This is a genomic window from Brevundimonas sp. DW-iso22, from assembly GCF_058725425.1.
The window spans coordinates 284,201-336,531 of record NZ_JBZXEB010000002.1 but is presented as its reverse complement, the minus strand read 5'-3'; the positions used below and the strand labels follow the sequence as shown (position 1 = coordinate 336,531).

63 protein-coding genes and 3 tRNA genes (2 of these 66 running past the window's edge) are annotated in these 52,331 nt (G+C 65.6%); 44 read left to right on the top strand and 22 right to left on the bottom strand.

Annotated features, from left to right (window positions below):
- Together AC4PRM_RS01620 and AC4PRM_RS01615 are read left to right on the top strand one after the other, a co-directional pair.
- Positions 1-316, top strand: partial view of an energy transducer TonB family protein gene (locus AC4PRM_RS01620; protein WP_492038539.1) — the end only. It extends 410 nt beyond the left edge of the window; 316 of the gene's 726 nt are visible here — the last part of the coding sequence; its start codon lies off the left edge, out of view; the stop codon is at positions 314-316.
- Positions 317-443: 127 nt separating this feature from the next.
- Positions 444-520, top strand: a tRNA-His gene (locus AC4PRM_RS01615).
- A gap of 63 nt (positions 521-583) precedes the next feature.
- Here AC4PRM_RS01615 and AC4PRM_RS01610 read toward each other — a convergent pair.
- The 5 genes from AC4PRM_RS01610 to AC4PRM_RS01590 all read right to left on the bottom strand — a co-directional run bounded on the left by AC4PRM_RS01610 (position 584) and on the right by AC4PRM_RS01590 (position 7,364).
- Positions 584-2,323, bottom strand: coding sequence for a patatin-like phospholipase family protein (locus tag AC4PRM_RS01610; protein ID WP_492038538.1), 1,740 nt, complete (start codon positions 2,321-2,323; stop codon positions 584-586).
- 118 nt (positions 2,324-2,441) lie between these two features.
- Entirely contained in the window at positions 2,442-2,828 is a 387-nt protein-coding gene (locus AC4PRM_RS01605) for a DUF1489 family protein (RefSeq protein ID WP_373256770.1), read from the bottom strand.
- A gap of 17 nt (positions 2,829-2,845) precedes the next feature.
- Positions 2,846-4,735 (bottom strand): acetyl/propionyl/methylcrotonyl-CoA carboxylase subunit alpha, encoded by a 1,890-nt coding sequence (locus tag AC4PRM_RS01600; RefSeq protein WP_492038537.1) that lies wholly within the window; start codon positions 4,733-4,735, stop codon positions 2,846-2,848.
- Positions 4,736-4,788: 53 nt separating this feature from the next.
- Positions 4,789-5,694 carry an enoyl-CoA hydratase-related protein gene (locus AC4PRM_RS01595; protein WP_492038536.1) on the bottom strand — a complete coding sequence of 302 codons (906 nt, stop codon included), beginning with the start codon at positions 5,692-5,694 and terminating at the stop codon, positions 4,789-4,791.
- Positions 5,695-5,756: 62 nt separating this feature from the next.
- Positions 5,757-7,364 carry a carboxyl transferase domain-containing protein gene (locus AC4PRM_RS01590; RefSeq protein ID WP_492038535.1) on the bottom strand — a complete coding sequence of 536 codons (1,608 nt, stop codon included), beginning with the start codon at positions 7,362-7,364 and terminating at the stop codon, positions 5,757-5,759.
- A gap of 312 nt (positions 7,365-7,676) precedes the next feature.
- Between AC4PRM_RS01590 and AC4PRM_RS01585 the strand changes: the two genes are divergently transcribed.
- A complete protein-coding gene (locus AC4PRM_RS01585; protein WP_492038534.1) occupies positions 7,677-9,023 on the top strand; it encodes an MATE family efflux transporter in 1,347 nt (448 codons plus the stop codon).
- A 180-nt stretch (positions 9,024-9,203) separates the two neighbouring features.
- Positions 9,204-10,910 carry a methionine--tRNA ligase gene (gene metG / locus AC4PRM_RS01580; protein ID WP_492038533.1) on the top strand — a complete coding sequence of 569 codons (1,707 nt, stop codon included), beginning with the start codon at positions 9,204-9,206 and terminating at the stop codon, positions 10,908-10,910.
- 51 nt (positions 10,911-10,961) lie between these two features.
- On the opposite strand, the gene AC4PRM_RS01575 is transcribed toward metG, so the two are convergent.
- Together AC4PRM_RS01575 and rlmB are read right to left on the bottom strand one after the other, a co-directional pair.
- On the bottom strand, positions 10,962-11,801 hold the full coding sequence (locus AC4PRM_RS01575) for a TerC family protein (protein ID WP_492038532.1): 840 nt from the start codon (positions 11,799-11,801) through the stop codon (positions 10,962-10,964).
- Positions 11,802-11,854: 53 nt separating this feature from the next.
- The gene (rlmB, locus tag AC4PRM_RS01570) at positions 11,855-12,769 is read right to left on the bottom strand and encodes a 23S rRNA (guanosine(2251)-2'-O)-methyltransferase RlmB (RefSeq protein WP_373255769.1); all 915 of its coding nucleotides are present in this window, start codon (positions 12,767-12,769) and stop codon (positions 11,855-11,857) included.
- Between the two features lie 146 nt (positions 12,770-12,915).
- On the opposite strand from rlmB, the gene AC4PRM_RS01565 reads away from it, so the two are divergent.
- The 3 genes from AC4PRM_RS01565 (at position 12,916) to tuf (ending at position 14,386) form a co-directional block, all read left to right on the top strand.
- Positions 12,916-12,999: transfer RNA gene (locus AC4PRM_RS01565), tRNA-Tyr, on the top strand.
- A gap of 74 nt (positions 13,000-13,073) precedes the next feature.
- A tRNA-Gly gene (locus tag AC4PRM_RS01560) sits at positions 13,074-13,147 on the top strand.
- 48 nt (positions 13,148-13,195) lie between these two features.
- Complete coding sequence (tuf, locus tag AC4PRM_RS01555; protein WP_373255587.1) at positions 13,196-14,386, top strand: elongation factor Tu; 1,191 nt, start codon at positions 13,196-13,198, stop codon at positions 14,384-14,386.
- Between the two features lie 58 nt (positions 14,387-14,444).
- Here tuf and AC4PRM_RS01550 read toward each other — a convergent pair whose 3' ends face one another.
- The gene (locus AC4PRM_RS01550; protein ID WP_492038531.1) at positions 14,445-15,014 is read right to left on the bottom strand and encodes a YdcF family protein; all 570 of its coding nucleotides are present in this window, start codon (positions 15,012-15,014) and stop codon (positions 14,445-14,447) included.
- A gap of 121 nt (positions 15,015-15,135) precedes the next feature.
- Here AC4PRM_RS01550 and AC4PRM_RS01545 point away from each other — a divergent pair, with 121 nt between their 5' ends.
- Positions 15,136-16,743, top strand: coding sequence for a carboxylesterase/lipase family protein (locus AC4PRM_RS01545; RefSeq protein WP_492038530.1), 1,608 nt, complete (start codon positions 15,136-15,138; stop codon positions 16,741-16,743).
- On the opposite strand, the gene AC4PRM_RS01540 is transcribed toward AC4PRM_RS01545, so the two are convergent.
- The 3 genes from AC4PRM_RS01540 to AC4PRM_RS01530 all read right to left on the bottom strand — a co-directional run bounded on the left by AC4PRM_RS01540 (position 16,736) and on the right by AC4PRM_RS01530 (position 18,747).
- Positions 16,736-17,776, bottom strand: a complete 1,041-nt coding sequence (locus tag AC4PRM_RS01540) for a L,D-transpeptidase family protein (protein ID WP_492038529.1) — start codon at positions 17,774-17,776, stop codon at positions 16,736-16,738. The genes AC4PRM_RS01545 and AC4PRM_RS01540 overlap by 8 nt on opposite strands.
- 69 nt (positions 17,777-17,845) lie before the next feature.
- Positions 17,846-18,583 carry an SGNH/GDSL hydrolase family protein gene (locus AC4PRM_RS01535; protein ID WP_492038528.1) on the bottom strand — a complete coding sequence of 246 codons (738 nt, stop codon included), beginning with the start codon at positions 18,581-18,583 and terminating at the stop codon, positions 17,846-17,848.
- Complete coding sequence (locus AC4PRM_RS01530) at positions 18,580-18,747, bottom strand: hypothetical protein (RefSeq protein ID WP_487923223.1); 168 nt, start codon at positions 18,745-18,747, stop codon at positions 18,580-18,582. The genes AC4PRM_RS01535 and AC4PRM_RS01530 overlap by 4 nt, the downstream gene beginning before the upstream one ends.
- 167 nt (positions 18,748-18,914) lie before the next feature.
- On the opposite strand from AC4PRM_RS01530, the gene AC4PRM_RS01525 reads away from it, so the two are divergent.
- From AC4PRM_RS01525 to AC4PRM_RS01370, 32 genes are all read left to right on the top strand, one after another.
- Positions 18,915-20,075 carry a GNAT family N-acetyltransferase gene (locus tag AC4PRM_RS01525; protein ID WP_492038527.1) on the top strand — a complete coding sequence of 387 codons (1,161 nt, stop codon included), beginning with the start codon at positions 18,915-18,917 and terminating at the stop codon, positions 20,073-20,075.
- 7 nt (positions 20,076-20,082) lie between these two features.
- Positions 20,083-20,991 (top strand): cupin-like domain-containing protein, encoded by a 909-nt coding sequence (locus tag AC4PRM_RS01520; protein ID WP_492038526.1) that lies wholly within the window; start codon positions 20,083-20,085, stop codon positions 20,989-20,991.
- A gap of 98 nt (positions 20,992-21,089) precedes the next feature.
- Positions 21,090-21,743: a GIN domain-containing protein gene (locus AC4PRM_RS01515; protein WP_492038525.1), complete on the top strand. Its 654-nt coding sequence runs from the start codon at positions 21,090-21,092 to the stop codon at positions 21,741-21,743.
- 308 nt (positions 21,744-22,051) lie between these two features.
- Positions 22,052-22,357, top strand: coding sequence for a 30S ribosomal protein S10 (gene rpsJ / locus AC4PRM_RS01510; protein ID WP_105563630.1), 306 nt, complete (start codon positions 22,052-22,054; stop codon positions 22,355-22,357).
- A 22-nt stretch (positions 22,358-22,379) separates the two neighbouring features.
- On the top strand, positions 22,380-23,132 hold the full coding sequence (gene rplC / locus AC4PRM_RS01505) for a 50S ribosomal protein L3 (RefSeq protein WP_449496862.1): 753 nt from the start codon (positions 22,380-22,382) through the stop codon (positions 23,130-23,132).
- Positions 23,132-23,800 (top strand): 50S ribosomal protein L4, encoded by a 669-nt coding sequence (rplD, locus tag AC4PRM_RS01500; RefSeq protein ID WP_492038524.1) that lies wholly within the window; start codon positions 23,132-23,134, stop codon positions 23,798-23,800. Before rplC ends, rplD begins: the two co-directional genes overlap by 1 nt.
- A complete protein-coding gene (locus tag AC4PRM_RS01495) occupies positions 23,800-24,105 on the top strand; it encodes a 50S ribosomal protein L23 (RefSeq protein ID WP_373255758.1) in 306 nt (101 codons plus the stop codon). The genes rplD and AC4PRM_RS01495 overlap by 1 nt, the downstream gene beginning before the upstream one ends.
- Positions 24,106-24,109: 4 nt before the next feature.
- Positions 24,110-24,943 carry a 50S ribosomal protein L2 gene (rplB, locus tag AC4PRM_RS01490; RefSeq protein ID WP_373255757.1) on the top strand — a complete coding sequence of 278 codons (834 nt, stop codon included), beginning with the start codon at positions 24,110-24,112 and terminating at the stop codon, positions 24,941-24,943.
- Between the two features lie 3 nt (positions 24,944-24,946).
- Positions 24,947-25,225 carry a 30S ribosomal protein S19 gene (gene rpsS, locus AC4PRM_RS01485; RefSeq protein WP_373255756.1) on the top strand — a complete coding sequence of 93 codons (279 nt, stop codon included), beginning with the start codon at positions 24,947-24,949 and terminating at the stop codon, positions 25,223-25,225.
- Between the two features lie 3 nt (positions 25,226-25,228).
- Positions 25,229-25,609 carry a 50S ribosomal protein L22 gene (gene rplV, locus AC4PRM_RS01480; RefSeq protein WP_292174481.1) on the top strand — a complete coding sequence of 127 codons (381 nt, stop codon included), beginning with the start codon at positions 25,229-25,231 and terminating at the stop codon, positions 25,607-25,609.
- Positions 25,609-26,358, top strand: a complete 750-nt coding sequence (rpsC, locus tag AC4PRM_RS01475) for a 30S ribosomal protein S3 (protein ID WP_373255755.1) — start codon at positions 25,609-25,611, stop codon at positions 26,356-26,358. Before rplV ends, rpsC begins: the two co-directional genes overlap by 1 nt.
- Before the next feature lie 3 nt (positions 26,359-26,361).
- A complete protein-coding gene (rplP, locus tag AC4PRM_RS01470) occupies positions 26,362-26,805 on the top strand; it encodes a 50S ribosomal protein L16 (RefSeq protein ID WP_292174476.1) in 444 nt (147 codons plus the stop codon).
- Positions 26,802-26,999 (top strand): 50S ribosomal protein L29, encoded by a 198-nt coding sequence (gene rpmC, locus AC4PRM_RS01465; protein WP_292174474.1) that lies wholly within the window; start codon positions 26,802-26,804, stop codon positions 26,997-26,999. Before rplP ends, rpmC begins: the two co-directional genes overlap by 4 nt.
- A gap of 10 nt (positions 27,000-27,009) precedes the next feature.
- Positions 27,010-27,261, top strand: coding sequence for a 30S ribosomal protein S17 (gene rpsQ, locus AC4PRM_RS01460; RefSeq protein WP_296170908.1), 252 nt, complete (start codon positions 27,010-27,012; stop codon positions 27,259-27,261).
- Between the two features lie 15 nt (positions 27,262-27,276).
- Positions 27,277-27,645, top strand: coding sequence for a 50S ribosomal protein L14 (gene rplN / locus AC4PRM_RS01455; RefSeq protein WP_292174470.1), 369 nt, complete (start codon positions 27,277-27,279; stop codon positions 27,643-27,645).
- A gap of 2 nt (positions 27,646-27,647) precedes the next feature.
- A complete protein-coding gene (gene rplX / locus AC4PRM_RS01450) occupies positions 27,648-27,956 on the top strand; it encodes a 50S ribosomal protein L24 (RefSeq protein WP_373255754.1) in 309 nt (102 codons plus the stop codon).
- On the top strand, positions 27,956-28,516 hold the full coding sequence (gene rplE, locus AC4PRM_RS01445; RefSeq protein WP_373255753.1) for a 50S ribosomal protein L5: 561 nt from the start codon (positions 27,956-27,958) through the stop codon (positions 28,514-28,516). The genes rplX and rplE overlap by 1 nt, the downstream gene beginning before the upstream one ends.
- A 19-nt stretch (positions 28,517-28,535) precedes the next feature.
- The gene (gene rpsN / locus AC4PRM_RS01440; RefSeq protein ID WP_373255752.1) at positions 28,536-28,841 is read left to right on the top strand and encodes a 30S ribosomal protein S14; all 306 of its coding nucleotides are present in this window, start codon (positions 28,536-28,538) and stop codon (positions 28,839-28,841) included.
- 14 nt (positions 28,842-28,855) lie between these two features.
- Positions 28,856-29,254: a 30S ribosomal protein S8 gene (gene rpsH, locus AC4PRM_RS01435; RefSeq protein WP_373255751.1), complete on the top strand. Its 399-nt coding sequence runs from the start codon at positions 28,856-28,858 to the stop codon at positions 29,252-29,254.
- 1 nt (position 29,255) lies between these two features.
- Positions 29,256-29,789, top strand: a complete 534-nt coding sequence (rplF, locus tag AC4PRM_RS01430; RefSeq protein WP_373255750.1) for a 50S ribosomal protein L6 — start codon at positions 29,256-29,258, stop codon at positions 29,787-29,789.
- 3 nt (positions 29,790-29,792) lie between these two features.
- On the top strand, positions 29,793-30,155 hold the full coding sequence (gene rplR, locus AC4PRM_RS01425) for a 50S ribosomal protein L18 (RefSeq protein WP_373255749.1): 363 nt from the start codon (positions 29,793-29,795) through the stop codon (positions 30,153-30,155).
- Positions 30,156-30,167: 12 nt separating this feature from the next.
- A complete protein-coding gene (rpsE, locus tag AC4PRM_RS01420; protein WP_373255748.1) occupies positions 30,168-30,776 on the top strand; it encodes a 30S ribosomal protein S5 in 609 nt (202 codons plus the stop codon).
- Positions 30,777-30,778: 2 nt separating this feature from the next.
- Complete coding sequence (gene rpmD, locus AC4PRM_RS01415; RefSeq protein WP_373255747.1) at positions 30,779-30,982, top strand: 50S ribosomal protein L30; 204 nt, start codon at positions 30,779-30,781, stop codon at positions 30,980-30,982.
- Between the two features lie 144 nt (positions 30,983-31,126).
- Positions 31,127-31,720 (top strand): 50S ribosomal protein L15, encoded by a 594-nt coding sequence (gene rplO / locus AC4PRM_RS01410; RefSeq protein WP_487923218.1) that lies wholly within the window; start codon positions 31,127-31,129, stop codon positions 31,718-31,720.
- Between the two features lie 104 nt (positions 31,721-31,824).
- Positions 31,825-33,213: a preprotein translocase subunit SecY gene (secY, locus tag AC4PRM_RS01405; protein WP_492038523.1), complete on the top strand. Its 1,389-nt coding sequence runs from the start codon at positions 31,825-31,827 to the stop codon at positions 33,211-33,213.
- Positions 33,214-33,238: 25 nt separating this feature from the next.
- On the top strand, positions 33,239-33,808 hold the full coding sequence (locus tag AC4PRM_RS01400; protein ID WP_492038522.1) for an adenylate kinase: 570 nt from the start codon (positions 33,239-33,241) through the stop codon (positions 33,806-33,808).
- Between the two features lie 93 nt (positions 33,809-33,901).
- A complete protein-coding gene (locus AC4PRM_RS01395; RefSeq protein ID WP_492038521.1) occupies positions 33,902-34,609 on the top strand; it encodes a TonB family protein in 708 nt (235 codons plus the stop codon).
- Between the two features lie 149 nt (positions 34,610-34,758).
- Complete coding sequence (rpsM, locus tag AC4PRM_RS01390; protein ID WP_373255743.1) at positions 34,759-35,127, top strand: 30S ribosomal protein S13; 369 nt, start codon at positions 34,759-34,761, stop codon at positions 35,125-35,127.
- 9 nt (positions 35,128-35,136) lie between these two features.
- A complete protein-coding gene (gene rpsK / locus AC4PRM_RS01385) occupies positions 35,137-35,526 on the top strand; it encodes a 30S ribosomal protein S11 (RefSeq protein ID WP_183213186.1) in 390 nt (129 codons plus the stop codon).
- A 90-nt stretch (positions 35,527-35,616) separates the two neighbouring features.
- A complete protein-coding gene (locus AC4PRM_RS01380; protein WP_373255742.1) occupies positions 35,617-36,636 on the top strand; it encodes a DNA-directed RNA polymerase subunit alpha in 1,020 nt (339 codons plus the stop codon).
- A gap of 108 nt (positions 36,637-36,744) precedes the next feature.
- Positions 36,745-37,164 (top strand): 50S ribosomal protein L17, encoded by a 420-nt coding sequence (gene rplQ / locus AC4PRM_RS01375; protein ID WP_373255741.1) that lies wholly within the window; start codon positions 36,745-36,747, stop codon positions 37,162-37,164.
- Positions 37,165-37,305: 141 nt separating this feature from the next.
- Positions 37,306-37,770, top strand: coding sequence for a GNAT family N-acetyltransferase (locus AC4PRM_RS01370; RefSeq protein ID WP_373255740.1), 465 nt, complete (start codon positions 37,306-37,308; stop codon positions 37,768-37,770).
- 3 nt (positions 37,771-37,773) lie between these two features.
- Here AC4PRM_RS01370 and AC4PRM_RS01365 read toward each other — a convergent pair whose 3' ends face one another.
- Both AC4PRM_RS01365 and AC4PRM_RS01360 read right to left on the bottom strand, forming a co-directional pair.
- Positions 37,774-38,640 (bottom strand): hypothetical protein, encoded by an 867-nt coding sequence (locus tag AC4PRM_RS01365; protein WP_373255739.1) that lies wholly within the window; start codon positions 38,638-38,640, stop codon positions 37,774-37,776.
- Positions 38,640-39,542: an ABC transporter ATP-binding protein gene (locus AC4PRM_RS01360; protein WP_492038520.1), complete on the bottom strand. Its 903-nt coding sequence runs from the start codon at positions 39,540-39,542 to the stop codon at positions 38,640-38,642. The genes AC4PRM_RS01365 and AC4PRM_RS01360 overlap by 1 nt, the downstream gene beginning before the upstream one ends.
- Before the next feature lie 104 nt (positions 39,543-39,646).
- On the opposite strand from AC4PRM_RS01360, the gene AC4PRM_RS01355 reads away from it, so the two are divergent.
- From AC4PRM_RS01355 to AC4PRM_RS01345, 3 genes are read left to right on the top strand one after another with little or no spacing between them, the layout of a single operon-like run.
- Complete coding sequence (locus tag AC4PRM_RS01355; RefSeq protein ID WP_492038519.1) at positions 39,647-40,864, top strand: alkaline phosphatase family protein; 1,218 nt, start codon at positions 39,647-39,649, stop codon at positions 40,862-40,864.
- A 22-nt stretch (positions 40,865-40,886) separates the two neighbouring features.
- The gene (locus tag AC4PRM_RS01350; protein ID WP_373255736.1) at positions 40,887-42,224 is read left to right on the top strand and encodes a TCR/Tet family MFS transporter; all 1,338 of its coding nucleotides are present in this window, start codon (positions 40,887-40,889) and stop codon (positions 42,222-42,224) included.
- A gap of 45 nt (positions 42,225-42,269) precedes the next feature.
- Positions 42,270-43,655, top strand: coding sequence for a Do family serine endopeptidase (locus AC4PRM_RS01345; RefSeq protein WP_373255735.1), 1,386 nt, complete (start codon positions 42,270-42,272; stop codon positions 43,653-43,655).
- On the opposite strand, the gene lpxK is transcribed toward AC4PRM_RS01345, so the two are convergent.
- Genes lpxK through AC4PRM_RS01325 form a run of 4 tightly spaced genes read right to left on the bottom strand, consistent with a single transcriptional unit; the run spans position 43,652 to position 48,485 of the window.
- Complete coding sequence (gene lpxK, locus AC4PRM_RS01340; RefSeq protein WP_492038518.1) at positions 43,652-44,659, bottom strand: tetraacyldisaccharide 4'-kinase; 1,008 nt, start codon at positions 44,657-44,659, stop codon at positions 43,652-43,654. The genes AC4PRM_RS01345 and lpxK overlap by 4 nt on opposite strands.
- On the bottom strand, positions 44,656-45,957 hold the full coding sequence (locus AC4PRM_RS01335) for a 3-deoxy-D-manno-octulosonic acid transferase (protein ID WP_492038517.1): 1,302 nt from the start codon (positions 45,955-45,957) through the stop codon (positions 44,656-44,658). The genes lpxK and AC4PRM_RS01335 overlap by 4 nt, the downstream gene beginning before the upstream one ends.
- Before the next feature lie 3 nt (positions 45,958-45,960).
- Positions 45,961-46,647, bottom strand: a complete 687-nt coding sequence (locus AC4PRM_RS01330) for a lysophospholipid acyltransferase family protein (protein WP_492038516.1) — start codon at positions 46,645-46,647, stop codon at positions 45,961-45,963.
- Complete coding sequence (locus AC4PRM_RS01325) at positions 46,644-48,485, bottom strand: ABC transporter ATP-binding protein (protein WP_492038818.1); 1,842 nt, start codon at positions 48,483-48,485, stop codon at positions 46,644-46,646. Before AC4PRM_RS01325 ends, AC4PRM_RS01330 begins: the two co-directional genes overlap by 4 nt.
- 83 nt (positions 48,486-48,568) lie before the next feature.
- Between AC4PRM_RS01325 and AC4PRM_RS01320 the strand changes: the two genes are divergently transcribed.
- A complete protein-coding gene (locus tag AC4PRM_RS01320; RefSeq protein ID WP_492038515.1) occupies positions 48,569-49,234 on the top strand; it encodes a fused DSP-PTPase phosphatase/NAD kinase-like protein in 666 nt (221 codons plus the stop codon).
- A gap of 3 nt (positions 49,235-49,237) precedes the next feature.
- Here AC4PRM_RS01320 and AC4PRM_RS01315 read toward each other — a convergent pair whose 3' ends face one another.
- The 5 genes in view from AC4PRM_RS01315 to AC4PRM_RS01295 are tightly spaced (at most 60 nt apart) and all read right to left on the bottom strand, a layout consistent with a single transcriptional unit that may run on beyond the window.
- A complete protein-coding gene (locus AC4PRM_RS01315; protein WP_487923207.1) occupies positions 49,238-49,477 on the bottom strand; it encodes a hypothetical protein in 240 nt (79 codons plus the stop codon).
- Between the two features lie 60 nt (positions 49,478-49,537).
- Positions 49,538-49,783, bottom strand: a complete 246-nt coding sequence (locus AC4PRM_RS01310; protein ID WP_373255728.1) for a DUF4170 domain-containing protein — start codon at positions 49,781-49,783, stop codon at positions 49,538-49,540.
- Positions 49,784-49,810: 27 nt separating this feature from the next.
- The gene (locus AC4PRM_RS01305) at positions 49,811-50,608 is read right to left on the bottom strand and encodes a 3'(2'),5'-bisphosphate nucleotidase CysQ (protein WP_492038514.1); all 798 of its coding nucleotides are present in this window, start codon (positions 50,606-50,608) and stop codon (positions 49,811-49,813) included.
- Entirely contained in the window at positions 50,605-51,957 is a 1,353-nt protein-coding gene (locus AC4PRM_RS01300; RefSeq protein WP_492038513.1) for a TldD/PmbA family protein, read from the bottom strand. Before AC4PRM_RS01300 ends, AC4PRM_RS01305 begins: the two co-directional genes overlap by 4 nt.
- Before the next feature lie 49 nt (positions 51,958-52,006).
- Positions 52,007-52,331 carry the 3' portion of an MAPEG family protein gene (locus tag AC4PRM_RS01295; protein WP_373255725.1) on the bottom strand. Its footprint extends 86 nt past the window's final position, so 325 of the gene's 411 nt are visible here — the last part of the coding sequence; the start codon falls outside the window, past its right edge; it ends in the stop codon at positions 52,007-52,009.

The window sequence follows — 52,331 nt, the reverse complement described above, 5'->3', positions numbered from 1 at the left end:
GCCGGCCCCCGTGCCCGCTCCTCCGCGTCCGTCCGTGATCACCAACCCGACCTGGGCACGTCAGGTTCCGCCTGATTTCCCGGAACGGGCGCAAAGCCGTGGTGTTGAGAGCGGCAGCGTAACGGTAAGCTGCACTGTTCAGCCGAACGGTTCGCTCGCTGGCTGTCAGGTCGTTTCTGAAACGCCTAGCGGCGCAGGCTTCGGTCAGGCCGCACTGGCAGCAGCACGGCGTTCGCGGGTTTCGCCCCGTACCGTCGACGGTGCCGCTCAGGGTGCGACTGTTCGCTACACCGTCCGGTTCCAGCTGGGCGACTAGCCAACAAACGCCGACAACAGGAAAACCCCGGGCCACGGCCCGGGGTTTTTCAATTGGGACGGGTTTTTTGTCGGGGTCGCTTGATCGGAAGGTTCGGCGCCGCTAGACACCCATCCTCGCTTAATGCGCCGCCTTAGCTCAGTTGGTTAGAGCGCCGGTTTGTGGAACCGGAGGTCCTCAGTTCAAGCCTGAGAGGCGGTACCATTCCTCGTTAGAGCACATGCTCCGAGGCCGTCCCCAAAACCTGGCCCACACTGGCGCTGGCCCTTAGCCCCGTCTGCTCTTTCTCTGTCGCATGGCGGTGATGGGGCCATCGACTCTGGACAGAGCCGCCAGTGTCGCCTGGTATCCGACCATCACAGTCGGCTCGTAGCTCTTCCAGTCCCGGATTTCGGTACCCTCTGGCCTGGGCTGGACCAGGATGTCGGTGGCCCCGCGTGAGACCTCCAGTTCGGCATCCGTGGTCAGGGTCGCCGAACGCATCAGGATGGACACAATTGGAGGGCCGCGACGCCAGGCTCCGGTGGCCAGAAAGCGCCAGACGGATGGCGGGTGCAGTATGACCTGAGGATCCACGCCGCGCGCCTGGGACATGTCCACACCGATGACGGGACCGCTGTTCATCTGGCGCATGACCGCCGTGGGCAGGTTGTTCAGAACGGCACCATCGACAAGGACCTGGCCGTCGATGACGATGGGGGGCAGCAGGCCGGGGATGGCGATGGAGGCCCGCATCGCCTTGCGCATCATGCCGCGCCGATGGACCTCGATCTTGCCGCTGGTCAGGTTGGTCGAGACCGCAAAGAAGGGCCGCGCCGTGTCGGCCAGGTCCATGTCGCCATAGGCGTCGATCAGCAACTGATCCACCTTGGCCGCCCGTGTCATGGCCAGCATGGGAAAGGTGATGTCTGACAGCGGGTTCTTGACCACGAAGGCGCGGTGGATGCGGGCCTCCAGCTCCTCCTGCGTCCAGCCCAGGGCCGGGCCAGCGGCGATCACCGCCCCCATGGAGGAGCCGCCGACGAAGTCGATCGGCACCTTCGCCTCGTGCAGCGCGCGCAGCGCTCCGATGTGCGCATAGGCGCGAGCTCCGCCCCCGGAGAAGACCACGCCCACCGCGCTGCCGGTCAGGACGCGGGCCATGCGCTCCGCATCGTCCGTGGCGCCCTCCACGGCCTGAAACCACCGTCCGGGCTGGATGGCGTCGATCCAGGCGGCGGTATTGGCGGGCCGCTTCATGCGCGGATCGCGCATCAGGATCAGGTCGGTCCGGCGCTGGGCATCCAGCACGCCGGCATGCGGCATCGGCCGGTTGGGCGGAGCCAGCAGGCCGTTGCCGACGACGAAGACGCGGTCCACCTGGCGTGCGCAGAGTGCAGCCCAGGCGGGCTCGTCCAGCTCGGCGACATAGAGCACATAGTCGTGCGTATCCTCGACCCGGCTGAACCAGTCGGCGGCGGATGTCAGGGCGGAGTGGTCGATGACCTGACAGGTAAAGCCATCCGCCTGAATCGCTGCGGCGATCCTCTCGACAAAGGCGCGGATGGGGCGCTGGCGGGCCGAGACAAAGCCGAAGACGCTGGGCTCGCCTCCGCCGGAGCGACGGTCACGGGCGCGCTGGATCATCAGGCGAGACAGCTCGACCATCAGGTCGGGTTCATTGCGCGCAGCTTCGAAGAAGGCGTCGCGGGGCAGAGCCAGGATTTCGCAGTCGCGCAGGGCGACGACATCGGCGGTGTGCTCGGTGCCCGCCATCATGGCCATTTCGCCTGCGGGTTCCCCGGGCCGGATGACGCCGACGAACTCGGGCGGGCGGTCCTGATGAGCATCGCGTCGGAAGACGCCCAGACGGCCGCTGCGCAACAGGTACAGGGTGTCGGCGGGTGTGCCCTCCGCGAACAGGATTTCGCCGCCGGTCAGGGCAAACCAGCTGGCGCGGGTATTCTTCCCGCCCTCGAAGATGCGGTGCAGGGCGTCTTCAAGCCGGTCGGAGCGGGGAGGGGGCATCTGGGAGGGGCTAGGTTCTAGGGGTTAGGTTCTAGGGAAAGTCGGGATGAGACGGCATGATGGCGTGAGTCTTCCATGCTTCCCTAGCCCCTAGAACCTAATCCCTAGAACCTGATCCCTACCACGCCCCCATCTCTCTCAGCTTCTTGGCCAGGTCGTCAGGCAGGTCACCGGCGTCCATGGTGGAAAGGTCGAGCGGGGCATCCTTGGGCTCCAGATAGCGCCAGCCCTGGAAGGGACGGCGGGCCTGGGGGGCGGTACGGATGACTTCCGGGTGCAGGCGGATGTGGCACATGCTGGTCTTGCCCTCGCCCTTGGTCGTGATGTCGGCGATGGGCATGCGACAGGTGACCGAGCCCTTCATGACCCAATACAGGCAGCCGCCGTCCTCCAGTTCCTGCGCGCGCTTGGGCGTCATGCGGGTGTGGACCGTCAGCCAGTCGCCCTTGGCGACACGGCGCTCCAGCGTCTCGACCTTGGCCACGCCGACGCAGAGCTTGATCATGTGCAGGGTGGGTTGGCTCACCCGGCCGACGCCTCGACCGTAGCCAGCACGGCATCTGCTCCTACCTGATCACCCACGTTGGCGTTGACGGCCCCGATGACGCCGTCGAACGGCGCGACCAGAGCGTGTTCCATCTTCATGGCCTCCAGCACGATAACGGGCTGACCCTTGGTCACGGTGTCCCCGGCCTTGGCGGGGGTCGCGACGATCTTGCCGGGCATGGGCGCGCGGAGGGAGCCGTCGGAGGCAGTGCCCGCCCCGGTACCACCGCGAGGAGCATGGCGTGAAACCTGATAAGCTTCGCCCTGATAGAAGACGACAAACCCGCCGTCGATCTCGGGTCCGTAGCCAACTACAGCTTGGCCGCTTCTGTCTTGCCCCTGAAACTTCGCACCATCAATGAAGAAGGTATGTCCCAGCTTTGGGTGCGCGTTCAGACGAAATCCGGACGTACCGTAGTCAGAATCCCAAACATCCTCAGGATTGACGGTTCTAGACCGCCACAGCAGGTCGCTGGCATCCTCAATCACGGGCTCTGCTGGTCCGGACGCGATCAACAAGTCCTCTTCCGCCGCAATGAAGCCGGTATCCACGTCGCCCGAGATGAAGCGGGGATGGTCCAGGCACTTCATGACGAAGGCGGCATTGGTTTTGACCGGCCAGACCTCGACCTCGGACGCCGCGACGGCCAGGCGACCGGCGGCCTCCTCGCGCGTATCGGCATGGACGATCAGCTTGGCGATCATGGGGTCGTAGAACTGGCTGACCTCGCCGCCTTCATAGACGCCGGTGTCGATCCGGACGTCGTCGGGCAGCACGAAATGCTCCAGTTTGCCGATGCTGGGCAGGAAGCCGTTGGCGGGGTCCTCGGCATAGAGCCGCGCCTCCATGGCCCAGCCGTTCAGGGGGATGTCGGCCTGTTTCAGGGGGATGGGCTCGCCCGCCGCGACGCGAAACTGCCATTCGACCAGGTCGACACCGGTGATGGCCTCGGTGACCGGGTGTTCGACCTGAAGCCGGGTGTTCATCTCCATGAACCAGATGCGGTCGGCCTTCAGCCCGTCAGAGGCGTCGGCGATGAATTCGATGGTGCCGGCCCCCTCATAGTTCACGGCCTGGGCGGCGCGGACGGCGGCGGCGGTGACAGCGTCGCGGGTCGCCTGGTCCATACCGGGGGCCGGGGCCTCCTCGATCACCTTCTGGTGGCGCCGTTGCAGGGAGCAGTCGCGCTCATGCAGGTGGACGACCGTGCCGTGGCTGTCGCCGAAGATCTGCACCTCGATATGGCGCGGGCGGGTGATGTAGCTCTCGATCAGGACGCGCGGATCGCCGAAGGAGGACTGGCCCTCGCGCTGGGCACTGGCCAGGGCGTCGGCGAAATCCTCGGCCCGGTCGACCTTGCGCATCCCCTTGCCACCGCCGCCGGCGACCGCCTTGATCAGGACGGGATAGCCGATGCCGGCGGCCTGTTTGGCCAGATAGGCGGCGTCCTGGTTTTCGCCCTGATAGCCCGGGGTGACGGGCACGCCCGCCTCGATCATCAGCTTTTTCGCCGCATCCTTCAGGCCCATGGCGCGGATGGCGGCGGGCGGCGGGCCGATCCAGACCAGACCGGCGGCCATCACGGCCTCGGCGAAGTCGGCGTTCTCGCTCAGAAAACCATAGCCGGGGTGGATGGCCTCGGCCCCCGTGGCCTTGGCGGCGGCCAGGACCTTGGCGGCATCCAGATAGCTTTCGCGCGCCGGGGCCGGGCCGATCAGGACCGCCTCGTCCGCTTCCCGCACGTGTAGGGCCTTGGCGTCGGCCTCGGAATAGACGGCGATGGTGCGGATACCCATGCGGCGGGCGGTCCGGAAGACGCGGCAGGCGATCTCGCCACGGTTGGCGACAAGGACGGATTTGAACATGAACCCGTTCTAGCGGGCCGATTCACCCTGCGCCACTGGCCTTGAGCGAACGCCTACTGTGACCAGTTCGGCTTGCGCTTTTCCAGGAAGGCTCCGACGCCTTCCTGGCCCTCGGGCGAGACGCGGGCGCGGGCGATGCGTTTGGCGGTCTCTTCCATCAGGCCGTGGTCGATCTTCTGGCCGGCCACGTCGTTGACCAGGCGTTTGGCGTCGCCCATCGCGCCGGGTGCGTTTCCGGTCAGGCTGTCGGTCAGCATGGAGATGAACTCGTCGATCGACCCCTCGGGCAGGACCATGTCGATCAGCCCCGCATGCGCGGCATAGTCGGCGTCGAAGATGTTGGCGGTCAGGAACAGCTGGCGCGCGCGGCGGGCACCGACCGCTTCGACGACATAGGGGGCGATGGTCGCGGGAATGAGGCCCAGCTTGACCTCGGAGAAGGCGAAGCGCGTGCCCTCGACAGCCACGGCCATGTCGCAGGCGGCGACGATGCCGGCCCCGCCGCCCATGGCCGCGCCCTCGACCAGGGCCACGGTCAGGGCCGGAATGTCGTGCAGGGCCTTGAGCATTTTCGCCAGACCCATGGCGTCTTCGCGATTGTCGCCCTCGCTCCAGCGCGCCGCATCGGCCATCCAGCCCAGATCGGCCCCGGCGGAGAAGGTGCCGCCTGCGCCGCGAATGAAGACCACGCGCACGTTGTCCGCGCCGTGAAGGGTCTCGAACGCTTCATACAGGGCCGCGATGGTGGCGGCGTCGAAGGCGTTCTTCTTGTGCGGCCGGTTGATGGTCACGAAGACGGTGCCGTCCACGGTCGAATCGATCTGGATCAGGTCGTCGTTGGCATCCGGGGCCGGGTCGGCGACCAGGGGATGGGAGATGGCGTTGATCTCGGCCGCCTCGGCATCGGTGATGTCCAGGGCGTTGATGTCGGGGTCGGTAGGGGTGGGTTTGTCGGTCATGGGAGGCCTAACGCTTCAATCGTGATCCTTCTCCCATCATTGGAAGAAGAGTTTCTTCCAGCTTACATCCTGAACACACCGAACGTGGTGTTCGGGATGGGCGCATTCAGCGAGGCGCTGATGGCGAGGCCCAGCACGTCGCGCGTCTGGACCGGGTCGATGATGCCGTCGTCCCACAGGCGGGCGGTTGCGTAGTAGGGGTTGCCCTCGTCCTCGTATTTCTGGCGGATCGGGGCCTTGAAGGCCTCGGCCTGATCCTCGGTCCAGGTGTCGGCATCTCTATGGACTGTGGCGAGGACGGATGCGGCCTGTTCGCCGCCCATGACGCTGATCCGGGCATTGGGCCAGGTGAACAGGAAGCGTGGGTTGAAGGCGCGTCCGCACATGCCGTAGTTGCCGGCCCCGAAGCTGCCGCCGATCAGGACCGTGAATTTGGGCACCTCGGCACTGGCGACAGCCGTGACCAGCTTGGCCCCGTGCTTGGCGATACCTTCGGCCTCGTACTTGCCGCCGACCATGAAGCCACTGATGTTCTGCAGGAAGACCAGCGGGATCTTGCGCTTGCACGCCAGCTCGATGAAGTGCGCGCCCTTCACGGCGGCCTCGGAGAACAGCACACCGTTGTTGGCCAGGATGGCGACCGGATAGCCCCAGATGCGGGCAAAGCCGCAGACCAGGGTGGTGCCGTACAGGGCCTTGAACTCCTCGAACTCCGAGCCGTCGACGGTGCGGGCGATGACTTCGCGCACATCATAGGGCGCGCGGACGTCGTCGGGGATGATGCCGTACAGCTCTTCCGGATCAAGCGCGGGCGCGCGCGGTTCGCGCACGTCCAGCGGCATGGGTTTGACACTGTTCAGATGGCCGACGATGTCGCGCACGATCTCCAGCGCATGCTCGTCGTTCTCGGCCACATAGTCGACGACGCCGGAGCGGCGACCGTGGGTCTCGGCCCCTCCCAGTTCCTCGGCACTGATGACTTCGCCCGTCGCCGCCTTCACCAGCGGCGGGCCGGCCAGGAAGATGGTGCCCTGGTTGCGGACGATGACCGTCTCGTCCGACATGGCCGGAACATAGGCGCCGCCTGCGGTGCAACTGCCCATGACGCAGGCGATCTGGGGGATGTTCCGTGCGCTCATCCGCGCTTGGTTGAAGAAGATGCGGCCGAAGTGGTCGCGGTCGGGAAAGACCTCGGCCTGGTGCGGCAGGTTCGCCCCGCCCGAATCGACCAGATAGACGCAGGGCAGGTTGTTCTGTTCGGCGATCTCCTGGGCCCGCAGGTGTTTCTTGACCGTCAGGGGGAAGTAGGCCCCGCCCTTCACCGTCGGGTCGTTGGCCACGATCATGACCTCGCGGCCCGAGACGCGGCCGATGCCGCAGATCATGCCTGCACCGGGTGCACCGTCGGGGTCCTTGGCATCGCCATACATGCCGTTGGCGACCAGCTGCCCGATCTCCAGAAAAGGCGAGCCGGGATCCAGCAGACGCTCCACCCGGTCACGCGGCAGCAGCTTGCCGCGCGAGACGTGGCGGTCGCGAGACGCCTGCGATCCGCCCAGGGCGGCCTTGGCGACCTTGTCGCGCAGCTCGGCATTCAGGGCGGTGTTGTGGGCGTGCAGGGCCTTGAAGGCGGCGCTGTTGGGATCGATCAGGGACGTCAGCTTGGGCATGCGATGGGTTTAGGGCGGTTGAGGCGGCGGGGGAAGCGGTTCACCTCCACATCGGCGCAGGCCGATGGGGAGGACAGATCGCGCAGCGATCAGGAGGGGGCGGCGCGGGGGGGCAGACCTTGGCCGCCATTACCCGTGTTCGAGACTTCTCCGGCACTTACGGAGCCGCCCCCTCCTGATCGTCGCTGCGCGCCGATCTGTCCTCCCCATTTGCCGGATGCGAATGGGGAGGTGAGCAATCAGCTCTCCTTATATCTGCCTGCATGAAACCATGTTGACCCCGCTCGATCCCCGTGGCCTGTGCCGCGTCCCATGACCCTGCTCAGCTTACAGACCCATTCGACCCTCCGTGACCTGCTCAACCTGGCCTGGCCGGTTGTGATGGCGCGGATCGGCATCATGACCATGGGGCTGACCGACGTGATCGTCGTCGGCAACTATTCGGGGATCGAGCTGGCCTACAGCTCCCTTGCCCTGGCCCCGACCGCCATCATCGTCACGACCGCCGTAGGCCTGATGATGGGGGTACAGGTCATGACGGCCCAACTGATAGGCGAGGGGCGACGGGCCGAGGTCGGGGGCGTGCTGCGGCGCGGCGTCGTCTATTCACTGCAGATCGGCATCGTTTCGACGCTGGGACTGATCCTGATCGGGCCGTGGGCGCTGCAGAACATGGGTCTGGCCGACGGCCTGGGCGAAGGGGCGTCCCCGGTACTGATCGTTCTGGCACTGTCCATGCCCGGCTATCTGGTCAGTGTGGCGGCACAGTTCTTTCTGGAAGCCATGAACCGGCCGCGTGCGGGGATGTGGGCGATGTGGGTGGCCAACGGCATCAATCTGGTGCTGAACCTGCTGCTGGTGCCGGACATTCTGGGGCTGGGTCTGGATGGAGCCGTTGCCGCAGCGTGGACCACCTTCTTTGCGCGGACCTCGCTGGCGGTGTTTCTGATCGTTTACATTTTGCGCATGCCGGAGGCGCGGGCGCTGGGCATCTTCGACAAGCCGAAACGTGACCGGAAAGCCGAGCATGAGCAGCGCAAGGTCGGCTATGGCGCGGGCTCCAGCTATTTCATCGAGGTCGGGGCCTTTGCGGCCATGACCTTTATCGCCGGTCAGCTGGGGGCGATCGAGACCTCGGCCTGGACCATTGTCCTCAACGTCTCGGCCATCGTCTTCATGATTCCGATGGGCATGTCCTCGGCGACGGCAGTGCTGGTGGGCAAGGCTTATGGCGCAGGCGACGGGCGCGGCGTAATGCGGGCGGGGCTGGTCGGACTGGCGGTCGTGACCGTTCTGACATCGATCGTCGCCGTGATGCTGTGGCCGACGGCGTCATGGGTGGCCAGTGCCTACAACCGCGATCCGGCCCTGCTGGCCGTAGTCGTGCCGGCGCTGGTGCTGGCCACGCTGTTTTTCGTGGCCGACGGCATTCAGGTGGTTTCGGCCTCGGCCAACCGGGCGGCGGGCGACGTCTGGTGGCCCACGATCATGCATTTCGCGGCCTACAGCCTGATTATGATGCCGGTCGGCTGGGTGCTGGCCCATCAAATCGGCGTCGATGGCCTGGTCTGGGCCGTGATCATCGCCAGCCTGGTGTCTTCGGTGTTGCTTACGGGTCGGTTCATCCGGGTCGCTCGGCGACTGCCCAAGTCCGCCTAAGGCACGCCCACGTCCGTTTCTGTCGCAGACCTCGTGCAGGGTGCCTGTCGTCGAAACGGAGCGACCGGGCCATGTGGACTGAGTGGACTCAGTGGACTGTGTTTTAATGCGCCGACAGCGAGGTGACGTTGGTGGTCTCGCCCTCTATATCCGTCGCCTTCCCCAAGATACTGGATACCCATGGCTCGCATCCTGATCACCTCGGCCCTGCCGTACATCAACGGCATCAAGCATCTGGGGAATCTGGCGGGCTCCATGCTGCCGGCGGATGTCTATGCGCGGTTCAAGCGGGCCCAGGGTCATGAGGTTCTCTATATCTGCGCCACTGACGAGCATGGCACACCGGCCGAACTGGCCGCCGCCGCCGCCGGTCAGGATGTGCGCACCTATTGCGACGAGCAGCACGAGATCCAGAAGGCGGCGGGCGAGGCGTTCGGCCTGAGCTACGACTGGTTCGGCCGGTCGTCGAATGCGCCCAACCAGCGCCTGACCCAGCATTTTGCGCGGGTGCTGGAGGAGCGCGGCCTGATCGAGGAGCGGGTCGACCGGATGATCTATTCCGTCGATGACGCCCGGTTTCTGCCCGACCGCTATGTGGAGGGGACCTGTCCGCACTGTGGACATGTCGGCGCACGGGGGGATCAGTGCGACAACTGCGGGCGTCTGCTGGACCCGACGGACCTGATCGATCCCTATTCGGCGGTGTCGGGTTCGCGGAATCTGGAGGTGCGCGATACGCGGCACCTCTATCTGCTGCAGACGAAACTGGCGGACGACATCCGGGCCTGGATCGATTCAAAGAGCGACTGGCAGCCGCTGGCCAAATCGATCGCCTATAAACATCTGGACGAAGGCCTGATCGACCGGGGCATAACCCGCGACCTGAAATGGGGCGTGCCGGTGGTCGGACTGGATGGCGGGCCGCGTTCGGGCATGGAGGGCAAGGTCTTCTACGTCTGGTTCGACGCCCCGATAGAATACATCGGCGCGACCGAGGAATGGGCGGATGCGACGGGCCGGACCTGGCGCGACTGGTGGCGGACGGACGAGGGGGCGGACGACGTCCGCTACGTCCAGTTCATGGGCAAGGACAATGTCGCCTTCCACACCGTCAGCTTCCCGGCGACCATCCTGGGCTCGGGCGAACCGTGGAAGACGGTCGATACGCTGAAGGCTTTCAACTGGCTGAACTGGTATGGCGGCAAGTTTTCGACGTCGCAGAAGCGCGGCGTCTTTATGGATCAGGCGCTGGAGCTGCTGCCCGCCGACATCTGGCGCTGGCATCTGACGGCCTATGGCCCCGAGCATTCCGACGCGGCCTTCACCTGGGAGCAGTTCCAGTCGACGACGAACAAGGACCTGGCCGATGTGCTGGGCAATTTCGTCAACCGGATCGTCAAGTTCGCCGAGAGCAAGTTCGAGGGCAGAGTGCCGGACGGCGGTGAACCCGGGCCGCTGGAGATCAAGCTGGAGGCCGACATGCGGGCCGGCATCGCGGAAGCTACGGCCCAGTTCGAGGCCATGGAGTTCCGCAAGGCGGCGGTGGCGCTGCGCGCCGTCTGGGTGCTGGGCAATGAGTACCTGCAGGAAGCAGCGCCCTGGACCGCCTTCAAGACCGATGTCGAACGCTCGGGTGTGGCGGTCCGCACAGGCCTGAACCTTGTGGCCCTGTTCGCTCGCCTGGCCGCGCCGGTTATGCCGGACACCGCGGCGAAAATCGCGGCCACGGTCGGGGCGACCGATCTGAGCTGGCCCGATGCTGAGGCAGCCCTGCTGGACCAGCTGCCACGCGGTCAAACCGTGGCCGCCGCAGCCGTGCTCTTCACCAAGATCGAGGATGGCCAGGTCGCGGAATGGTCCGAACGGTTTGGTGGCAGCGACAGCTGAAGCGCAGCAGCGCTGAAACGAAAAAGGCCCGGATCGCTCCGGGCCTTTCTTTTATTCGGGGGCAGGGACCGGGGTGGCCACCGGCGGGGCCGCCGACGGCTGCGGTGTCGCAGGGGCGGGCAGGGCGCTGTCTTCGCTGCGGATGCCCTTCAGGTGTTTGGCTTCTTCCTCGGGCGTGATGTCCAGCCAGGCCGGGGCGGCGTTGTTGAACTCGGCCATGCGGTCGGTGCGGACGATCACCGAGCGGGCTCCGTCCCAGATCATGTGCAGGGCGACGTACAGGACGATGACGAGGCCGACATAGCCGATCCAGCGATGCTTGGTCAGCAGCTTGGCGATGAAGGTTGCGGCCACACCCATCAGGGCGATCGACAGTACTAGGCCGAAGACCATGATCCAGGGGTGGTCGTGGGCGGCACCCGCGACGGCCAGGACATTGTCCAGCGACATGGTTACATCGGCGATCATGATCTGCAGCAGGGCAGCACCGAAGCTCTTGCGCTTGATGCCCAGTTCCTCGGGCGACGGACCTTTGCCGTGCTCGATCTGCATGGCCAGTTCCAGCTCGGCCTCGGCCTCGGCCTGGTCGTGGGTGGCCTGCTCACGCAGTTCGCGCCACATCTTCCAGCAGACCCACATCAGCAGGACGCCACCCGCCAGCAGCAGGCCGACGATAGCCAGAAGCTGGACCGTGATCAGGGCAAAGCCGATGCGCATGACGACGGCAGCGGCCAGGCCGATCAGGATGGCCTTGCGGCGCTGTTCGGCGGGCAGGGCGGCGGCGACCAGGCCCACAGCCACGGCATTGTCGCCAGCGAGGACCAGATCGATCATCAGCACCTGGCCCAGGGCGGCCAAGGCTTCGGGGGTAAACAGTTCTGCGAATTCCATTTTCGCTCTCTAGCGGGGCGCGGCGAACGCGCCAAGGGGATTGGCGGTGGTGGTTATCCCGCCTGCTTCTTCGACGCTTCGTAGAGCGCCACGGCCGCCGCATTGGAGACGTTCAGGCTCTCGAAGCCGCCGGGCATGGGGATTTTCGCCAGCACGTCGCAGTGTTCGGCGACCAGGCGACGGATGCCATCACCTTCGGAGCCCATGACCAGAACGGTGGGGCGCCCGTCCAATGCTTCCTCCAGCGTCTGTTCGGCCGAGCCGTCCAGACCGACGGCACGCCAGCCCATGTCGGCCAGGGTCTCCAGCGCGCGGCTGAGGTTGGTGACACGGGCACAGGGCAGGCGCTCGGTTGCGCCGGCCGAGGCCTTGGCCAGGGCACCGGCCAGGGCGGGGGAGTGGCGATCCTGCACGACGATGCCCTTGGCACCGAACGCCAGAGCCGAGCGGAAGATGGCCCCGACATTCTGGGGGTCGGTCAGTTGATCCAGCATGACGATGACGCCGCCTTCACCCGCGATGTCTTCCAGGGCGACGCCTTCCAGCGGCTGGACCTTGAAGGCCAGGCCCTGATGCACGGCACCGGGGGGCAGCATGCGGTCCAGCGCCTGGATGTCGATGGTCTCGATCTTGTGGCCGTGGGTCAGGTCGCCCTTGGTCAGCTCGGCGGCGCGGTCCTCTGTGGCCAGCAGACGGCCCATGCCCTTGCGGGCGGGATTGGCCAGGGCCGCCAGCACGGGATGGCGGCCCCAGACGAAATTGTCGGCATCGGCCTTTGCCCTGGATGGTCGCGGCCGCGAATCAAACGGCTTGGGCGTCGGGTTGGGATTCCATCCGCTGCGGTCCGGACCGGCGTCGCGCGGAGGCTTGGCATCCTTGCGGGGTCCGTCCGCACGGGGCGCGGAGGTCTTTCCGAAGGTCGGTTTTTTACCCGATTTCCGGTCGTTGCGTTCTGGATTTCTCGACACTATAAGACGCCCTCCGATTTGGAGCCCTGAGGGCTTTCGGGTCTGGCGCCCCTCCTAAACCAGGCGACGCAAGACACGTAGAGCTTTTGTTGCATCCGAGACCGAAAGGTCGAGGGCGCATCGGTCCGACGGTTCGAAAACGCGCTGGGGGAATGTCCCGAGTGGCAAAGGGGGGGGACTGTAAATCCCCTGCGTAAGCTTCGTAGGTTCGAGTCCTACTTCCCCCACCACGCGCTTTCGAAACGACGAACCGGTCCCCATATCGGGTCGGCTGCCGAGGCTGAACCGCCGAGGCGGTCTCCGCGCGGGTATAGTACAATGGTAGTACAGCAGCCTTCCAAGCTGAATATGTCGGTTCGATTCCGTCTACCCGCTCCAATATTTTGACGAACCAATCCGCCCGCTGGCGGTCAAGGAGATTTGGCCATGGCCAAGGAAAAGTTCGAACGTAACAAGCCGCATTGCAACATCGGCACGATCGGTCACGTTGACCACGGCAAGACGACGCTGACGGCGGCGATCACGATGACGCTGGCGAAGGCCGGTGGTGCCAAGGCGATGGCCTATGCGGACATCGACGCTGCGCCGGAAGAAAAGGCCCGCGGCATCACGATCAACACCGCGCACGTGGAATATGAGACGGCCAACCGTCACTATGCCCACGTCGACTGCCCCGGCCACGCCGACTATGTGAAGAACATGATCACCGGTGCCGCCCAGATGGACGGCGCGATCCTGGTGGTGTCGGCCGCCGACGGCCCGATGCCCCAGACCCGCGAGCACATCCTGCTGGCCCGTCAGGTCGGCGTGCCGGCCCTGGTCGTGTTCATGAACAAGGTGGACCTGGTCGACGACGCCGAGCTGCTGGAGCTGGTGGAAATGGAAATCCGCGAGCTGCTGAGCTCGTACCAGTTCCCGGGCGACGACATTCCGATCACCGCCGGTTCGGCCAAGGCCGCCACCGACGGCGTGAACCCGGAAATCGGCGAGCAGCAGGTGCTGAAGCTGATGGAAACCGTCGATAGCTACATCCCGCAGCCTGAGCGTCCGGTCGACCTGCCGTTCCTGATGCCGGTGGAAGACGTGTTCTCGATCTCGGGCCGCGGCACCGTGGTCACGGGCCGCGTCGAGAAGGGCATCGTCAAGGTCGGTGAGGAAGTCGAGATCGTCGGCATCCGTCCGGTCCAGAAGACGACCTGCACGGGCGTGGAAATGTTCCGCAAGCTGCTGGACCAGGGCCAGGCGGGCGACAACGTCGGCGTGCTGCTGCGCGGCACCAAGCGTGAAGACGTCGAGCGCGGCCAGGTGCTGTGCAAGCCCGGCTCGATCACCCCGCACACCAAGTTCCTGGCGGAGGCCTACATCCTGACCAAGGAAGAGGGTGGCCGTCACACGCCGTTCTTCACCAACTATCGCCCGCAGTTCTACTTCCGCACGACGGACGTGACCGGCATCGTGCACCTTAAAGAGGGTGTCGAGATGATCATGCCCGGCGACAACGCCGAGCTGAACGTCGAGCTGATCACGCCCATCGCCATGGACCAGGGCCTGCGCTTCGCCATCCGCGAAGGCGGCCGCACCGTCGGCGCCGGCGTCGTGGCCAAGATCGTCGAGTAGTCGACGGTCCAAACGACTGACTATCGAGACGGCCCCCGGAGCAATCCGGGGGCCGTTTCTATTTTAGCAGATAGCTTGCGTAGCCGGGGATTTCGCGAGCGATAGAATACAGATCCCGCATCTCAAAATATTCGGGGTGCGCAGAGCCGACATCTGGAAGCCCATTCTTCGCGAATGCCAAGCGGGTACGCGAAATGTGGAAATACTGTGTGACGACGATAGCGCTGTCGAAGCCACTTGCCTGCATTATGGCTGCAGCGTTGCGAGCCGTTGCCATTGTATCGACGCCCTGATCATCAACGAGAATGGCAGATTCAGGGATATCGTGACCGACAAGCCAACGCTTCATGGCCGACCCTTCGGGAACGCCCTCTTTGCCCGTACCTCCGCTGACAATGATTGCAGAAATAAAGCCATCGCGATGAAGGTCTCTGGCTTTGCTCAACCTTGCGGTCAGTCGAGGAGAAAGCGAGCCATCCGGATTGACCTTCGAGCCAAGAACCACCGCGACGTCGCTGGGACGCACGTCATCGGTCAGACCATCGAAGACGATTAATCCACCGGTGACAAGAACTGTGGCCGCCCCACCGGCGACCGCTCCGAGCAGAAACTTCCAGAATCGTTTCATGGCTCCTCCATAGGGTGTGACCATGCATGGCAGCCTGGCTGGCTACAATCCGTCGCCTCACAGATGCATGCCCAGTACTTTTCAGCCTTGGGCCTGCCGGGATCGCACGATACGAAAGGTGGTGGCACGGTTCTTCTTGATCCCGTTTTTAGTACTGCTGGCCGCCTGCGCGACCCATCCGGGCAAGGTCGGATTTGTACGTTCGGCGTCCGACTACGCCGAGCCTGTCTTGCGGACGCCGGAAGGCGAGCTGCGCGGGATGCGGGGCGCGGGGGTGCGGGCGTTTCTGGGCGTGCCCTATGCTGCGCCGCCGGTGGGTAATCTGCGCTGGCGGGCACCGCGACCGGTCCAGCCCTGGGCCGGCACGCGCGATGCGACGCGCATCGGAGCGGACTGCAACCAGGCGCTGGGGCCGAAGTCGATCCTGGGCGGCGGGGGCGGGGTGGTCTTCGGCTCTGAAGACTGCCTGTATCTGAACATCTACGGTCCGGCCGTCGAGCCTGAGCGGCTGCGTCCGGTCATCGTCTATCTACCCGGCGGGGCCTTCACCGTCGGGGCGGGCGCTAACTATGATCCGTCGCGGCTGGCGGTTGAGCAGGATCGGGTCGTGGTCACCGTCAACTATCGGCTGGGTGCCTTGGGCTGGCTGGCGCATCCGGAGTTTGCGGCGGACGGCGAGGGGGTGGGCGGCAACTGGGGCCTGATGGACCAGCAAGCTGCGCTGCGGTGGGTGCATCAGCGGATTGCGGCGTTCGGCGGCGATCCTGGCGATGTGACCCTGATCGGCGAGAGTGCAGGGGCCTGGAGCGCATGCCATTTGATGACGTCTCCGGCGTCGGAGGGGCTGTTCCAGCGGGTCATCCTGCAGAGCGGCACCTGTGTGGAGCCGGGCTCGCTGTGGTCGGCGGACGAGGCCGCACAGGGTGGCGAGGCGTTCGCAGCTTCAGTCGGGTGCGAGGGGCCGGATGTGGTGGCATGCCTGAGGGCGGCTCCGGCGGGGCGGATCGCAAGGGCGGCCTCGACGCGATCAGGGCTGAACGGACCGGGATCGTGGGGACCGGTTTATGGCGATGCGACCGTGCCGGTCGCGCCGCCGCTGGCTTTTGCGCGCGGCGACTTCATGAAGGTGCCGGTCATTGTTGGCAGCAATCGCGACGAAGGGCGGCTGTTCGCGGTCAAGGTGCGGGACACCGAGCGATATCGCGCGCAGACGCTATGGATGTATGGCGACGACGGCCCCGGTGTGCTGGACCGCTACCCCATCGGACCGGAGGGGCCGGGGGCGACGATGGCGCGCAGTTTCACCGATCAGAAGTTCGCCTGTCCCGCCGATGCTTTGAGACGGGTGCTGGCGCGGCATGTGCCGGTATGGGGCTATGAGTTCGCGGACGCGGATGCGCCGTTCGCTTTGTCAGCCTTGCTGAACGCGCCCTATGATCTGGGAGCCTATCATGCATCGGAGGCGACCTATGTCTTCGGCACGAAGTGGATATTTGCAGACCCGGCGCGGTTCACGCCGGATCAGCGGGCGCTGTCGGACCGGATGATGCGCCTGTGGGCCGGGTTCGGGCATGACGCAGATTTCGAGGCGGGCTGGCCCCGCGCTGCGGACAGCGGTCTGATCCGCGTGTTCCAGCCAACCGGCGACCTGATGGACAACGGCTTCGCCGCCCGAAGCCGGTGCGACTTCTGGGCGACGACGCGGTTCGGACCGGTGGCTCCTAGATAAACTCTACCTCGACGCCCGCCTTGACCGAGGCGGCCAGTTGTTCGGCATCCCAGTTGGTCATGCGGATACAGCCGTTGGAGGCCGTCTTGGCGATCTTGGACGGGTCTGGCGTTCCGTGGATGCCGTAGCTCTGGCGGTTCAGGCCAATCCAGACGGAGCCCACGGGGTTGTTCGGCCCGGCAGGAACCACGATGGTCTTGTCGCCACGGTCGTAGCTGACGCGGTCGGGGTCATAGGTATAGTTGGGCTCCGGCGCGATGCCGACGACACGCAGGGTGCCGGTCGGAGCCGGGCGTTCGGTCGAACCGATGGTGGCTGGATAGAAGGCTAGCAGCTTGCCAGACGCGTCGAAGGCGCGGGCCGACCGTTCGGTCTTGTCGATGACGATGCGGGCGACCTCGCCGATCGGGGTATCGCTGATGGCGGGCACGAGGATGCGCTGGCCGGCCTGAAGAGCAAGGCCGGGGTTGAGGGCGTCCAGCAGGCCTTCGGTCATGTGAAAGCGCTCGGCCAGTTTTTCCTTCACAGTGGTAAACAGGGTGCCGTTGTCGACCATCTGTTCCAGATTGCTCGAAGGCGCGCTGAACGGGCCGGCGACGTCTTCTGCCGTCAGGGTGTGGACGCGGGTGACGGGACCTGTGTCGGCAGCCGCCAGATGTTGCAACAGTTCGGCGTCGGGGGCATCGTTTTCGCCCAGATCATTGGCCTTGCGATAGGCCGCGATGGCCTGACGTGTGTTTTCTCCCGCCAGACCGTCCACGATGCCGGGCGAGAAGGTCGAGCGATCAAGCAGAATCTGCAGCCGGATCAAGCCGGGGTCAGCCTGCGGGGGCGTGGGGGTGCCGTTCGTCGGCTGGGCCGGAGCCGCCTCGGGTGCCGCCGGCATGGCGCGCTCGATAGTCTCAGCCGCAATGCCAGCAGGGGCTTGCGCACGGGGGGCGACTTCGGGGGCTGGTGCAGGGGCCCTATCGGGTTGGTCGCAGGCGGCGAGGGTCAGGACGACGGTGGACAGCAGGATCAGGCGAAGGGTCATGGGAATCCGGTGATGGCGATGGCTTCCATAACCCGCCGTTCGGTCGCCTGTTCCGCTAGAGACGTTCTGTCAGCGCAGCGCGTCCGCCAAACCCTCGGCGGTTACCTCGGCCCAGCAGGCATAGCCCCAGTCATTAAGATGCAGGTCATCTGGGCCCACGCCTCCACGATCCAGCCCCGACCAGTCGGCCATGGCGGTAAAGCGGTGGAGTACAGCATAGCCGGAGGCGGTAGCCTGTTGGTCGATGACGGTGGAAATGTCGCCCAGGGCCGGGTTGCGGCCCCGGAAAGCTGGATTGGTCGTGGTCTCTGGCAGGCGTTGCGGGTCGATCAGCAGGACGTCGGCACGCTCGCGGTCCAGCACCGCTCGCCCGGCCTGGAAATCGGTCAGGATGTCGTCGGTCGAGCGGTCGCGCAGGATGTCGTTGGTGCCAAGTTGCCAGATGACCAGATCGGGTCGGGCCAGGGTGACCTCGGCCTCCAGTCGCATCGCCGTATCACGAGCCGTCTCCCCGCCGATGCCGCGGTTGATCAACGTCACCTGAACGCCAGGCAGGCGGCGTTCCAACCCCGCCTGAAGCAGGGGCACGAATCCCAGCGACCGACTGCTCGCCCCGACCCCCTCAATCGAGGAGGAGCCGACTGCCAGGATGACGATCCGCCCGGACTTCACAGCCGCCTTGCTGCGCGTCAGGCCGTCGTTGGCCACGACATGAGTGGCCGTGACAGGGCAGGCGTAGGGCACGCCCTGGGCCAGTGCGGGCGTGGCGATCAGGGCGGCGGCGGCGGCGAGAGCAGCTGATTTCAAGGATTGGGCTTTCCGGTTGCGGGGTCGGTGGCGGTGTCGCCGGAGTTGGAACTGCCTTCCGACCCATTGGGTTCGGTCGAGGGACGAGGGGCCTCGCCGTCGTGGGCGGGCTTGCGCTGGTTTTCGGTTTCGGTTTCGCGGGTCGAGGGACGGGGATCGGTCATAATGATTCCTTCAAAGCGTATGGGCGCAGGTCTGGCAACGCTTCGGCGACGTGGACGGCTCCCGCTCAGAAACGATTCACCATGCCCGGTCACCCTGTCGAAACACGCAACCGCCTATGCAGCCATAGGATCGGTGGCTCGCGTCTGGCCCGCCGTAGGAGCCCTGGATGTCCCCGCTGCACGTCGAGATCATGGCGACCGACACGATGTCGGAGGCGCAGTGGGACCTGTGGCGCGACATGCTGGCGGCCAATCCGCTGCTCAACAGCCCCTATTTCCGCCCCGAGTTCGCACAGATCGCGGGCCTGGTCTGCCCAGGCGCAGCGGTGGCGGTGCTGAGCCGGGACGGCCAGATCGTCGGCTTTTTCCCGCACCAGCGTCGCGGCGGCACGATCCAGCCGTTGGCAGCCCCGATGAACGATTATCACGGCGTCATTGCCATGCCGGGCGAAGTGCCATCGTTGGCCGAGGTGGCCGAAGCCCTGCCGACCTCGAAGCTGAACGTCACGGCCTGGGTCAGGCAGAGCGACGCCGACGGGCCCGGCGAGCAACGCCGGACGGTGCAGGCGGAGCTGGGCAGTGCGGGCTTCGACGCCTGGTACGCCGAGCGGCGGGCGACCTTCGGCAAATTCTTCAAGGACAAGGAACGCTGTCGGCGCAGCATGCAGACGGAGTTCGGGCCACTGAGGGTCGAGACCCGGTTGCGCGATCCGGAGATGCTGAACTGGCTGATCGATCTGAAGCGTGACCAGTACCGACGGACCGGTCGGCACGACATCTTTGCCTGCGGCTGGACTGCCGATCTGCTGCATGCGCTGCTGAAGGCGGACACGCCCGGCTTCTCGGCCTCGATGGCTGCGCTCTGGGCCGGGGATCGGCTGGCGGCGGTGGAGTATTCGCTGTTCGCGGGCGACCAGTGCCATTTCTGGTTCCCGGGCTATGTGCCCGAGCTGTCACGTTGCTCTCCGGGCATATTGCTGAGCCTGGACACCATGCGGATGGCGTCGGAGACGGGCGTCCGCAGCTTCGACTTCGGCTTCGAGGGCGAGCACTACAAGAAGTATTTCTGCAACGGCGAACGTTGGGTCCGCGATGCAGTGGTGATCAAGCCGGGCCTCGGGGCTACGGTCAGCCAGGCGGCGGTCAGCGCACTAAACCTGGCCGGGCAGGGGCGGGGCGAGCGGCTGCGCAACAGCGTGCGTCGCCGTTGGGCCGCCATCGAGGCCTGCGAGGTCACGCCGGCCAACCGCCTGAAGGGCGGCCTGCAGGCGGCAGGCGCGGCGCTTGCAAAGCTTTCGGCCAGGACCACCCCTCGTGTTTCGGCCTGAGACAGTCATGACCGCCACCCGCACCCGCTATTCCGGCCCGATCAAGGAGGCCCGTGTGCATCCGCATGGTCTGGTCGATCAGGGCTTTGCGACCGACGAGGCGCTGGAGGCCATGCTGGAACGCTATCCGGCCGAGCTGTTCGACATCAATCTGTACGACTATGACGACGAGGATCAGGTCAGCCTGCGCACCGGTGCGCGCGGACGGTTGAGCGGGACGGAGCTGCTGACAGCGATCCAGCAGGGCCGGCTGTGGGTCAATCTGCGCGAGGTCGAGCGTGGCTGGCCCGAGCTGTGGGACGCTGCCGCCATCGAGTTCAAGCGCATCGAGGCGGCCTATCCTGGGATGCGGGCGGTATCGCGGTCGGCCCAGCTGATTCTGTCGTCGCCCAAGGCACGGGTGCCCTATCATTTCGATGCCGCAGGCGTGGTGCTGTTCCACATGCGCGGCCGCAAGCGCCTGTTCGTCTATCCCGGCGACGAAACGCATCTGCCCGAGTGCAATATGGAGCAGGTCGTCACGCGACAGACGACCGAGGAAATCCCCTACACCCGTGCTTTCGAGGCCGATGCCCAGGTCATGGATCTGGAGCCGGGCGACGCCCTGACCTGGCCCTTCTATGCCCCGCACCGGGTCGAGAATCTGGATCGGTTCTGCGTCAGCCTGTCGACCGAGTTCCAGACCTGGCCCACACGGTTTCGCAACGGCGCACTCTATACTCACGCCGTGATGCGCAGCCGGGGAGGGCGGCCCCGCACGACCGACACCCTGTCCACGCCCGGCATGGCGGCGCGCTGGGCGGCGTCGCTGGCGCTGAAGCGGATGGGGGCGATGAAGAGCCGGATCGCCACCTATGAGCGCGACTTTGAGCCCGAAATCGGCGTGGCCGACGGAGCGGGCGCACTAAAGGCCTGACGGGCAGTTGTCTTACAAAGAGGTCATGACCTCGAGTTAAAGTGACTTCAGCGGACGATGGTCGCACCCTTTCCTCATCAACGGAGAGGGACAGACCCATGAAGTTCGCTATCGCATCCACCGCCGTCATCGCCGCCGCCGTGTTGAGCGTCCCCGCCCAGGCCAAGGCCAGCCCCGAGGTCGAGGTCCGCGACCTGGGCCGCATTAATGTGTCCGATGCGCCGCTGATCATCGTGCGATCGCCGCGCGATGTGAAGGTCTCAGCCGGCAGCGCGGTGTTCGGGGCCGTCGGTAGGGGGGCTCGATCGGTCGAACTGTCCAACGGTGGTTGCGGCGACTGGGTCGTCGCCAACACGGACGGGGCCCTCGACCTGTCGCTGGGCGGGTCGGGCGACATCCGGACAGGCACGTCGCGCTCGCTGGACGCCTCCCTGGGCGGGTCGGGCACGATCCGGGCAGGGGCGACGGGCAATCTGGATCTGTCGCTGGGCGGATCGGGCGAGGCCTGGGTGGCTGCAGTCGATGGAGAGGTCGACATCGCCATCGGCGGCTCGGGCGAAGTCTCGATACCGCGTGGCCGTGCCTCCAGCTTTGAAGTCGCCATCGGCGGTTCGGGCGACATCGACTTCGGTGGCACTGCCGGAGACGTCAGCGTGGCCATCGCCGGCTCAGGCGACATCCGCATCGCCGAGGTCACCGGCCGGGTCAGCCGCAGCATCGTGGGTTCAGGGAATATCCGCATCGGGCGATAGCGCCAAAAGACTCGCCCTGCCTTGGTTTCGCCGCTTGACGAACGGGGACTCAATCGGCATAAGCGCCAACTCTTGTTGGACCGGCTGTGCATCTCGCTTTGAGTTTGGGATGCAGACGCGGCTCGCAGGAACGACCTCGGACCTGTTCTTTGCAGTGACCCAGGACTTCAGCGGCCTTCGCGGGTAACTGCGTGGGCCGATCGTTTTTGCGGACGTGCGTACTCTGAGGGCATTCGTGCCTGAAGGCCTCCGGTCTTTGAAATGGTTCACAGGGACGCAGGTTCGCCTGCTTGGGAAATACGACCGATATGGATCAAAGCATCCGCATCAGGCTCAAGGCCTTTGATCACCGCGTCCTCGATTTTTCGACGCGCGAGATCGTCAACACGGCCAAGCGCACCGGCGCGACCGTTCGCGGTCCGATTCCGCTGCCGACCCTGATCGAAAAATTCACCGTGAACCGCTCGCCGCACGTCGACAAGAAGTCGCGCGAGCAGTTTGAAATCCGCACGCACAAACGCGTGCTCGACATCATCGACCCCACCCCGCAAACCGTGGACGCGCTCATGAAGCTCGACCTGTCGGCCGGTGTGGACGTCGAGATCAAGATTTAAAGAAACAAAGGCGGGATCCGATATGCGCACGGGCGTGATCGCCAAAAAACTGGGAATGACGCGTCTCTTCGCTGAAGACGGCGCGCATATCCCAGTCACCGTCCTCGAACTGGACGGTTGTCAGGTCGTGGGTCAGCGGACTCAGGAGCGGGACGGCTACGTCGCCCTGCAACTGGGCGCGGGCTCCAAGAAGGCCAAGAACACCAACAAGGCCCAACGCGAAGCGTTCGCCAAGCTGGAAGTCGAGCCCAAGGCCTATGTGACCGAGTTCCGCATAGATGCGGACAGCCTGCTGGACGTGGGAGCCGAGCTGTCGGCCGACCACTTCGTCGCGGGCCAGAAGGTCGATGTCCAGGCCGAGACGATCGGCAAGGGCTTCGCCGGTGCCATGAAGCGCTGGAACTTCGGCGGTCTGCGGGCGTCGCACGGTGTGTCGCTGTCGCACCGTTCGCACGGTTCGACCGGCCAGCGCCAGGATCCGGGCAAGACCTTCAAGGGCAAGAAGATGGCCGGCCACTACGGCCAGGAAGTCGTCACGACCCAGAACCTCACCATCGTCCGCGTCGATGCCGAGCGTGGCCTCATCATGATCAAGGGCGCTGTCCCCGGTCACGAGGGCACCTGGGTCAAGATCCGCGACGCTGTGAAGAAGGCCCGTCCGGCCGAGGCCCCGTTCCCCGGTGGCATCAAGTCGAAGTCGGGCGCTGCTCAACCCGCCGAAACGCCTGCTGAAGAAGCACCGGCCGTTGAAGCGACCGAAGGCGGTGAAGCGTAATGAAACTCTCTGTCATCAAACTCGACGGCAAGGCCGCCGGTGATGTCGAGCTGTCGGACACCGTGTTCGGCATCGAAGACATCCGCGGCGACATCCTGGCCCGTTATGTCAACTGGCAACTGGCCAAGCGCCGCGCCGGTACCCACAAGGTTCAGACCCGGAACGAGAATTCTCGCACCGGCAAGAAGATGTACAAGCAAAAGGGCACCGGCGGCGCTCGTCACGGTTCGCGCCGTGCACCGCAGTTCGTCGGTGGTTCGCGCGCTTTCGGCCCGATCGTGCGCGATCACGGCTTTGATCTTCCCAAGAAGGTCCGTGCCCTGGCCCTGCGTCACGCCCTGTCGTCCAAGGTGAAGTCGGGTGGCCTGGTGGTCGTCGACAATCTGTCCATCAAGGACGCCAAGACGTCGGCCCTGCGCGAAACGCTGGGCAAGCTGGGCTGGACCCGCACCCTGGTCATCGCTGGCCCGGAAGTGGATGCCAACTTCGCCCTGGCCGCCCGCAACATCCCGATGGTGGATGTGCTGCCGAACGCCGGTCTGAACGTCTATGACATTCTGCGCGCTGACAAACTGGTGCTGACGAAGTCTGCTCTGGAAGCCATCGAGGCGACCTATGCCGACTACAAGCCCTCGCGTCGCGAGCAAGCCCAGAAGGAAGCCGCGTAATGGCCGGCGCAACTCCTACCGCAAAACACTACGACACCATCCTGTCGCCGATCATCACTGAGAAGGCGACGATCCTGTCGGAGCAAAACAAGGTCGTGTTCCGGGTTTCCGGCACCTCGACCAAGGACGAGATCGCTGCGGCGGTCGAAAGCCTGTTCAAGGTCAACGTCCTGAAGGTCAACACCCTGGTTCAAAAGGGCAAGACCAAGCGCTTCCGCGGCATCATGGGCCGTCGGGTCGACATCAAAAAAGCGATCGTGACGCTGGCCGAAGGCCAGTCGATCGACGTCACGACGGGGCTCTGATCAGATGGCCTTGAAAACATACAACCCGACATCGCCGGGCCGTCGCGCCCTGGTGCTGATCGACCGCTCGGAACTGCATAAAGGCCGTCCCGAGAAGTCGCTGACCGAAGGCCTGACCAAGTCAGGCGGTCGTGGTGCCGGTGGTCGTATCGCCGTCCGCTTCCGCGGCGGTGGTGCCAAGACCCTGTACCGCAAGATCGACTTCAAGCGTCGCAAGTTCGCCACGGCGACCGTGGAACGCCTGGAATACGATCCGAACCGGACCGCCTTCATCGCCCTCATCGTCTATGAGGACGGCGAAAAGGCCTACATCATCGCGCCGCAACGCCTGAAGGCGGGCGACACGGTGGTGGCCGGCGAAAAGACCGACGTGAAGCCTGGCAATGCCATGCCGCTGCGCTCGGTGCCGGTCGGGACGATTATCCACAACATCGAGATGAAGCCTGGCAAGGGCGCTCAACTGGCCCGTTCGGCCGGTGCCTATGCCCAGCTGGTCGGTCGCGATCAGGGTTACGCCCAGATTCGCCTCGGCTCCGGCGAGCTTCGCATGGTCCTGGACGGCTGCATGGCCACGGTGGGCGCGGTTTCGAACCCCGACCACATGAACCAGAACCTGGGCAAGGCCGGTCGCAAGCGTCACATGGGCTTCCGTCCGCACGTTCGCGGCGTCGCCATGAACCCGATCGACCACCCGCACGGTGGTGGTGAAGGCCGGACCTCTGGTGGTCGTACCCCGGTTACGCCGTGGGGAAAGGACACCAAGGGCACTCGTACCCGCAAGAACAAGGCGACGGACAAATACATCATCCGTACCCGCCACGTTAAGAAGGCTCGCTAACCGATGGCTCGCTCCTCCTGGAAAGGCCCGTTTGTCGACGGGTATCTGCTCAAGAAGGCCGACGCCGTTACGTCGTCGGGCCGCAAGGACGTGATCAAGACCTGGTCGCGCCGCTCCACCATCCTGCCGCAGTTTGTCGGCCTGACCTTTGGCGTCCACAACGGCATGAAGCATGTGCCGGTGTCGGTCTCCGAAGAAATGGTCGGCATGAAGTTCGGCGAGTTCGCCCCGACCCGGTCGTTCCCCGGGCACGCGGCGGACAAGAAGGCCAAAAGGAAGTAACTGATGGCCCAGACCAAAAACCCCCGTCGGGTCGCCCCGACCGAAGCCCGCGCCAAGCTGACGAACGTCCGGATCAGCCCTCAGAAGCTGAACCTGGTCGCCCAGTCGATCCGTGGCCTGCCGGTGCAGAAGGCGCTGAACGAGCTGGAATTCAGCCGCAAGCGCATCTCCACCGACGTCCGCAAGGTGCTGTATTCGGCCGTGTCGAACGCCGAAAACAACCACAACCTCGACATCGACAACCTGATCGTCGCCGAGGCTTTCGTGGGCAAGAACCTGGTGATGAAGCGTTTCGCGAGCCGTGCTCGTGGTCGTTCGTCGCGCATCCTGAAACCTTTCGCCGAGATCACCATCGTGGTCCGCGAAGCTGGTGAGGCCGCCTGATGGGTCAGAAAATCAATCCGGTTGGCCTGCGTCTCGGCATCAACCGCACGTGGGATAGCCGCTGGTTCGCCCGCGGTGACGAATACTCCAAGCTGCTGCACCAGGACCTGAAGCTGCGCACGTGGCTGAAAGAGCGCCTGCAAGCTGCTGGTGTCTCGCGCATCATCATCGAGCGTCCGCACAAGAAGTGCCGCGTCACGATCTATGCCGCCCGTCCGGGCGTCGTGATCGGCAAGAAGGGCGCCGACATCGAGAAGCTCCGCAAGGACATCTCGGACCGTACCGAGGGTGAAGTTCACCTGAACATCGTCGAAGTGCGCAAGCCCGAGACGGACGCCCAGCTGATCGCCGAGAACATCGCGCAGCAGCTGGAACGCCGGATCGCCTTCCGCCGCGCCATGAAGCGCGCCATGCAGTCGGCCATGCGCCTGGGTGCCAAGGGCGTCCGCATCAACGTGTCGGGTCGCCTCGGCGGTGCCGAAATCGCGCGGATGGAATGGTACCGCGAAGGTCGCGTGCCGCTGCACACCCTGCGTGCCGACATCGACTATGGCTTCATCCAGGCCAAGACGACCTACGGCATCATCGGCGTGAAGGTCTGGGTCTTCAAAGGCGAAGTCCTGGAACACGATCCGATGGCACAGGACAAGCGTTGGGCCCAGGAAGCTTCCGGCCCGTCGTCCAACGAAGGCCGCGAACGCGGTGGTCCGCGCGGTGATCGCGGCCAACGTCGCGGGCGTGAGGGCTAAGTCATGCTGCAACCTAAAAAGACCAAGTACCGCAAGGCCTTCAAGGGCCGCATCCATGGCGCTGCCAAGGGTGGCTTCTCGCTGAACTTCGGCTCCTACGGCCTGAAGACTGTCGAGCCAGAACGCATCACGGCGCGTCAGATCGAGGCGGCTCGCCGCGCGATCACCCGCCAGATGAAGCGTCAGGGCCGCGTCTGGATCCGCGTCTTCCCCGACCTGCCCGTCACGGGCAAGCCGGCCGAAGTCCGGATGGGCAAGGGCAAGGGCGCGGTGGACCATTGGGCGGCGCGCTGCCACCCCGGTCGCATCCTGTTCGAAATCGACGGCGTGCCGGACGACATCGCTCGTGAAGCGCTGCGCCTCGGTGCTGCCAAGCTGCCGGTCCGTACCAAGGTGGTCACCCGCCTGGATGCCGGCGTCGCTCATGTGGAGCATGTAGGCGCATGACCAAGATCGCCGATCTGCGGGCCCAGACGCCCGACCAACTGGCCGACGAGCTGCTGAAGCTCAAGAAGGAACAGTTTAACCTGCGTTTCCAGGCGGCCACCGGCCAGATGGAAAAAACTCACCGGGTCGGTGAAGTGCGCAAAGACATCGCTCGCATTTCCACGCTTCTGCGTGCGAACCGCGCAGCGGGTTAAGGAAACCACGATGCCCAAACGTATTCTCGAAGGCGTGGTCGTGTCCGACAAGGGCGACAAGACTGTCGTTGTCGTCGTTCAGCGCACGCTGCTGCACCCGGTCATGAAAAAGATCGTGCGCCTGTCCAAGAAGTACCACGCCCACGACGAAGCGAACGCCCTGAAGGTCGGTGACCAGGCCCGTATCGTCGAGTGCGCCCCGAAGTCCAAGCTGAAGCGCTGGGAAGTCCTGTCGGACTCGTCCACCGCCTCCGCGTCTTAAGAAGGATCGGATCCCATGATCCAGATGCAAACTAACCTGGAGGTAGCCGACAATTCGGGTGCTCGCCGGGTCATGTGCATCAAGGTGTTGGGCGGCTCCAAGCGCCGCTACGCCTCGGTGGGCGACACGATCGTCGCTTCCGTCAAGGAAGCCATTCCGCGCGGCCGCGTGAAAAAGGGTGAGGTGGTTCGCGCCATCGTCGTCCGCACGGCCAAGGACATCATGCGCAAGGACGGCTCTGTCATTCGTTTTGACAAGTCGGCTGCCGTCATCGTCAACAAACAGAACGAGCCGGTCGGCACGCGGATCTTTGGCCCGGTTCCCCGCGAACTGCGCGCCAAGAACCACATGAAGATCATCTCGCTGGCTCCGGAGGTCCTGTAGTCATGGCCGCCAAGATCAAAACCGGCGACAACGTCGTCATCCTGACCGGCAAGGACAAGGGCCGTACGGGCAAGGTCACGAAAGTGCTCCCGACCACGAACCGCGTCCTGGTGCAGGGGATCAACATGGTCCAGCGCCACACCCGTCCGACCCAGGCCGACCCCCAGGGCGGCATCAAGAACAAGGAAGCGTCGCTTCACCTGTCGAACGTCGCGATCGCCGACGCCAACGGCAAGGCAGCCCGCGTCGGCTTCCGTATGGAAGACGGCAAGAAGGTTCGCTTCGCCAAGACGACGGGAGACGTCATCTAATGGCCGACACCAAATACACACCCCGCCTGAAGAGCGACTACAACGACCGTATCAAGGCTGCGATGACCGAGAAGTTCGGTTATTCCAACCCCATGCAGATGCCCAAGCTGGACAAGATCGTCCTGAACATGGGTGTCGGCGAGGCGGTCGCGGACTCCAAGAAGGTCACCGCCGCGCTCAAGGATCTGGCGGCTATCGCCGGTCAGAAGCCCGTGCCGACCAAGGCTCGCAACTCAATCGCCGGCTTCAAGCTGCGTGAGGGCATGGTCATCGGCGGCAAGGTTACGCTGCGCGGCGACCAGATGTACGAGTTTCTGGACCGTCTGATCACGATCGCCCTGCCGCGCGTGAAAGACTTCCGTGGCTTGAAGCCGACGTCCTTCGACGGTCGTGGCAACTACGCCATGGGCCTGAAGGAGCACATCGTGTTTCCGGAAATCAACTACGACCAGATCGACCAGATGTGGGGCATGGACATCATCGTCTGCACCACGGCCAGGACTGATGACGAAGCACGCGCGCTTCTGACCGAGTTCAAGTTCCCGTTCGTGACGAACTGAGCGGGAAGGGAAAAGCACAATGGCAAAGAAAAGCGCCGTAAACCGTAACGAGATGGTCAAGGCCCTCGTCGCGAAATACGCCGACAAACGCGCCGCCCTGAAGGCGACCGCGAACGATGAATCCCTGCCGCTGGAGGAGCGCTTCGAGGCGCGCCTGAAGCTGGCGGAACTGCCGCGCAACTCTGCGGCCAGCCGGATTCGTAACCGCTGCGAAGTGACGGGCCGTCCGCGCGCCTTCTATCGCAAGCTCAAGATGAGCCGGATCGCCCTGCGTGAACTCGGCAACCTGGGACAGATCCCGGGCCTGACGAAGTCCAGCTGGTAAGGGGAGCGACAGACATGATGATCAACGATCCCCTGAGCGACATGATCGCTCGCATCAAGAACGCGGCGACACGCAAGCGTTCCAAGGTGCTCACCCCGGCTTCCCGTCTGCGCCAGCGCGTCCTCGACGTGCTGCAGGACGAAGGCTACATCCGCGGCTATAACCTGGTTCAGAACCCGGGCGAGTTCCCGCAGTTCGAGATCGAGCTGAAGTATTTCGACGGCGCGCCCGTGATCGCCGAGATCGCCCGCGTTTCGAAGCCCGGCCGTCGCGTCTATTCCGCGATCACCGATCTGAAGCCGATCAAGAACGGCCTCGGTATCTCGATCCTCTCCACGTCCAAGGGCGTTATGTCGGACACTGCGGCGCGCGACGCCAATGTGGGCGGCGAAGTCCTCTGCAGGGTCTACTGATATGTCCCGTATCGGCAAACGTCTCATCGCTGTTCCGAAGGGCGTGACTATCACGCTCGACGGTCAGACCGTGTCGGTGAAGGGTCCCAAGGGCGAAAGCTCCTGGACCGTCGCCGAGGAAATCGAAGTGTCCCAGGACGCCGAGGGTCTGACCCTGGGTCTGCGTACCGACACCCAGCGTGGCCGCGCCATGTGGGGCCTGTCGCGCACCCTGGTCGACAACATGGTCACGGGCGTCACCACCGGCTTTGAAAAGAGCCTGGACCTGGTCGGCGTCGGTTATCGTGCCGCGATGAAGGGCAATGCCCTGTCGCTGCAGCTCGGTTTCTCGCACGACGTGGACATCGAACCGCCTGCCGGCGTCACCTTTGCGGTGCCCAAGCAGACTGAAATCAAGATCTCGGGTGCTGACAAGCAGGCCGTGGGTCAGATCGCCGCCGTCATCCGCAAGCTGCGTCCGCCAGAGCCCTACAAGGGCAAGGGCGTGCGCTACACGGGCGAAAAGGTCCGGCGCAAGGAAGGCAAGAAGAAGTAGGTCATGGCTCTTTCTCTGCAACAACAAGCCAAGCGCCGCTCGGAGCGCAACCGTCGCCGCCTCAAGGCCGTCTCCGGCGGTCGTCTGCGCCTGTCGGTCCACCGTTCGGACAAGAACATCTCGGCCCAGATCATCGACGACCTCAATGGCGTCACGGTCGCCGCCGCCTCGTCGCTGGAAGGCGACAAGGGTGCGAAGTCCAAGGGTTCGGACGTCGACGCAGCGGCCCGTATCGGCAAGCTGGTCGCCGAGCGTGCGATCGAAAAGGGCGTCAAGGACGTCGTCTTCGACCGCGGCAGCTACATTTATCACGGTCGGGTGAAGGCGCTGGCGGAAGCCGCGCGTGAAGCCGGCCTGAATTTCTAAGGAACGGGACGCATGGCGCAAGCACCCCAACGTGGCGGCGGCGGCAACGACCGCAATCGTCGTGACAACCGCAATGGCCCCCAGGCCGACGGTCCGGAATCGGACATCGTCGAGAAGCTGGTCCACATCAACCGCGTCGCCGCCACCGTGAAGGGTGGCCGTCGCTTCAGCTTCGCCGCCCTGATGGTCGTCGGTGACGGCAAGGGCCGCGTCGGCTTCGGTCACGGCAAGGCACGCGAAGTGCCGGAAGCCATCCGCAAGGCGACCGAAGAAGCCAAGAAGACGATGATCCACGTGCCGCTGCGTGAAAACCGCACCCTGCACCATGACGGCAACGGCCGTTGGGGCGCCGGCAAGATCATGATGCGTGCGGCCCCTCCCGGGACCGGCGTCATCGCGGGCGGTCCGATGCGTGCCGTGCTGGAAACCCTCGGCGTCCAGGACGTCGTCGGCAAGTCCACCGGTTCGTCGAACCCCTACAACATGATCCGTGCGACCTTCGAGGCTCTGAAGGTCCAGTCCTCGCCTCGCCAGGTCGCCAACAAGCGCGGCAAGAAGGTCGCGGACCTGATGGGTCGTCGCAATGACGGTGCCTCGGCACCCGAAGCTGTGGAGTCCTGATGATGGCCCCGTCCAAGAAGACTGACGCCAAGACCGTCACCGTCAAGCAAACCGGTTCGCCGATCCGCCGCAAGAACGACCAGCGCGCCACCCTGGTGGGTCTGGGTCTGAACCGCATGGGTCGTGAGTCCACGCTGGAAGACACGCCTTCGGTTCGCGGGATGATCGCCAAGGTCGCCCACCTGACCGAGATCGTCGAAAAGTAAGCCTTGCTGCCCTCTCCCGGACCGGGGGAAGGCGTCTGGCGTATTGCACTACGGACAAGGGCCGCCTAGAAGCGGCCCTTCGTTTTGACCGCCGAGTTGTCCGTGTACACACGAGCAGCGCTAGAACCCGAAAGGATCAGGCACATGAAACTGAATGAAATCCGCGACAACGAGGGCGCTCACAAGAAGCGCATGCGCGTCGGCCGTGGCCCCGGTTCGGGCAAGGGCAAGACCGCCGGCCGTGGCGTCAAGGGTCAGAAGTCGCGTTCCGGCGTCGCCATCGGCGGCTTCGAAGGCGGCCAGATGCCGCTTTACATGCGTATGCCCAAGCGTGGCTTCAACAATCCCAACGCTCTGAAGCTGGCCGAAGTGAACCTGTGGCGTCTGCAGGACGCCATCGACGGCGGCAAGCTTGACATCAAGAACGAGATCAAGGGCGACGCTCTGGTCGCCGCCGGCGTGATCCGTCGCGTCAAGGACGGCGTCCGTCTGCTGGGCACCGGCGAGATCAAGGGCAAGCTGAACCTGGTAGTCTGGTCGGCTTCGGCTGGCGCGATCAAGGCCATCGAAGCTGCCGGTGGCACCGTGGTTCAGGAGCGTATCGCCGCTGAAGCCAAGGCCGCCGCGCGCGTCGAGAAGCGCAACGCCGCCAAGGGCAAGGCTCCGGCTCCCAAGGCGCCGCGTGGCGACGCCAACAAGATCTCGGCCCGCACAACGCGGACTGCCTCCAAAAAATAAGCTGGGGGGCGCTCTCGCTAAGAGGGCGCCCTTCACCTATCTGGACCGTGGCGCCCGAGTCAGTCTCAGGTGCGCCGCGTTCTGATCAGTCGGGGTGACGACATATGGCTTCGGCCGCCGAACAACTCGCAGCAAACATGAACATGGGCACGTTCGCGAAAGCGACCGAGCTGCATAAGCGTCTGCTGTTCACGCTCCTGGCCCTGCTGGTCTATCGCATCGGGACCTATGTGCCGATCCCGGGGATCAACTCGGAAGCCTTTCTGCAGTTCTTCCAGAACCCAGATGGGCAGCGTGGCATCTTGGACATGTTCAACATGTTCTCGGGCGGCGCGGTGGAACGGATGGCGGTCTTCGCCCTGAACGTCACACCCTATATCTCTGCTTCGATCATCGTGCAGCTGATGGGCGCGGTCTATCCGCCCTGGGAAAAGCTGCGCAAGGAAGGTGGCGAGAGCGGCCGCAAGCAGCTGAACCAGTACACCCGCTATCTGACCGTCGTGCTGGCGCTGTTCCAGTCGGCCGGTATCGCTATCGGTCTGAACGCGCAGCCGGGCTTGGTTGAGGATCAGGGCCTGTTCTTCATCATCTCCACCATAACCTGCCTGACCGGCGGGACCATGTTCCTGATGTGGCTGGGTGAGCAGGTCACGGCACGCGGCGTCGGCAACGGCATCTCGCTGATCATCTTTGCCGGTATCGTGGCCGTTCTTCCCGGCACCATTGCCCGTATGTTCGGCCTGGCACAGCAGGGTCAGCTGTCGGTGTTCATCCTGCTGCTGATCACGCTGATTGCCGTCGCAACGGTCGTGTTCATCGTCTTCATGGAGCGGGCCCAGCGCCGGTTGCTGATTCAGTATCCCAAGCGCCAGGAAGGCAACCGCATGGCCGGGGGCGAGCGCTCGTTCCTGCCGCTGAAGGTCAACACTGCGGGTGTCATCCCCGCCATCTTCGCCTCGTCCTTGCTGATGCTGCCAACCACGGTGGCGCAGTTCACGGCGACCGCGAACCTGCCCGCATGGTTGTCGTGGCTACCAGCGGTGACAAGCCAGCTGAGCCATGGCCAGCCGGTATTCATGATCCTGTACGGCCTGCTGATCATCTTCTTCTGCTTTTTCTACACCTCGATCACCTTCAATCCCGAGGACACGGCCGAGAACCTGCGCAAATACGGCGGCTTCCTGCCGGGCATCCGTCCCGGCAAGCGTACGGCCGAATATCTGGACTATGTGCTGACCCGCCTGACGACCATCGGTGCCGCCTACATCACCGCCGTTTGCCTGATCCCCGAGATGATCATCGCCAACTTCGGGGCCGGTCTGGCCTTTGGCGGTACATCGATCCTGATCGTGGTGTCGGTGACGATGGACACTGTCGCCCAGATCCAGTCGCACCTTCTGGCCCATCAGTACGAAGGTCTGATCAAGAAGGCCAAGCTGCGGGGTCGCGGCCAGACGCGGACCAAGGGCAACACCGCCCCGGTCCGGCGCTAGAACTGATCGTTCGGGGGAGGCCGCGATGAATGTGATCCTGTTTGGTCCGCCTGCGGCGGGCAAGGGCACCCAGGCCAAGCGTCTGGTCGAGACGCGGGGCATGATCCAGCTCTCGACCGGCGACATGCTGCGCGAGGCCATCGCCTCGGGCTCAGAACTGGGCCAGGAGTGCCAGGCGATCATGTCGCGCGGTGACCTCGTGCCCGACGCGGTCGTCATCGCCCTGATCGAGGCCCAGCTGAAGGCGGCCGAGGATGCCGGCGGGGCCATTTTCGACGGCTTCCCCCGCACCCTGGCTCAGGCCGAGGCTCTGGACGCCATGCTGGCCAAGCTGGGCAAGAAGATCGATCACGTTATCCGGCTGAAGGTCGACGACGAGGCCCTGCTGAGCCGCGTTGCCAGCCGTTTTGCCGACCAGGGCCGTCCGGACGACAATCCCGACAGCTTCAAGGTTCGTCTGGACGCCTACAACCGAAACACTGCGCCGCTGTTGCCCTACTATGCCGAAAAGGGCCTGCTGACCGAGGTCGACGGCATGAGCTCCATCGAGGCCGTCTCCGGTGCGATCGACAAGGCGCTGGCCAAGGCCGCCTGAACCCGTTGCCTGAATGGCGGCTGACACGCCTGCGCTCGCCGTGTTCATGCGGGACGTGGCATAAGTGGCGGTGTGGACACCGGCTCATCCCCCTTGCGATCTGACAGGCGGCTTCTGCCCGGCATCGTCGTGGCCGTGGCCGGCCTGCACCTGGGTTTGTTCGCCCTGTCCGGAATGGGCAGCCCCGAGCCCGTTATGAGAGAAGCGGACCCGCCGGCCTTTGAGGTCCTGCTGTTCCGCCCGCCGGTGCCTCCGCCGCCCATTGTCCCCGCACCAGCTCCGCCCAGTCCGCAAGCCGGGGGTGGGGCCTCCGCTGCCCCCTCGCGCATCCATGTGCCGCCCCGCCCGCGACCCGTGCCACCGGAGTTGCCCGCGCCGGCCGTTCAGGCACCGCAACCGGACCTGGTCGTCGGCGTCGCGCCGGTCGCCACGCCACAGCCGGGCCAAGGTCTTGGTGGCCAGGGGACAGGGCAGGGGACAGGTATCGGCTCGGGCACCGGTCCAGGCACAGGCTCCACGCCGCCGCGCTTTGTCAGAGGCCCCAGCCGGGACGACATCGGTCGGGCGCACCGTCGGATCGATCCACGGCTGCGTCAGCGCGGGACGGCGGTCATGCGCTGTATCATCCAGCCCGATAGCCGGTTGGACCGCTGTGCCGTTGTGAGCGAGACACCGCCCGGCATCGGCTTCGGGTCGGCGGCCTTGACCTTGGCCCCGCTTTACCGATTTCAGCCCCCGACCGAGAATGGGCAGATTCAGGCCGATCAGGGCGTGACCGTGACGGTCCGTTTCGAGCCCTGATCCCTCACTGCAGAGGCACAATCAGGCCCTTAGGCGTTGACGACATCTGAATCCCCTGTATAAGGCCCGCTTCCGCGAAGGGCGTCGGCGCTCCTGGTCTGTTGACCGGAGCGTTTGTTGCGTCCGCAAACGCGTATCTGGAGAGTTTCGTGGCCCGTATCGCTGGCGTCAATATCCCGACCAACAAGCGCGTGGAAATCGCGCTTCAGTACATCCATGGCATCGGCCCGCACGCCGCCAAGGAAATCACGACCAAGGTGGGCATCGAGCCCGCGCGTCGTGTGAACCAGCTGACGGACGCCGAAGTCCTGCAGATTCGCGAAACGATCGACAAGGATCACACGGTCGAGGGTGACCTGCGCCGCGAGACGTCGATGAACATCAAGCGTCTGATGGATCTGGCCTGCTACCGCGGCCTGCGTCACCGCAAGGGCCTGCCGGTCCGCGGCCAGCGCACGCACACCAACGCTCGTACCCGCAAGGGTCCCGCCAAGCCGATCGCCGGCAAGAAGAAGTAAGACAGACACATGGCCAAGGAACCGGGTCGCGTAAAGAAGCGCGAGCGCAAGAACATCACCTCGGGCGTCGCCCATGTGAACTCTTCGTTCAACAACACCATGATCACGATCACCGATGCCCAAGGCAACGCGATCTCGTGGTCGTCGTCGGGCCACATGGGCTTCAAGGGTTCGCGCAAGTCGACCCCTTACGCCGCCCAGATGGCTGCCGAAGATGCCGGCAAGAAGGCCCAGGAACACGGCGTCAAGACGCTGGAAGTGAACGTTTCGGGTCCCGGTTCCGGTCGTGAATCGGCCCTGCGCGCGCTGCAGTCGGTCGGCCTGACCATCACCACCATCCGCGACGTCACGCCGATGCCGCACAACGGTTGCCGTCCGCCCAAGCGCCGCCGCGTTTAAGCGTACCTTCACCGACTTCTATTCTCCGCCGGTCCTGGCGCCCCTGACGAGGAGCGAGGGACCGGCGAACTCCGTTTCCGAGGGACACCCATGATCGAACGAAACTGGCAAGAGCTGATCCGTCCCGAAAAGCCCCAGATCGAGGCCGGCTCGGACGCCCAGCGCAAGGCCCGCCTGGTGGCCGAACCTCTCGAGCGCGGCTTCGGCGTGACGCTCGGCAACGCCCTGCGCCGCGTGCTGCTGTCGTCGCTGCAAGGTGCCGCCGTCACCGCCATCCAGATCGACGGCGTGGTCCATGAATTCTCGTCGCTGGAAGGCGTGCGAGAGGACGTGGTCGACATCGTCCTGAACATCAAGCAACTGGCGCTGCGCATGCACGCCGAGGGTCCCAAGCGCATGACGCTGAAGGCCACCGGCCCTGGTCCGGTCACGGCCGGCCAGATCGACGTGCCTGCCGACATCGAGGTTCTGAACCCCGACCACGTGATCTGCACGCTGGATGACGGCGCTTCGGTGCGCATGGAACTGACCGTCCAGAACGGCAAGGGCTACGTCGCCTCCGAGCTGAACCGTCCGGAAGACGCCCCGATCGGCCTGATCGCCGTCGACGCCCTGTATTCGCCGGTCAAGCGCGTCGCCTATCGCGTCGAGCCGACCCGTCAGGGCCAGTCGCTGGACTATGACAAGCTGATCCTGGAAGTCGAAACCAACGGCGCTGTCAGCCCCGTGGACGCCGTGGCGTATGCCTCGCGCATCCTGCAGGACCAGCTCCAGATCTTCATCACCTTCGACGAGCCCAAGAAGGCCGTGGAAGCCACGGACGGCAAGCCTGACCTGCCGTTCAACCCGGCTCTGCTGAAGAAGGTCGACGAACTGGAACTGTCGGTCCGTTCGGCCAACTGCCTGAAGAACGACAACATCGTCTACATCGGCGACCTGATCCAGAAGACCGAGGGCGAAATGCTTCGCACCCCGAACTTCGGCCGCAAGTCGCTGAACGAGATCAAGGAAGTTCTGACGACCATGGGTCTGTCGCTGGGCATGGATGTGCCCAACTGGCCGCCCGAAAACATCGAAGACCTGGCCAAGAAGTTCGACGACCAGATCTAGTTTCAACCCTCCGCCCTTGGTCCACCCGGACCGCGGAGCGGTTAGAATGTGAAAGCCCCAGGTCCGCCGGTGATATGCGGAAACCAGGGTTGAGTAGGAGAGACCCCGATGCGCCATGGCGCCGCCTATCGCAAGCTCGGACGCACCAGCGCCCACCGGACCGCCATGTTCGCCAATATGGCTGCGTCGCTGATCAAGCACGAGCAGATCAAGACGACCCTGCCCAAGGCCAAGGAGCTGCGGCCCTTCGTCGAGAAGCTGGTCACGCTCGCTAAGCGCGGCGACCTGCACGCTCGCCGTCAGGCCATCAGCCACGTCCGTGACGTGCCGCAGGTCGGCAAGCTGTTCGAAACGATCGGCCCGCGTTACGCCGACCGTAGCGGTGGCTATATCCGCATCATGAAGGCTGGCTTCCGCCACGGCGACAACGCCGCCATGGCCGTGATCGAGTTCGTCGATCGCGACGCCGACGCCAAGGGTCTGGACTCCGGTCCCGTCTATGAAGTGCAGGGCGACGACGAGGCTTAAGCCTTTTCGACCCTGTCGAAGATCCGAGAGCGGCTGGAGCGATCCAGCCGCTCTTTTCGTTTGGCACAATCGTTTGCCGCGCGACGGCGCGCTGCTTGAGCGCGGCTTGTCGCATCGCAACGGCAAGGGTAGGCGAACGGCATGACCGAGCCTCGCATCATCCCCTTCCGCCCCGACCACGTCGAGGCCTGGGCCGCGCTGAACACCGCCTGGCTGCGGGAGGGTGGTTTCGAGATCGAGGCCAAGGATCGAAAGGTCATTGGTGACCCGCAAGGGTCGATCCTTGATGCGGGCGGGCACATCTTCATGGTGGAGCGGGACGGGCAGGCTGTGGGCTGCTGCGCGCTGATGGCCATGGACGACGGCGGCTTCGAAGTCGCCAAGATGACCGTTACGCCGTCCGCACGGGGGAAGGGGCTGTCGCGGCAACTTCTGGAGGCCTGCGAGGCGACGGCGCGCTCCGCCGGGGCCCCACGCCTTTATCTGGAGACGAGCAGCGCCCTGACGGTTGCCGGGCAGCTATACCGCAGCTTCGGCTTCGTCACCTTGCCGCCTCAGCCCACGCCCTATGCGCGGGCCGACGTCTTCATGGAGAAGCGGCTGTAGGGCCTACTCCTTCGACAGGTCCTGCCGCTTGAACCAGAACAGGGCTCCAGCGATAGGCAGCAGGGTCCAAAGGGCCATACTCAGCCAGGCCTTCAGCGCCAGCCCCTCGGGCAGGGTTGAGCCTGCACCGGAGGCGATGGCCTTCAGCGCTTCGATTGCGCCAGACGGATTCGCCAGAACCGGCAGCCAGGCATCCGGCTGCATGCCCATGGTCAGGAACAGCTGGGGCGAGAAAAACTGCGCCACGGCCACGACCAGCGGCACGAACAGGGCCGCCAGCAGCGACCGGGTCACCACAGCCGTCAGCAGGGCCAGCATCGTGAACTGCATGACCCGCAGGAAGGACAGGCCTCCGAGAGCGAAGAAGCCGCCGATCGCCTCGCCGGTGACATTGAACGTAAGCGGGCGCTCGAAGGTAGCCGCACGGATGAAGGTTTCTGCCACGCCGCTGAGCAGCATCACGAAAACGGCGATCAGGGTCAGCAGTGCAGCGATGGCCAGCTTGCCGAGCAGAAGGTTGGTCCGGCTGTTGCGGGCGCTGATCAGCCGCCACGTCTCCCAGCGGTAGTCGGCGGCATACAGGGTCGCCGCCCCGATCAGGACGAACGGTAACAACAAGATGCTGTCCAGCTTGCCCGCCGCCGCGACCAATTCAGTTGCCAGATTGATCGGCGTGCTGGCCATCATGGCAATGACCTCGGGCGGCAAGTCCGTCTGGGCCGCGATCTGCGCTTCGTTGGCCTTCAGGAAGACCACCCCGATGATTCCGAAGATCAGCGACAGGATGGGGGCGAAGAACACGCTCCAGAACCAGGTCGTGCGGCTCTTGGACAGGCGGAAGCCTTCGGCGCGGATGGCATCGACGATCATTAGCGGGCCTCCGGCGTCTGGACGGCGCCCGTCTCGGTGAAAAAGATGCTCTCCAGGTCGGTACCGACCCAGCGTGCCTCGTTGATATCGATCCCGGCCTCGACCAGGGCGCGGATGACGGCCGGCCCCTCGTTGCGCGGGACGTCGGCCAGGACGGCGTCGCCCTCGTGCTTACCCTTGGTGCCCAGCACGTCCAGCGCGCGCGCGATGGGGGTGACCGACAGGCTGAGCCGTTCGCCGACAGAGGTCAGCTCGCTGACCGTGCCCTCGCGGACCAGACGGCCCTTGTTCATGATGGCCACTCGGTCGCAGACGCGCTGGACCTCCAGCAGCTGGTGGCTGGCCAGGACCACGGTCACCCCGTCGTCATGGGCCAGCGAGCGGATCAGGGCCCGCATCTCCTGAATGCCGGGAGGGTCCATGCCGCTGGTCGGCTCATCGAGGATGATCAGCTCCGGTTCGTTCAGCAGGGCCGCGGCGACGCCGAGCCGCTGCAGCATGCCGACGGAGAAACCGCGCACGCGCCGGTCCGCCGCCTCGGTCAAACCCACACGGTCCAGCCAGCGCGGGATGTCGACGGTGTTCGACATGCCATGGCTGAGCGCCAGCCACTTCAGCGCCTGACGCGCGGTCAGATAGGGGGGATAGCGCGGCGTCTCGATCATCGAGCCCATGCGGCGCATCGAGGTGATGTCACCGATGGCGCCACCCATCACCGTGGCCGAGCCCTGCGTCGGCCGGATCAGGCCCAGCAGGATGCGGAACAGCGTGGACTTGCCCGCCCCGTTCGGCCCCAGCACGCCGTAGACGCCGCCCTTGGGAATGGTCAGGTCCAGCCCGGCAAGGGCGTGGACGGTGCCGTAGGTCTTGGTCAGACCCCGTGTTTCGATCACAGCGTTCATGCAAGCCAACCTGCCCGGCACCGGACGTTGCGACAAGCCGTCTTGGGCCTGTCTTGGATTAAGGTTAGGCAATGTTCGTCACCCCAGTTTTCGGATTTGTCTGCATGTTGAACCGTATTGCCGTCCTGGCCCTGACCGCTTTTCTGGGGGCCTGCGCAAGCGTGCCGATGGCCCCGGCGCAGGCCGAACGGCCGCTGGTGATCCTTGTCTCAATCGACGGGTTCCGGCCGGACTATCTGAACAAGGGCATCACGCCGGTGCTGTCACAACTGACTGCCGATGGGGCCAGCGGGCCAATGCGACCGTCCTTCCCCAGTGTGACCTTCCCCAACCACTATACGCTGGTCACGGGCCTGCATCCTGACAACCACGGGATTGTCGGCAACAATATGATCGACGCCGAGCTGGGGTCCTTCAGCCTGCGCAACAAGGAAGCCGTGACCGACCGGCGGTGGTGGGATGACGGCGAGCCGATCTGGGTGACGGCGGAAAATGCGGGACTGGTCACCGGCACCATGTTCTGGCCGGGGTCGGAGGCGGACATCCGCGGCGTACGCCCGACGCACTGGACCGAGTTCGACCAGTCCATGCCGGACAATGTGCGGGTGGATCGGGTTCTAGGCTGGATGGATTTGCCGCAAGACCAGCGTCCTGCCTTGACCACGTTGTATTTCGACATCGTCGATACCGCAGGGCACAATCACGGACCGGATGGAGCCGCGACCACAGAAGCCGTTCGCGCTGTGGATGCCTCGATCGGGCGATTGATCGAGGGGTTGCAAGCGCGGGGTCTGTACCAACGGACGGTGCTGGTGATCGTGTCCGACCACGGCATGGCCGCTACTTCCCCGGACCGGGTGACCTATATCGACGACCTGATCGATCCGGAGGCGGTGCGGATCGTCTATTCCGGTGCAGCGACCTTCCTGAACCCGGTTCCCGGCCGCGAGGCCGAGGTCGAGGCGGGGCTGTTGGGTTCGCGTCCGCATCTGGAGTGCTGGCGCAAGAGTGAGATTCCCGCGCGGTTCGTTCTTGGGGACCATCCTCGCGTTCCGGCCATCGTCTGTGCCTCGGAGCCGGGCTGGCTGCTGGCAACACGGGCGCGGCCCGTGACGCGCGAGGGCGGGGCGCATGGCTATGACAATGCCTCGCCGGAAATGGCGGCTCTGTTCATCGCCCACGGCTCCGGGGTCGTTAAGGGGCGACGGCTGACCGGCCTGGACAGCGTCGATGTGCAGCCTCTGCTGGGCCGTCTGCTGGGCATTGCGGTGCCGCAGAGCGACGGCGATCCGGTCGACACCTTGCCGGTGACGGAGCCTTGAGGCTGGGCTAGAAGCCCCGCCCATGTCCCTGAGCAATCCCAAGGTGCGGCGCGCGGCGCTGGCCTTCATTTTCGTGACGGCGGTGCTCGACATCGTGGCGATGGGGATCATCATCCCGGTCCTGCCGCAGCTGATCGAGGATTTCGTCGGCTCGAACGCGCGGGCAGGCGTAATCAACGGCGTCTTCGTGGCCCTGTGGGCGGCGATGCAGTTCGTGTGTTCGCCGATCATCGGATCTTTGTCGGATCGCTACGGGCGCAGGCCGGTGATCCTGATCAGCTGTGCCGGACTGGCACTGGACTATGTGCTGATGGCCCTGGCCCCGAACCTGTGGTGGCTGGCGGCGGGACGGATCATCGCGGGCATCACCTCGTCCAGCTTCACCACCATCTATGCCTATATGGCCGACATCACCGAGCCGGCGAAGCGGGCGCGCGCCTATGGCCTGATCGGTGCGGCCTTCTCGGGCGGCTTCGTGCTGGGACCAGTGATGGGTGGTTTTCTCGGCGATGTCGATCCGCGCCTGCCGTTCTGGGTGGCGGGTGGCCTGTCCGGCGTAGCCTTCTTTTACGGCCTGTTCGTCCTGCCCGAGAGCCTGCCGGTCGAGAAGCGGATGGCTTTCAGCTGGCGGCGGGCCAATCCGGTCGGGTCGCTGATCCTGCTGAAGCGACACACCGAACTCAGCGGCCTCGCCGTCGTGAATTTCCTGCTCTACTTCGCCCACCACGTCTTCTCGGCGGTGTTCGTGCTCTATGCCGCCTGGCGCTATGGCTGGGGTCCCAAGGAGGTCGGGCTTCTGCTGGCGCTGGTCGGGCTGCTGGACATGCTTGTGCAGGGCGTTCTGGTCGGGCCGCTGGTCAAGCGGTTCGGCGACAGGGGCGTCATGGTTTTCGGCCTGCTGGGCGGCACCGTCGGCATCGCGCTTATGGGCTGGGCTCCCACCGGCCTGATCTTCATCCTGGCGATGTTGCCCAATGCGCTATGGGGCCTGGCCATGCCGACGTTGCAATCGCTGATGACCCGGCGTGTCGGCGAGGACGAGCAGGGTCAGCTTCAGGGGGCAAACATGAGCGTCGCCTCTATCGCCGGGGTCATGTCGCCGCTTTTCTTCGGCTGGATCTATTCGATCTCGGTCGGGGAAGGGGCGCTGGCGACCCGGCTTTGGCTGGCGAATGCGATGGACGGAGCCCCCGCGCAGATGCTGGCGCTGGCGACGCGGGTCATGACCCAGCCGGGGCTGGCCTTCTATCTGGCCGCCGTAGCGCTTCTGATGGCCGCCATCGTCGGCTGGGTGGTGGGGCGTCAGGCCGATCGCGACGATGCCGCAGAAGCCCGCCTTGATCCTGTCCCAAATCCATAGCTGGATTGCACCGGGCGCTGACCGACCTATCTGATCCGGATGACCATGAAGACCTTCACCGCCGCCGCTGCCCTCGCCCTGACCCTCGCCGCCTGCGGCCAGCCGAACGACACCAGAGCCCAGGACGGGGTTTTTGCTGAGAACCGCGTGGTGCCCGGCGACGCCATGGCCATGAAGTCCAGCTTCGCGCCCGTGGTCCGCACCGCCGCCCCCGCCGTGGTCAATGTCTCGGGTCGTGGCGTCCAGCAGGTCCAGGACCCCTTCTGGTCGATGTTCGGCCAGAGGCCGCGTGCCCAGCAGGTCGGCTCGGTCGGCTCGGGCGTGATCGTGCGGGCCGATGGAGTGGTGGTGACCAACTATCACGTCATCAACGGCATGCAGGAGATCAAGGTCGTGCTGAACGACCGGCGCGAGTTTTCGGCCCGGCTCATCCTGGCCGACGAACGCTCCGACATCGCCGTGCTGCAACTGGACGGCGTCAGCGAGAGCCTGCCGGTCCTCAACATCGACGACCGCGAGGAACAGCAGATCGGCGATCTGGTCCTGGCCATCGGCAACCCCTTCGGTGTCGGCCAGACGGTGACCAACGGCATCATCTCGGCCCTGAACCGGACCGAGACGGGCATCAGCGATAGCGGCTCGTTCATTCAGACTGATGCCGCCATCAATCCCGGCAACTCCGGCGGAGCCCTGGTCGACATGGACGGTGACCTGATCGGCATCAACACGGCCATCTTCAGCCGCTCCGGCACCTCGGCGGGCGTCGGCTTCGCGGTCCCGGCCTCCATGGTCAAACGGGTGGTCGACAGTGCCGTCGGCGGGGCCAAGGCTGTCGTGCGACCCTGGCTGGGCGTCAAGGGCGACAGCGTCAGCGCCGACATCGCCCGCAGCCTGGGCCTGGAGCGTCCGCAAGGCATCATCGTCACCGACGTCTATGCGGGTGGTCCCGGTGCCCGCGCGGGCCTGCGCGAAGGCGACGTCATCACCGCCATCGATGGGGCCGAGATCAACGACCAGGGCGGCCTGAACTTCCGCGTTGGCACGCGCGAGCCCAACCAGACGGTGCAGGTCTCGATCCTGCGCGACGGACGAGCCCAGACGGTGGACGCTCGGGTTCAGACCCTGCCGGGCAATGCCGATACGGACCGCGCGACGGTCATTCAGGCGGGCGCGCTCAGCGGGGCCCAGGTGCTGGAACTCAACCCCGCCCTGGCCGACAGCCTGGGTGGCGATCCCTTTGCCAGTGGCGTCGTGATCGGTCGGGTCGAGCGCGGCAGCTATGCCAACCGCATCGGCCTTCAGGGGGGCGACATCGTCCTGGCCGTCAATGGCCGGCAGGTGTCGTCTGCGACCCAGCTCTCCAATATCGGTCGTGGCACCCAGCTCAGCATCAACCGGCGTGGTCGAGTGATCGAGGGCCAGGTCCGCTAGTCCAGCGCGCTCACTACAATAGCCGCAAATGCGTCCTCGTCCTCAAACGTCGCCTTGACGGGCCAGGAGATGACGCGTTCGCGCCACTCCGGCGGCAGGCGGGACCAGTCTTTCTCAGTGGTGATCAGGCGGGCATTGAACAGCTCCGCGCGCTCTTCAAGAAAGCGGAAGTCGCGGTCCTGGAACGCCGAATGGTCGGGGAAGGGCACGAAGTCGGCCAGATCGGCCCCAGCGGCCTGGAGCGCGCGCTCGACCTTCCACGGCTTGGCGATGCCGGCGAAACCGACCAGCGGGCCGGGCGGGGGCGGGGCGGCGGGCATCAGGCGGGCGACGAAGACGGGCAGGGGGCCGAACACCTCGACCAGCTCCGGGTCCACCTCCGGCGCATCGGCGGGCAGCAGGATGACCACGACGTCCGCGCGGGCCAGACCGGCCTTCAGCGGCTCGCGCATCGGGCCGGACGGAAAGACCGAGCCGTCGCCGAAGGGCCATTCCCCATCACGCGTCTCGCCGTCCACGACGATCAGGCTCAGCGTCTTCTTCATCGCCGGGTTCTGATGCGCGTCGTCCAGCACCAGGGCCTGAGCCCCGGCGGCCGCAGCGACCTTGGCCCCGCTGACGCGATCCCGTGCGATCCAGGCCGGACTGTCCAGCGCCAGCATCAGCGGCTCGTCCCCGACCTCGGCGGCCGTATGGACAGCCAGATCGACCCGCACCGGCCCCTCCAGCGACCCGCCATAGCCGCGCGACAGGGCCTGGGCGTCGATACCGGCGGCCCGCAGCAGGCGCAGCACCTCGCGCGCCACCGGCGTCTTGCCCGACCCGCCGACCGTCAGATTGCCGATGGAGATGACCGACACACAGGGATCGACCGGCACGGTCCGGGCGATGCGCCGCGCGGTGACGGCGGCCCAGATCCACGACACGGGCTTCAGCATCATCCGCTGCACCGGCGCATGACGCCGGTCGCGGTCGTACCACCAGCGGGGCGTGTTCAGCTTCATCGCCGCGCACCCGGCCTGGCAGGGGCGGGCGGTAGCAGTTCGACCAGCGTCTCCCACAGCCGCTCCAGCCCCGAACCCGCCTCGGCGGCCGCACGACGGCCCCGTTCGCCCATCACCCGCGCGGCCTCGCTGTCGGCCAGCAGGGGCGCGATTACGGCGGGCAGGTCCGACGGGCTATCGACCACGGCCAGGCCCCCGGCCTCGACCAACGCCTCGGTCACAGCGGACCAGTTGCTCATATCCGGCCCCGTGACGGCGGGCTTGCCCAGCCGCGCGGGCTCCAGCGGATTGTGCCCCCCGACCGGCGGCTTGTTCAGGGCGGCGGAAAAGCTGCCGCCCATGACCACGACATCGGCCAGCCGCAGGAATAGCCCCATCTCCCCCAGGGTGTCGGCGACATAGAGGTCCGTCTCGGCATCTGGCTGATCCCCGCGCGAGCGCAGGGCGAAGCGGTAGCCGTCGGCCGTCATGGCACTGGCGATAGCGACGCTGCGTTCCGGGTGACGCGGCACCAGAATCAGGCACAGCCGGTCCGCCAGGTTGTCCAAGGCCCGGATCAGGGCGATCTCCTCGCCGTCATGGGTGCTGGCGGCGACGACCACGGGACGGTCGCCGATGGCGGCGCTCAGGCGGGTAAAGGCGGCACCGTCGTGCGGCGGGGCCTCACCCGACAGCTTCAGATTGACTTGGCCGTCGATGCGCGCGCCCAGGCTTTCCAGCCGGACGGTCGAGGTCCAGTCCTGCGGCAGGATGCGGTCGAAGGCCGACAGCACACGCCGCGCCGCGCCGGGAAACCGCCGCCAGCCGGTCACGGTCTTTTCGGTGATGCGGGCGCTGGCCAGCACCAGTTTCACGCCTCGCGCCTGGGCCGCCAGGATCAGATTGGGCCACAGCTCGCTCTCGACGAAGACCGCCACACTGGGTCGCCAGTGATCGAGGAAGGCCGCGACGACATTGGGCCCGTCCACGGGCGCATACTGATGGATCACCCCGGCGGGCAGGCGCTGGGCCAGCAAGGCTGCAGAGGTCATGGTGCCCGAGGTGACCAGAATGGTCAGGTCCGGCCGGCCCGCGCGGATGCGCTGGACCAGCGGCAGCAGCGACAGGGTCTCGCCCACGCTGACACCATGCAGCCAGATCAGGTCGCCGTCGGGTCGCGGTGTGCGGGTGATGCCGAGACGCTCATCGACGCGGGCCGCGTCCTCCTTGCCCTGTTTGACGCGCGCATCCAGCAGGCGCGGGGCCAGCGGCTCCAGCAGCCGGGTCAGCAGGCGATAGGCGATCAGGGCCGGGCTCATCACTCAGACCCGTTCCAGACCGGTGATGGCGTCGGCTTCGGCCTCTACGGCGTTGAGCCGCTCGGTCCAGGCGAAGGCGACGTCGGCCAGCTCCGACCCGTCCGGATAGTCTGCGACGTCCCAGACGATGGCCCCCTTGCCGAAGGGCAGGGGCAGAACCGCCTTGTCCCAGCTTTTCAGGCGGATGGCCGGCTTGCAGGACATGCCGATGAACAGGACGGGGGCCTTGGACAGTTTGGCCATCAGGGGCAGGCCCTCGGCCATCTTACGCGCCGGGCCGCGCGGGCCGTCGGGGGTGATGGCCAGGGCCCCGATCTTCAGCTGTTTCAGACCGTCACGGAGGGCTTGCGTACCGCCCTTGGCGCGGTCGGCCTTGTCCTTGTTGGCCGAGGAGCCGCGCACCGCGGGAATGCCTTGCAGGGCCACGGCCTTGGCGATGAACTGGCCGTCCGGGCTGAGCGAGATCAGGGCTTTGGCCGGTTGCGCCCGGTCCAGCGGCCAGCACGACGGCGACAGGCCGATGCGCGAATGCCAGAAGGCGCACAGGACGCCGCCACCCTTGGCCCAGACGGCTTCGGCCACGCCCTCGTTCTGGTGTGTCCAGCGGATGGTGGCGAAGCAGAACCGCATCCACTGTGCCAGCAGCCAGGCGAGGACGGCCTGAATGATCGGATTGCGCAGGGGTCTCATGCGACGGTGTCGACCGTGGCGACTTCGCCATCCAGCGACTGCTGCCGGGCCAGACGGGCGTAGAGGCCGCCCTGGCGGACGAGGCTGTCGTGGGTCCCTGTTTCGATAACTTGCCCGGCATCGATGACATAGATGCGGTCGGCATTGCGGACGGTGGACAGGCGGTGGGCGATCATCAGGGTGGCGCGGCCCTGCATCAGCCGTTCCAGCGCCGTCTGCACCAAAGCCTCGCTCTCGGTGTCCAGCGCGCTGGTCGCCTCGTCCAGCAGGACGATGGGCGCGTCCTTCAGGAAGGCCCGGGCGATGGCGACGCGCTGACGCTGGCCGCCGGACAGGCGCAGGCCCGCCTCGCCCGCGCGGGTGGCATAGCCTTCGGGTAGGGCGCTGATGAAGTCGTGGGCGGCGGCGGCCTGGGCGGCGGCGACGATATCCTCTGCCGTCGCGCCGGGGCGCCCGTAGGCGATGTTGGCAGCCAGGGTGTCGTCGAACAGGAAGGGTTCCTGCGTCACCAAGGCGATCTGGCTGCGCAGATCGTGCAGCTTCAGCTCGCGGATATCGCAGCCGTTGACAGTCACAGACCCCGCCGTGACGTCATAGAATCGCGGCAGCAGGGACAGGATGGTCGACTTGCCTCCGCCCGAGGGGCCGACCAGGGCCACGGTTTCGCCCGGCGCGACGGTCAGGGAAACATCGGACAAGGTCGGTGCACCGCCCTGGGCCGCCGGGGCATAGGCGAAGGAGACGTTGTTCAGGGCGATGGTGGCAGGGCCATGCTCCAGAGGTGCGGCGTCGGCGGCCTCGCGGATTTCGGGCTGGATATCCAGCGCCCCAAACAGACGGCGTGCCGCCGTCAGCCCCTCGGCCATGACGGTCTGAAGGTTGGTCACCTGACGCAGCGACTGCCCGGCCGCCATCAGCAGACCTATGAAGGCGGCGAAGGCCCCGACCGTCATCTCGCCGGACTGCGCCCGCCATCCGGCATAGGCCATGACGGCGGCGACGATGATCATGGCGACCAGGTTGGAGAACGGACCGGCAAAGGCACGGGCGTCGGCGGACTTGATCACGTGACGCTGGCGGCGGGAGACGACCTCGCCGACACGACCCTCTTCGGCGGCTTCTCGGTTCTCGATCTTGATCAGGCGGACGCCGTCCAGGTTTTCCATCAGGGCTGTGGAGAGGTTTTCGGTCTCCAGCATGGCTCCGGTCGTGGCTTTGCGCGTCCGCTTGCCGAAGCGGCGGATCACCAGGCTGATCAACGGCGCGCCCAGCAGCACGATCAGCGTCAGCCGCCAGTCCGTCCAGGCCATGTACGCAATGACAGCAATCAGGGTCAGGCCATGCTGGGTGTAGTTGACCACGCCATTGGTGAAGGCCTCGCGCACCAGATTGGCGTCGAACAGGACGCTGGAGACGAATCCGCCGGAATGCTGACTACGCAGCCGGGCCAGGTCAGCCCGGATCATGGCCCCGAACAGCTTGACCTGGATATCGCCGACGATGCCGTGGCCCAGCCGGTTGACCAGGAATGCCTGACCCAGTGCCGCGAAGGTCCAGACCAGGGCCAGGCCGACAATCAGCGACGGGATGGCGACCAGGGCCTGTTCGGGCGCTATGGTGAAGACGTTCCAGACCCTGACCGGCTTACCCAGGAACAGGCCGTCGATGGCCGGTTGCAGCAGTTGCAGCACGGTCGCGGCCATGATCCCGACCACGGCCGCGCAAATGATCGACAGGATCAGCGCGGACCGGTGATGCGAGAGATAGTCATGCCAGATACGCGCCAGCAGCGGGCGCAGGCGTTCCTTCTCTTGAGCGGCTGGGGAAGACGTGGTCATCGCCCCGAGGTCGGACGGCTGGACGATGAAGTCAAGCATTCGCCGGGATGACGCGGGCCGATTGAGCCTCTATCTGCACGGTTATGTCACGCTACGATCTTTCCACGCCCGGGGGCCGGTTCAAGGCGCGGTGGGACTATGTCTGGAAGGATCATGCCTTTCTGAGGCGGTGGTTCATGAATGCCCACTGGCTGGGGCCGGATCTGGTGCGGACCAACCAGCCATCGCCCAAGCAACTGGAGTACTGGAAGTCGCAGGGCATCAGGACGGTCATCAACCTGCGTGGGGCGCGGGACGAGGCCTATTACGCGCTGGAAAAGGACGCCTGCGCGCGCCTGGGGCTGACGCTGATCGATGCGCCGCTGGATAGTCGCGATCCGCCGCAAAGGGATCGGGTGCACCGGGCGCGCGAGCTGTTCCGGACGATCGAATATCCGGTCCTGATCCACTGCAAATCCGGGGCGGACCGGGCGGGGATGATGGCGGTCTTCTATCGCCATTTCCATCTGGGCGAGCCGATCAGCGTGGCGATCGAACAGCTGTCGAAGAAATACCTGCACCACCGCGAGGGGCTGACCGGTGTGCTGGACTATACGCTCGAGAAATACCTGCGCGAGATCGAGCCGACGGGGGTCAGCTTCATCGACTGGATCGACAGCGATGCCTATGACCCCAAGGCTATCCGGGCCGAGTTCAAGGCCGGGTGGTGGGGGACGATCCTGACCGACAAGCTGCTGCGGCGGGAGTAGGGCTCAGCCCCAAGGGCCTGCTTTTGGCCCGGGACCGGAGCCGGGCTGCGTCGGATCGGACTCGCCGTTCTCGGCGCGGATTTCGGCGTCGCGGCGAGCCTTGCGCTCGGCCTCCCAGTTACGAAACCAGTGGGCCCACTCGCGGTCGCCTTTCCAGCGCATGACCCACAGCACCAGCACCATGAGCAGGCCGACGAGGGCGACGATTTCCTGGGTCTCGAAGGTGCGACCGAAGATATTCATGGACGAGCTTTCGCTTTGGGTGGACCAAGGTCCATCCTACGCCCCCCGACGCGGATTAGCCTAGTGCGCGTCGCCGCGTGGGTCGATCATGCGGTGGGCGTGCAGGATGAAGTAGCGCATCAGGGCATTGTCGACCGTGGCCTGGGCGCGAGCCTTCCACGCCTTCTTGGCCTCGTCATAGCTGCCGTACGCCCCGACGAACTCGACCTTGGTCAGGTCACGGAACACGGGCGCATCCAGGTGACGCAGCTCGCCGCCGATGACGAGATGCAGCAGTTGCGGGGTTTCGGTTCCGGGCGTGGTCATGGCGGCGTCCTTGGGCAGGCTGACAATCTAGCGGGGCGCGAGGGGAATAGGCGCTGTACGCCGCACGATCAACGGGTGAAGGGCCGGGGCGCTGCATATCAGGCTGTTCTGACGCGGATCGGCCTGGTTGAAGCGCCAGGGCCGGCCGTGGTGGTCGCTGACGACGGCCCCGGCTTCCTGGGCGATCAGGGCGCCGGCGCAGATGTCCCAGTCCCACTTGGGCGTCAGGGCGATGGCGGCATCGAAGGCCCCGGCCGCGACCAGGGCCCTGCGGTAGGCGATGGCGTTGCGCTTCTCATAGCGCATGGGCGGCCACGGCTCGTCCCAGTGCGGACCCTCCATCAGCCGTGCGTCGGCCAGGACGGAGGCATCGTCCAGATCGTCGGTGTCCGAGGCCGTGATCGGCTGTCCGTTCAGCGTCGCCCCGCCGCCCAAGGTGGCACAGAAGGTCTCGTTCAGGGCGGGGGCATGGATGACGGCGGCGACGGGCCGGCCATCCTCGACCACGGCGATGGGGATGCACCACCACGGCTTGCCCTCCATGTATGCGACCGTGCCGTCGATGGGGTCGACCACGAAAATGCGGCGGCGGGCCAGGCGCTCGGCACTGTCCTCGGTCTCCTCCGACAGCCAGCCATAGTCGGGGCGGGCCGACAGCAGGACATCCTTCAGCACACGATCCACGGCCATGTCGGCAGAGGTGACGGGCGACCCACCGGGCTTGGACCAGGTCTTCAGCCCGGCCTCGCGCTCGGCCAGGGCCAGCTCGCCGGCGGCGAGGGCCGCGTCGCGGATCAGGGCCAGGTCGGTCGAGTAATCGCTCATTTGCCCGCGATGGCCACTGCGTCGAACAGCAGGGACGGGCTGTTGAAGCTGGAGCGGAACTCCAGGTCCGAGCCGCGCTGCATCCGGCTCCAAAGGTCGATCAGATTGCCGGCGACGGTGATCTCGCTGACCGGATAGGCGATCTGGCCACCCTCGAACCAGAAGCCGGACACCCCGGCAGACCAGTCGCCGGTATTGCCGTTCAGCGACGGACCGAACATGGAGGTGATCAGCAGGCCCGTGCCCGCGTCGCTCATCAACCCATCCAGATCGCGCTGACCCGGCTCCAGGTGCAGATTGTGGGTGGAGACACCCGGAGGCCCCGCGGATCCGCGCGAGGCATGACCCGTCGAGACCAGGCCCAGCTGGGCGGCTGAGGCGCTGTTCAGCAGCCAGGTGGTCAGGATGCCGTTCTGGACGATCGCGCGACGCTCGACCGCCACACCCTCGTCGTCGAAGGGGGTGGAGCCGTGGCCGCGCGGTCGGAAGGGGTCGTCGATCAGGTCGGCTCCGACCGGCAGGATGCGCTGGTTCAACCGATCCTTCAGGAAGGACGTGCCGCGCGCGATGGACGGCCCGGATATTGCTCCCAGCATGGGCGAGATCACCTGCGTCGCCCTGCGGTTGTCGAAGATGACGGGCGCAGTGGTCGAGGCGATCTTTCGCGGGCCGACGCGGGCCACAGCACGCTGACCGGCGCGTTCGCCGATCCAGCCAGCATCCGGCAGGTCGGACAGGTGGCGGGCGCTGCGGCCCTCGCTGCCCCGCTCCATCCCGCCGTCCTTTTCGGCGATGACTCCAACGCCGAACGAGAAGGACGAGCCGTGATAGGCCCCGTCGAAACCGTCGGAGGTTACCAGACGCCAGCGGCTGGTGGAGTGGGAGGCGTGGCCGCCCTCGGATCGGGCGACACCGGGGATGGCCAAGGCGGCGGCCTCAGCCTCGGCGGAAACGGACTCCAGCTCGGCGGCGCTGCGTTCGGACGGGTCAAACAGGTCCAGATCGGGAAAGGGGCCCCTGGCCAGCCGATCCTTCGGAGCGAGGCCGGCATAGGGATCTTCGGGGGCCAGTCGGGCCATGGCGACGGCGCGTTCGATCAGGCGGGCGCAAGTCCCGTCTGAGAGGTCGGAAGCCGAGACGGTGGCCTGACGCCGACCGATGAAGACCCGCAGCCCAAGATCGCGGCTCTCCTCGCGCTCGACGTCCTCCAGCTTGCCGTTGCGGACGCCGACGGACAGGGCTGCGCTTTCGGAGGAGACCGCCTCGGCGGCATCGGCCCCGGCGCGAAGGGCACTGGCGACGAGATCATGAAGAATGTCGGGGGAGGCGGCAGTCTGTGGGGAGGGCATGGCCCGATATGGCGGACGGGGCGGCTGATCGCAACGGCGCGGGCGCGTATCAGCCCACGAAGGCGTGCACCACCAGCATGGCCCCGGCCAGGATCAGGGCCACGAAGGTCAGAGCCATGCCGATGACCCGACCCGGCGTCGGCTTCTGATCCGACAGGCTAAGCGCATGGATCACCCGACCGGCGAACAGTAGCCCGCCGACCATATGCAGCGCATAGGCGGGCAGGCCCAGCAGGGTCAGGACGGCCAAGGCCGCGATCCCGATCGGTATGTATTCCGACGCATTGCCGAACACCCGTCCGGCCAGAATGACCTGGGCATTGCCGCCGTCCCCCAGCAGAACCCGGTTAGAGCGCCGCGCCAGTACGACCCGC

What these genes read in the sequence shown, in the direction of transcription:
- rplF (WP_373255750.1), top strand. Translation starts at nt 29,256, where the DNA reads ATGTCCCGTATCGGCAAACGTCTCATCGCTGTTCCGAAGGGCGTGACT.
- AC4PRM_RS01600 (WP_492038537.1), bottom strand. Translation starts at nt 4,735, where the DNA reads ATGTTCAAATCCGTCCTTGTCGCCAACCGTGGCGAGATCGCCTGCCGC.
- AC4PRM_RS01525 (WP_492038527.1), top strand. Translation starts at nt 18,915, where the DNA reads ATGTCCCCGCTGCACGTCGAGATCATGGCGACCGACACGATGTCGGAG.
- AC4PRM_RS01300 (WP_492038513.1), bottom strand. Translation starts at nt 51,957, where the DNA reads ATGCCCTCCCCACAGACTGCCGCCTCCCCCGACATTCTTCATGATCTC.
- rplD (WP_492038524.1), top strand. Translation starts at nt 23,132, where the DNA reads ATGAAACTCTCTGTCATCAAACTCGACGGCAAGGCCGCCGGTGATGTC.
- AC4PRM_RS01610 (WP_492038538.1), bottom strand. Translation starts at nt 2,323, where the DNA reads ATGCCCCCTCCCCGCTCCGACCGGCTTGAAGACGCCCTGCACCGCATC.
- AC4PRM_RS01320 (WP_492038515.1), top strand. Translation starts at nt 48,569, where the DNA reads ATGTCACGCTACGATCTTTCCACGCCCGGGGGCCGGTTCAAGGCGCGG.
- AC4PRM_RS01585 (WP_492038534.1), top strand. Translation starts at nt 7,677, where the DNA reads ATGACCCTGCTCAGCTTACAGACCCATTCGACCCTCCGTGACCTGCTC.
- secY (WP_492038523.1), top strand. Translation starts at nt 31,825, where the DNA reads ATGGCTTCGGCCGCCGAACAACTCGCAGCAAACATGAACATGGGCACG.
- AC4PRM_RS01540 (WP_492038529.1), bottom strand. Translation starts at nt 17,776, where the DNA reads ATGACCCTTCGCCTGATCCTGCTGTCCACCGTCGTCCTGACCCTCGCC.
- AC4PRM_RS01515 (WP_492038525.1), top strand. Translation starts at nt 21,090, where the DNA reads ATGAAGTTCGCTATCGCATCCACCGCCGTCATCGCCGCCGCCGTGTTG.
- rpsQ (WP_296170908.1), top strand. Translation starts at nt 27,010, where the DNA reads ATGCCCAAACGTATTCTCGAAGGCGTGGTCGTGTCCGACAAGGGCGAC.
- rpsE (WP_373255748.1), top strand. Translation starts at nt 30,168, where the DNA reads ATGGCGCAAGCACCCCAACGTGGCGGCGGCGGCAACGACCGCAATCGT.
- AC4PRM_RS01305 (WP_492038514.1), bottom strand. Translation starts at nt 50,608, where the DNA reads ATGAGCGATTACTCGACCGACCTGGCCCTGATCCGCGACGCGGCCCTC.
- AC4PRM_RS01315 (WP_487923207.1), bottom strand. Translation starts at nt 49,477, where the DNA reads ATGAATATCTTCGGTCGCACCTTCGAGACCCAGGAAATCGTCGCCCTC.
- AC4PRM_RS01495 (WP_373255758.1), top strand. Translation starts at nt 23,800, where the DNA reads ATGGCCGGCGCAACTCCTACCGCAAAACACTACGACACCATCCTGTCG.
- rpsC (WP_373255755.1), top strand. Translation starts at nt 25,609, where the DNA reads ATGGGTCAGAAAATCAATCCGGTTGGCCTGCGTCTCGGCATCAACCGC.
- rplQ (WP_373255741.1), top strand. Translation starts at nt 36,745, where the DNA reads ATGCGCCATGGCGCCGCCTATCGCAAGCTCGGACGCACCAGCGCCCAC.
- rplO (WP_487923218.1), top strand. Translation starts at nt 31,127, where the DNA reads ATGAAACTGAATGAAATCCGCGACAACGAGGGCGCTCACAAGAAGCGC.
- rpsN (WP_373255752.1), top strand. Translation starts at nt 28,536, where the DNA reads ATGGCAAAGAAAAGCGCCGTAAACCGTAACGAGATGGTCAAGGCCCTC.
- rplE (WP_373255753.1), top strand. Translation starts at nt 27,956, where the DNA reads ATGGCCGACACCAAATACACACCCCGCCTGAAGAGCGACTACAACGAC.
- AC4PRM_RS01350 (WP_373255736.1), top strand. Translation starts at nt 40,887, where the DNA reads ATGTCCCTGAGCAATCCCAAGGTGCGGCGCGCGGCGCTGGCCTTCATT.
- rplV (WP_292174481.1), top strand. Translation starts at nt 25,229, where the DNA reads ATGGCCCAGACCAAAAACCCCCGTCGGGTCGCCCCGACCGAAGCCCGC.
- rplX (WP_373255754.1), top strand. Translation starts at nt 27,648, where the DNA reads ATGGCCGCCAAGATCAAAACCGGCGACAACGTCGTCATCCTGACCGGC.
- AC4PRM_RS01590 (WP_492038535.1), bottom strand. Translation starts at nt 7,364, where the DNA reads ATGCCCAAGCTGACGTCCCTGATCGATCCCAACAGCGCCGCCTTCAAG.
- rpsJ (WP_105563630.1), top strand. Translation starts at nt 22,052, where the DNA reads ATGGATCAAAGCATCCGCATCAGGCTCAAGGCCTTTGATCACCGCGTC.
- AC4PRM_RS01310 (WP_373255728.1), bottom strand. Translation starts at nt 49,783, where the DNA reads ATGACCACGCCCGGAACCGAAACCCCGCAACTGCTGCATCTCGTCATC.
- rplR (WP_373255749.1), top strand. Translation starts at nt 29,793, where the DNA reads ATGGCTCTTTCTCTGCAACAACAAGCCAAGCGCCGCTCGGAGCGCAAC.
- rplP (WP_292174476.1), top strand. Translation starts at nt 26,362, where the DNA reads ATGCTGCAACCTAAAAAGACCAAGTACCGCAAGGCCTTCAAGGGCCGC.
- AC4PRM_RS01365 (WP_373255739.1), bottom strand. Translation starts at nt 38,640, where the DNA reads ATGATCGTCGATGCCATCCGCGCCGAAGGCTTCCGCCTGTCCAAGAGC.
- AC4PRM_RS01520 (WP_492038526.1), top strand. Translation starts at nt 20,083, where the DNA reads ATGACCGCCACCCGCACCCGCTATTCCGGCCCGATCAAGGAGGCCCGT.
- AC4PRM_RS01370 (WP_373255740.1), top strand. Translation starts at nt 37,306, where the DNA reads ATGACCGAGCCTCGCATCATCCCCTTCCGCCCCGACCACGTCGAGGCC.
- rplN (WP_292174470.1), top strand. Translation starts at nt 27,277, where the DNA reads ATGATCCAGATGCAAACTAACCTGGAGGTAGCCGACAATTCGGGTGCT.
- AC4PRM_RS01360 (WP_492038520.1), bottom strand. Translation starts at nt 39,542, where the DNA reads ATGAACGCTGTGATCGAAACACGGGGTCTGACCAAGACCTACGGCACC.
- AC4PRM_RS01550 (WP_492038531.1), bottom strand. Translation starts at nt 15,014, where the DNA reads ATGAAACGATTCTGGAAGTTTCTGCTCGGAGCGGTCGCCGGTGGGGCG.
- AC4PRM_RS01355 (WP_492038519.1), top strand. Translation starts at nt 39,647, where the DNA reads ATGTTGAACCGTATTGCCGTCCTGGCCCTGACCGCTTTTCTGGGGGCC.
- rpmC (WP_292174474.1), top strand. Translation starts at nt 26,802, where the DNA reads ATGACCAAGATCGCCGATCTGCGGGCCCAGACGCCCGACCAACTGGCC.
- AC4PRM_RS01325 (WP_492038818.1), bottom strand. Translation starts at nt 48,485, where the DNA reads ATGACCACGTCTTCCCCAGCCGCTCAAGAGAAGGAACGCCTGCGCCCG.
- AC4PRM_RS01380 (WP_373255742.1), top strand. Translation starts at nt 35,617, where the DNA reads ATGATCGAACGAAACTGGCAAGAGCTGATCCGTCCCGAAAAGCCCCAG.
- tuf (WP_373255587.1), top strand. Translation starts at nt 13,196, where the DNA reads ATGGCCAAGGAAAAGTTCGAACGTAACAAGCCGCATTGCAACATCGGC.
- AC4PRM_RS01605 (WP_373256770.1), bottom strand. Translation starts at nt 2,828, where the DNA reads ATGATCAAGCTCTGCGTCGGCGTGGCCAAGGTCGAGACGCTGGAGCGC.
- AC4PRM_RS01595 (WP_492038536.1), bottom strand. Translation starts at nt 5,694, where the DNA reads ATGACCGACAAACCCACCCCTACCGACCCCGACATCAACGCCCTGGAC.
- rplB (WP_373255757.1), top strand. Translation starts at nt 24,110, where the DNA reads ATGGCCTTGAAAACATACAACCCGACATCGCCGGGCCGTCGCGCCCTG.
- rpmD (WP_373255747.1), top strand. Translation starts at nt 30,779, where the DNA reads ATGGCCCCGTCCAAGAAGACTGACGCCAAGACCGTCACCGTCAAGCAA.
- AC4PRM_RS01330 (WP_492038516.1), bottom strand. Translation starts at nt 46,647, where the DNA reads ATGAGACCCCTGCGCAATCCGATCATTCAGGCCGTCCTCGCCTGGCTG.
- rpsH (WP_373255751.1), top strand. Translation starts at nt 28,856, where the DNA reads ATGATGATCAACGATCCCCTGAGCGACATGATCGCTCGCATCAAGAAC.
- rpsK (WP_183213186.1), top strand. Translation starts at nt 35,137, where the DNA reads ATGGCCAAGGAACCGGGTCGCGTAAAGAAGCGCGAGCGCAAGAACATC.
- AC4PRM_RS01345 (WP_373255735.1), top strand. Translation starts at nt 42,270, where the DNA reads ATGAAGACCTTCACCGCCGCCGCTGCCCTCGCCCTGACCCTCGCCGCC.
- AC4PRM_RS01400 (WP_492038522.1), top strand. Translation starts at nt 33,239, where the DNA reads ATGAATGTGATCCTGTTTGGTCCGCCTGCGGCGGGCAAGGGCACCCAG.
- rpsS (WP_373255756.1), top strand. Translation starts at nt 24,947, where the DNA reads ATGGCTCGCTCCTCCTGGAAAGGCCCGTTTGTCGACGGGTATCTGCTC.
- AC4PRM_RS01530 (WP_487923223.1), bottom strand. Translation starts at nt 18,747, where the DNA reads ATGACCGATCCCCGTCCCTCGACCCGCGAAACCGAAACCGAAAACCAG.
- rplC (WP_449496862.1), top strand. Translation starts at nt 22,380, where the DNA reads ATGCGCACGGGCGTGATCGCCAAAAAACTGGGAATGACGCGTCTCTTC.
- metG (WP_492038533.1), top strand. Translation starts at nt 9,204, where the DNA reads ATGGCTCGCATCCTGATCACCTCGGCCCTGCCGTACATCAACGGCATC.
- lpxK (WP_492038518.1), bottom strand. Translation starts at nt 44,659, where the DNA reads ATGAAGCTGAACACGCCCCGCTGGTGGTACGACCGCGACCGGCGTCAT.
- AC4PRM_RS01335 (WP_492038517.1), bottom strand. Translation starts at nt 45,957, where the DNA reads ATGAGCCCGGCCCTGATCGCCTATCGCCTGCTGACCCGGCTGCTGGAG.
- AC4PRM_RS01575 (WP_492038532.1), bottom strand. Translation starts at nt 11,801, where the DNA reads ATGGAATTCGCAGAACTGTTTACCCCCGAAGCCTTGGCCGCCCTGGGC.